Source organism: Paenibacillus sp. ACRSA, assembly GCF_022346845.1.
Classification (GTDB): Bacteria; Bacillota; Bacilli; order Paenibacillales; family Paenibacillaceae; genus Paenibacillus.
This window is the reverse complement of the sequence record NZ_JAKRNP010000015.1, coordinates 1-57,671: the sequence shown is the minus strand read 5'-3', so window position 1 is coordinate 57,671 and position 57,671 is coordinate 1. Positions and strand designations below refer to the sequence as shown.

Here is a 57,671-nt window from a genome sequence, read left to right as displayed (position 1 = left end):
CTAGTAGTGGATCATCAATGCCGATGACAGGAATTGCAATCTTCCGTGCTTCTTGTTGGAGAACAGCAGCAAAGAGGGTGCAGGTCACGAGAATGGCATCGGTATGACAGCGTTCAATCCAATGCAGGGTTTGAGATACTTTGTCCTTCGTTATTGCGTCGGAGAAGCCTTCATCATGTTTAAGCCGATCCAGACCGGGATCAACATAATGCACGAGTTCCACCGCATAGGCAGATAGAGCTTCTTCGACCAGGGCAATGTTGGAATAGTGAGCGTGAAAACAACTGATGGTAAGCATAGTAATTTTCCCCCTAATGGCTTCAGCTGCCTGTGAGCAGCCTGGGCTTGCCAAAGTGTTTAACCCATTATAGAGGGTGTGCAGGGCACTGTACATACTTGTATACGCCCGTACAATGCCAAGTAAACCGTCACATGATGAAACTGACATCATATATGAAAAGACAAGGGAATCGCTTGGTAACAATTTCACCATCCGATTTAACCAGTGTGTACTCGACAACAGCGAATAACCGTCATCCCTAGCGTTCTGGAAGGACGGTAAGCTGGTTGTGACCGAATAAGAACAAGAGACAGTTAAGTTGTAATATATTAGCGCATAGATGGCGCAGCGTTCTTATTGGCGATTTTTTGCTGCAAAATTTCATGAAAGGATAGACCTTGAGTGCTCTCATTCTCCTTTTTTGGAGCATTGGTCGCCGTGTTGCGCGGGTATTGGTGGTGATACGGGATCATTTGCTGAATAGGCATGCGGATCATCTTGGTTCCTCCTTTGATGCATTTTCTATGTATTCATGTTTTATACCTATATAGGTATATGCGACTTGTTATATGAAATGAGCAAATTTATGATGTAATTCCAATTGGATTGTAGTGATTTTACCCGGTATTTGAGAGATGTAAACGTTTTTAGGGAAATTCAGGAATAAAGAACTGTATTTCGAAGGGGGAAAATGGGAGGATAGAATCGGTTGTTAAGTGAATAGACCCAATTTTAAATAAGTCAACCATGCCCTAATTAAGACATATTGTCTGGTTGAATAGGTATGGGATTTGCTAAGTAACTTGGTACCTTAGACCGTTGTTTGGAGGGAGTAGGGTTATCTGTTTGCGCAAATAATAAGCCATTGGCGTTAATCTGACTCTAATAAATGACCTCCATTCGCTAAATGTACACATAACAAAGAGCCATCGGATTCCTCCGATAGCTCGTTAAATATAGTCCTAGAATTTAAGATCGAGCATTGCTATCACATAAAATAACAATCTACTATTTTGACTGAACAGCAATATATATATCTACCTGGACATTCTCAGGGTCGATACTACGTTCATCATATAGCTCGAAGTCCCCTGTAAATGTACGTTTATGCTGATCTGCCCAAGCCCATACTGCTCCCCAAGCTTCACCTACAACTTCTGCCATAGATCCTCTTCTGGAGGTGAACACGGCGTAAGTAGCCGGAGGCAGATGAACTGAATCCATATCCTCGGGCAAAACTTCATCCACATTCACTTCGTGACCAACCAGAATGGTGTACTCCCCGGTAATACCGTCTGTATAGTCGCTGTAACAGCCATAGCGAGCTACCTCTGGTGCAGGTAGTTGGTCAGAGGAGAAATACTGATTCCACAAGCCTTGAATGCAGCCTTTGCCACTGATCTCAATCGCATTGGTTGTTCTCGCAGACACACCCGCAAGACGTTTCGCCGGAAGAGTCACATAACGAACAGGCTCAGACAATCCAAGAAGCGCACCGCTCAGACCATTCGAATCCGTAGCAATAGTTGAATTAGCTGGATTAGTGGAGCCAGTTGGAGCAGCCAAGCTAGATGATCCAGCCGAACCATCTTCCGAGGTTCCTCTCATTATAGTGCCGTTCCATCGTTTCAAATAAGGAAGCTGATTCCGCAGCATAGATCGTGCGGACTCCTCATCCATGCCTTCCTCCTTGAGAATCGCGGTGCACATCTCAATCATACCTTCTAGTGGAATATTAGGTTGCTCGAATTGCCCTTCCTTATAACAGTAGATACAATACTCTCTTGTAGCGTTCCCATCAGCCTCTGTTCCGAACTGTGCTGGAGTTGTTAGTGGCATACCGCAGCTTTGGCATAACGTCGTGTTCATATCAATTCCTCCTTGATAGTTGTAACTGAATATATGGAAAGTATACCGGGAGGAACTAGACAGCAGTCTGTCAGGTTTGAGGAGCAGAAGTATAATTTTGTACAATCTGTTCTGCCATATGTCGTATTGTAACCCGGATATGCTCCGGCTCTAACACTTCGACATCTGCTCCAAAGCCCAAAATGAAGCCGTACAGCCAGTTGTCTTCTGGAAAGGCGACCTGACTGATGTAATATCCGTTTCCATCGGGAAAGACATTTTCAATGCCAAACCATTCTTCTGCTAGATGACGGGCACGAGCGTGGAATCGTAGGGTCAGAGGAGCCTGGTTGTCGGGTGCCACCCATTCTTGCTGCCAGGGTCTGTCATGTGGTTGTATAAGTCTTCGCTCAAAATACCCTTGTGCAAGGGTTACATCTCGCATACGGACAAGCTTGAACATGCGGAATTGATTCCGCTCATGGCAGAATGCATAGAGATACCAAGAATGCCGTTTGAGCACCAGCGTGTGGGGTTCAACAGTTCGGATGGTTTGATCCCCTCCAGCACTGCAATAGGTGAAGGTGATGAGCCGTGACTGATCCATCCCCGATTCGATCAACTGAAGCTTGATCTGCAAGGCTTCGGGATGTGTCCAAGTTGAATAATCGACAATGAAGCGGCTCGTATTAGACTGGAAATCTTCATTTTTGGCTTCAGGTACAATACTGCTGAGCTTCTCCACCAAGAGATCACGTGCCACGTTGCTATGAGAAGTAGAGATACTACGAAGTGCGGTCACGATGGATGCCAGATCCTGATCTGTCAGCACGTTACGGTCGAGCCGATAACCCTCCGCAAGACCAATTCCACCGCTAGCGCCTTGATACGTAACGACAGGGATGCCGGCTTGACCCAACGTGTCGATGTCTCTATAAATGGTGCGAATGGACACTTCAAACGTATCCGCTAGATCCTTGGCCTGTACACGACCTCGATTGACCAGTAGCACCACAATGGCTAATAAACGATCCAGTTTCATGAGCGGGTTTCCTTTCGATCGTTGATTATGTTAGATTCAGATAGATTATACTGCCCACTATCACATATAGGAGTGGAATAGGCAATGAAACGTATTACGATATTGATCGCAGATGATGAAGTTGAGATTGCGGATCTCGTTGCTTTGCATCTGCAAAAAGAAGGATATCATATCATCAAAGCATTCGATGGCAAAACGGCAGTTCAAGCCGTTCAGACACAAACGATAGATTTAGCGATTTTGGATATTATGATGCCTGGTATGGACGGATATGAGGTGACCCGTAAGATTCGGGAGCAGCACCATATGCCTATTATTTTTCTGAGCGCGAAGACCTCGGATATGGACAAAATTACGGGACTCGTGATGGGTGCGGACGATTATATGACCAAGCCGTTTAATCCGATGGAGCTGGTTGCCCGTGTGAATTCACAGTTACGTCGTTCGCTTCAATTCAGTCAGGCACCGTCTGTCCTGCGCTCTGTTCTCGAGAAAGGTGGGCTTGTGATCTCCCCCGATCAGCATAGTGTTATGCTCTATGGCAAGCCTGTGGAGTTAACACCGAAGGAATTCGATATTTTATATCTGCTTGCTAGCCATCCCAAACAGGTCTTTAGTGCTGAGAGCATTTTTGAACAAGTGTGGGGAGAGGCTTATTATGAGAGCGGTAATACCGTTATGGTTCATATTCGAACTCTGCGTAAGAAGCTGGGTGAAGACGTAGATAAGAACAAGTTTATCAAAACAATTTGGGGTGTGGGGTACACATTCAATGAATAAACGTAGAAGTTTTCGAACAACGATGATTCTGTTACTTGGTCTGAGTATGCTCGCCTCTGGTGCGATTACCTATGGTGTGTACAAACTGATGCAATATTTCTATTCGGGAGTGCGGGCAGAAGATCAGCTTGCTGAGTATCGTCATTTTATGAAGAGCATTGGGGATATTTATTTTTTCTTACTCCTGTTCATTCCACTTGCAATATTGTTCTTCTTCTGGTTTACCAAACCCTATGTTACCTACTTTAAAGACATCTCTGCAGGCATAAGACACTTGGCCAACGGAGATTTTCAGCATCGGGTGCAGATCTCCTCAAAAGATGAATTAGGAACAATTGCCGAGGATATTAATTTGGCAAGTCTCAAGCTCAAGGAAGCGGTAGAACGGGGTGATTTTGCAGAGAACAGCAAGGATCAGCTGGTGGTGAATCTAGCACATGATCTGCGAACTCCTTTAACCTCCGTGTTAGGTTATCTAGATCTATTGGTGAAGGATGATCAACTTACAGAGGAGCAGGTTAGGCATTTTACTTCAATCGCATATACCAAATCACAGCGTCTGGAGAAACTCATCGACGATCTATTCGAGATCACTCGTATGAACTACGGCATGCTGCCTTTGGAGAAGAAGCGACTTGATCTTAGTGAATTGCTCCGGCAGATGAATGAAGAGTTGTACCCCGTTTTTGAAAAGAATAAATTGGTCACTCGACTTCATATCGATTCCGATCTTGTCATTTCTGGCGATGGTGAGCTGCTGGCACGTGTCTTTGAGAATCTATTAATTAATGCAGCCCGCCACGGTAAGGACGGTCTATACGTAGATATTAACGGGCGTAATGAAGCGGGACAAGTCATCGTTCAGGTCATGAATTATGGAGGACATATTGATGTAGAAGATTTGCCACATATATTCGATATGTATTATACCGGAGATCGCTCGCGGACACCTCAGGAGGGTGGAACAGGTCTAGGGCTGTTTATCGCAAAGAATATTGTGGAGCAGCATGATGGAGCCATATCGGCTCAAAGTGATGTTGTACGGACGGTATTTGAGATTCGACTGCCAGCGCTAGCTTGAAGTGAATTTAAATGAAATCCAATGAAATAGTTATAAGAGACACTCTAATTTAAGAAAAACTTTAGAATTGCCCTGCTTTTATTTAACTAGTTTCTTCTATCCTTAATTTTATAAGGAAAAGGAGGAGCGTGGAGATGAAAAAGTGGGGATTTTTGATATGTATCATTGCCTTGGGTTATATTTTCAGCAGGTCAACTGCTTGGTTTCAAGAACCGACCGAACCGATGATAGAGATTCAGTATACGAATGAGATTCATACACAATACGCCCAAACCATTCATGTAGATATGAAAAATGAAGTACATAAAGGTAATCTATTACTCGTTAATTCGGAGTATCCTGTTCATCCAGAGGGCATGAGAACGGATATTGTAAATCTAGCTGAACAGAACGAGTTGGTGCGTGGGTACGGTTTGATGGATCAGAAAATAATGTTATCGCGTTACGTAGCCCAAGCGTTCGAGAAGATGGTTGAAGCCGCTAGCCACGATGATGTCCGATATTTTATTATAAGTAGTGGTTATCGCGATTTGGCAGAACAAGCACAATTGTATGAGCAAAAGGGTTTGGATTATGCGCTCCCTCCGGGGCACAGTGAACATAATCTAGGCTTATCCGTAGATGTAGGCTCTACACTAGCCGCCATGAGTGAAGCACCAGAAGGGGCATGGCTGGAGCAGAATGCCTGGAAATATGGTTTTATTTTACGGTATCCGAAGGACAAGGTACATATTACAGGGATTCAATACGAACCCTGGCACTTTCGTTATGTAGGCTTACCACATAGTGCCGTCATGGTTCAGCGTAATTTGGCGTTGGAGCAATATCTGGAGCTGCTCAAGGACAAGAAGAGCCTGACTGTTGATGTTGAGGGTCAGATCTATCACGTTAATTATTACACTGCTTCTCGAGAACAGGCGGTGTACATCCCTGAGAACCGTTCATATGAGATATCGGGCGATAACATGGACGGCGTCGTCGTGACGGTGAAGGAGTAACATCGCAACATTTGCACACTTGCAACCGTACAATATAAAGGAGGTTCCATCATGAAAACCCGAAGAATATTCATCCAACTCTTATGGATCTCCGCTTTGGTCATCTATCTATATCTGTTAACGAAGTTGATCTTATTCAAAGGTAACCCCGTAGATCTTAAATTGGTACTTACTCAACTTAAGCTACTCATGCAAGAGCCAGGTCTTATTCATACACGAACCGTCAACTTGACACCATTGCAGGAGATTACAAGAGACTGGCATAGTGTGTCGTTGGGTCGACCAGGCAGTGCCATTCATCTGTTTGGCAATGTGTTCGCTTTTATTCCACTAGGTATATTAATCCCTGTGCTAATGGGTAACAAGTTGTTGGCGGGGGCAAACGTATTGGTGCTATCTCTACTGCTCAGTCTGGCCTATGAGGTGACACAGTTATTGACCGGTATGGGTGTATTTGATGTGGATGATCTTATCCTCAATACTGCGGGTGGAATTATTGGGTATGTCCTCTTTACGGTGGTTCGTGGGGTGAAACGGATGATAGCAGGTGAACCTGAGCGTACTGTGAAAAAACGATATGATGCAAACAAAAGTCACACCTAAAGAGGTTGTTCAAAAAGTCCACTTTTGATTACGAAGGATGCGCGAGCGGCATCTCAGCGTCGAAGCTGGAATTCAGCCGAAATGTCCGTTGCTCACGTAGTTTTGCCTACGCTCCGCTACTCCATTTCTATCTTCATCCCAGCTTCTCGGTACTGAAAACCGACCTTTTTGAACACGCACTTAGAGGGGAGAATTCTTATGTTCTATATGGCTCTTCTAATCATTGGCGTAGGACTGATGTTCATCGCTAGTCCACGTTATGTAACGCATGCCTCGAATCGTCGTATGATGGATCGTGCCACATCCCGATGGATCGGGTACTCACTCATCATGATGTCATGCTTATTTCTAATCATGGGAGTACTGCAAATGCTGGATCAAGCCTCACATCGTGTGGGGCATTAGTTAGCAGGCATGTTCGTCAACTGAAAAGGGGGAAAGCGATTGTATTCATTAGCTAAACAACTAGCTGGCCGAATGAGAGCGATTATGGAAGTTGAGAATGAGATTGCAGTTTCTAAATGCAAAGATGCCGATGACAAGGCTATACTAGATCTGGAACAGAAGAGATCTGAGTTGATCAACAGCTCTACACGAGATGAGTTATTCGTGATCAAAACGGTAATGAAAGTAGGGCGTGGAGAACGAGGATACCGATTCCATGCTGGATCGGATGAGATAGAGATAATTAAACTACCGATTGAATTAAGCGAGCATGAGTTGATGCAGAAGTATTCCTACTACCTTGTACATAAGACAGAACGTGAACTGGCAAATAGCATTGAATTTAATACGGTTGTGACGGAGGAACTGAGGGAAGGTATGGAAATCTTAAAACTCTAAGAGATCTGAACATGCAGTCTAAGGTGTAACCGGAACGGTAAGCATGAAGGAGGTTTGTTCAATGATAATGAAGATTTCATATTATAGCCCAGAAGGTCACTATTTTCATGTCCCTGATCATTATGCAGAGCGAATTGAAGAGTGGCGAATAGAATTTTCCGATTTTCTGCAGACGTTAGAATATAAGCATCCCTTCACCCAATATATGGAGTCCATTAATTATGACGGCGAAATGGAATACGGTCACTTTGTCCGTTGTTTCGGAGGGGAAGACTTTGTAGACTGGATTAATGTAGAGAAATTAAACAGTAGAGGGCTGTATCGCATCGTCGATCCACCTGATGATTCAGAAGTTGGAATAAAAATTGATTTTTAATACCGTATATCTCTTCCGGTTAGGATAAATCAACTCATTTCATGGCAGGCATATCATTGGCCAGTAGATATAATACAGATATAAGAATCAAAAAAAAGCTCCCCATCCATGCCAACCGGCAACGATGGGGAGCTTCCTTATATATCACTTCATAGCACGAATAGTTAATGCAATTAAGCTTTTTTCATCATTTGACGCAATACCGTTTGCAAGATACCGCCGTTATGGTAGTAATCCACATCAACCATACTGTCCAGACGAGCGATAACAGGGAATTCGAACTGTGTACCGTCTTCACGAGTTACAGTTACTTTCAACTCTTGTCCTGGTTTCACGTCATTGCTCAGGCCAGTAATGTCGTATGTTTCGCGTCCATTCAGACCCAGGCTAGACCAGCCGTGACCTTCTTGGAATTGCAATGGCATAACGCCCATACCGACGAGGTTACTACGGTGAATCCGCTCGAAACTTTCTGCAATAACGGCTTTGACGCCGAGCAAGAATGTTCCTTTTGCCGCCCAGTCACGGGAGCTTCCTGTACCATACTCTTTACCTGCGATAACGATCAGGTTCTGTCCTTCATCCTGATACTTCATGGAAGCATCATAGATGGACATTTCTTCGTCTGTTGGCAAGTATTTCGTAATACCACCTTCAGTACCTGGAGCCACTTGGTTACGAATACGGATATTCGCAAATGTACCACGCATCATGACTTCATGGTTACCACGACGTGAGCCGTAGGAGTTGAAGTCTTTGCGCTCTACGCCATGCTCTTTCAGGTACAATCCAGCCGGGCTGGACGGTGCGATATTACCAGCTGGCGAGATGTGATCCGTCGTTACGGAATCAGCAAGCAATGCCATAACACGTGCAGAACGGATATCTGCGATATCGTTCAGCTTATCACCAAGCTCTTGGAAGAACGGAGGATTCTGAATGTACGTGGAGTTTGGATCCCACTCGTACAATTCGCCTTCTGGTACAGGGATGTTGTTCCAACGTTCGTTCGCTGTAAATACGTTCTCGTATTTGTTACGGAACATTTGAGCGTTCAGGGAGCTAGCAATCGCATCCTTGATTTCCTCAGAGCTAGGCCAGAGGTCTTTCAGGAACACAGGCTCGTTATTCGTATCATAGCCGATTGGATCGACTTCAAAGTCAATATTCACCGTACCCGCAAGTGCGTATGCCACAACGAGTGGTGGGGAAGCCAAGTAGTTAGCTTTAACTTGAGCGTGTACACGGCCTTCGAAGTTACGGTTACCAGACAATACAGCCGCTACGGTCATATCGTTCTCAGCAATCGCTTCGCTTACTTCATCCGGCAGTGGGCCGGAGTTACCGATACAAGTCGCGCAGCCGTAACCAGCAACGTTGAATCCGAGTTGATCCAAGTACTCGATCAGACCTGCTTTTTCCAGATACTCGGTAACAACCAGAGATCCTGGAGTCAAGCTGCTTTTCACGTATCCTGGCTTAGTCAAGCCGCGTTCAACTGCTTTTTTCGCAAGCAAACCTGCTCCAACCATAACACTAGGGTTAGATGTGTTCGTGCAGCTTGTGATGGCTGCGATTACGACAGCTCCAGCAGCAAGCTCGCTTGTTGAACCATCAGGATGTTTAACAGGTACCTTCTGTTCAAGCTTCTCTTCAGTCAGTCCGTATCCACCTTTATCAACCGGTGTGCGGATGATGCTGTTGAAGCTTTCTTTCATTTGTGTCAGCTCGATGCGGTCTTGTGGACGTTTAGGTCCTGCAAGACTTGGTACAACGGAGCCGAGGTCAAGTTCAATAACATCTGTAAATTCAGGATCTACTGTTGAAGCAGTCCGGAACATACCTTGAGCTTTGTAGTAAGCTTCAACCAGATCCACTTGCTCATCGGAACGGCCTGTGCTGCGCAAGTAGTTCAGTGTTTCGCTATCTACAGGGAAGAAACCGATTGTTGCGCCATATTCAGGTGCCATGTTAGCTACAGTTGCACGGTCAGCAAGACCGATATTAGCAAGTCCTGGGCCGTAGAACTCTACGAATTTACCAACAACGCCTTTTTTACGAAGCATTTGGGTAACAGTCAGCGCCAGATCCGTTGCTGTTGCGCCTTCGCTCAGGCTACCAGTCAATTTGAAACCGATAACGTCAGGTGTAACAAAGTAAAGCGGTTGGCCAAGCATACCTGCTTCAGCCTCGATCCCGCCAACACCCCAACCTACAACGCCAAGACCGTTGATCATCGTTGTATGGGAATCCGTACCTACGAGAGAGTCTGGGAATACAACCGTTTCGCCGTCAACTGTTTTGGTTGCAGCAACGGAAGCTAGGTACTCCAAGTTTACTTGGTGAACGATCCCTGTGGACGGTGGAACCGCACGGAAGTTGTTGAACGCCGTTTGCGCCCAACGCAAGAAACGGTAACGCTCTTCGTTACGCTCAAATTCAACCTTGATATTGTAGTCAAGGGCGTCGTTTGTTCCGAATGCATCTACCATGACGGAGTGGTCGATAACGAGGTCAACTGGTACGAGCGGGTTGATCTGTTTTGGATCGCCGCCTGCTTTTTTAACCGTATCACGCATTGCAGCAAGGTCAACGACAACGGGTACGCCGGTGAAGTCTTGCAATACGATACGTGCAGGAATAAATGGAATCTCTTTGTTATTGTCACGGCCATCTGCCCAGCCGGTCAATTGTTTCACATGTTCTTCGGTAATTGCACGTCCATCAAATTGACGAACTGCTGCTTCAAGCAGCACTTTAATAGAGAAGGGAAGCTTGGAAAGGTCGCCGTAGCCGCCTTCCTGAAGAGCATCTAAACTGTAGTAGCGATAGGACTTGCCTCCGACCTCAAGACTGCGTGCGGCGGAGAAATGGTTCTTGGCTGACATACATGTACCTCCTTAAAAATGTGTCGGTGAGATGAAGAAGACATTCATTTAAATGAAGAACAGGCCTTCATCGCTCCGTGTTCTTGTTCGTTAGTTTCATTAGGTGAAACATAATTTCATAATCGTAACTTTAGTTTTAAGTATACCGTTTCGAGAGGTCTACGTAAAGGGCTTTTTGCCTGTGAAATCCTGCTTTTTAAAAGGATGAAGGCGTTTTCTCGTAAAGAGTAAGTTCGTATCATTTGGATTTCAGAAGGCGTACTCATACAACCCGGTGGGTTCTCATAGATATAGAAGGAGTTTTATTGTGCATATCGGTGGGAGATCGTCCATACACAGCTTATGCCGAAGGGGGACAACAGCTTGGAACGGGAATGGAAGAGTGCCTTGTATACGTATGTTAACCAATATAATCGCTGCGAGATTGACTACCGCCCACAGACAAGCGAACGTATTGTAACTGATCCTGCATTTGTTCTGGATCGGGGCGAGCGCATGGCGAGATTAGACGAGTGGTATCGTAGGCGGCGCGCTGTGCCGTTGCGGAGTGAGACCAGCGCAAAAATCATACGTACGGTTACCGAGAGTCCAGAAGAATTTGTGGTGGATGTACAGCTATACAGCAGGTTATTTTATGAGAAAAGCGGCATGACTCATCGCGAAGATCGAATCGAGCGGGAGCGGTTGACCTTTCTACGGCAGAACGGAACTTGGACGATTACACGGGTAGAACGGGAGGTACCTGAACGCCGCCCTCCTGGAGCGAGTCGCCCTTTTCAGCAGGCTGATTTTGTACCGGCGATGAATCGACCTCTACTCAATCACGATGTGCTTAGGCAGGGGCGCAGCTCCCGTCAGCAATTGTATCGCCGAGATTTAGCGGTTGCGTATGCGGATCGTTGGTGGAATACAGGCAATCCGGCATTTGAAGAATTCGAGGTGGATTGCACCAATTACGTGTCCCAGTGCCTCTTTGCAGGGGAGGCACCCATCCACTATACTGGTAGAAGAGAAGCGGGCTGGTGGTATAAAGGTTATGTAAATGGCACGGAGATGTGGAGTTACAGCTGGGCAGTATCGAACAGTTTGGAGCGTTATCTGTCCAGTAGCATTTGGGGCTTGACCGCAACGGTAGTGGAGCGTCCTGAGCAACTGATGCTGGGGGATGTCATTCTCTACGATTGGGACGGGGATGGTCGCTTTCAGCATAGCACGGTGGTAACCGCCTTTGATGCGGGTGGCATGCCGCTTGTTAACGCACATACAGTCAGCAGTCGTCACCGTTACTGGGATTACCAGGACTCTTACGCTTGGACAGAGCGTACGGTGTATCGGCTTTTTCACATTGCAGACGAATTTTGAGTCTGTTCTCACAGGGACAGAACTTGTTTTCGGTGACGAGCCAAGCCCATTCCGTGTAAAATAAGATCAGTACAGAATAACAATGGTGCCTGTCATGATTACGTTCATGATGAAGGCATGATGCACAGATAATCGGAGGTTACGCATGAGTATGGATAAATTAAAAGTAGGCGTCGTTTATGGCGGGAAATCTGGCGAGCACGAGGTATCGCTGCAAACGGCGTTTGCTGTAACAAATGCATTTGATTATGAGAAGTATGAACTAGTTCCTTTTTATATCTCTAAGCAAGGTACATGGAAAAAAGGTTCTGTCATGCATACGCCATTCGCGCGAATCGAAGACCTGAAGCTGGAACAAGCTGCGGGCGGAACACAGGAAGCGCTGAACGCGCTATTCGGTCGCCTGTACGGTGGAGAAGAAGCTTTGGACGTGATGTTCCCACTGCTGCACGGCACATTCGGTGAAGATGGAACGATCCAAGGAATGTTCGAGATGGCAGATATGCCTTACGTTGGTGCGGGTGTACTCGCTTCAGCAGGTGGTATGGATAAAGTGGTGATGAAGAAATTGTTCGCACAGGCGGGTATTGACCAATGTGCCTTCACTTATTTCAACGCGACACAATGGAAACAATCTGAGCACGAAATGATCGTTCAGGTTGAAGATCAGCTAGGTTATCCGTGCTTTATCAAGCCGGCAAATCTAGGCTCAAGTGTGGGCATCTCCAAAGCACGCAACCGGGATGAGTTGAAAACAGCTGTAGAATTCGCACTTCGTTATGATACGAAGGTGGTCATTGAGGAGTTCGTTGAAGCACGTGAAGTCGAGGTGAGTGTGCTAGGAAACGATGAACCGATGGCTTCGGTGCCAGGAGAAATCGTATCTTCCGGTGAATATTATGATTATGCTGCCAAGTATATTGACGGACAATCACAGATGTTGATTCCTGCACCACTCGATCCAGAAGCAGCAGATCGTATTCGTGAAGCGGCGTTGCAGGCATTTCGTGCAATCGAAGGCAATGGTATCTCCCGCGCGGACTTTTTTATCCGCAAATCGGATGGCGCCTTGCTTATTAATGAAGTGAACACAATGCCAGGTTTCACACCGTACAGCATGTATCCTTTGCTGTGGCGTGAAACGGGTGTAGCGTATGCGGAGTTGCTGGATCGCATGATTGAGCTGGCTTTGGAGCGATACAACCGCAAACAGGCGCTGAACTATGAGAACGGCGTGCAGGCATAATTTTGGATTTTATAAAATGAACTTATTATTTACACGCTAATTTAAGGAGGGATAGGCATGGGATTTCAGACTGAATTCAATTCCGTATGCAAATTCAAAAGCGAACAAGAACTATTCGAGCTGCTTGAATATGGCCGTGGCAAAATGGTTAAACAAGGATTCCGCGTGTTCCCTACCGGACAGAAAGTCATTGCGTACACACCGGACAATGTGGCGGTTGCCATCGTGAAGATTGTCGCTTCCATTGCGGAAATTAACTTCCAAAATCAAGAGGTGACCGAAGTAGAGATGCAACTCATCCGTAAATTAACGGAAGAAGAGTCACGCATCCAGACTGCACTTGCGGACGAGATGTTCTTTGGAGAGCAGGCGCAGAGTTAATCGTCCAATTTAGCGCCTGAACGATTATGGTCTTTCGTTTAGGGTAAAACTTGGTTATATACAAGTTGGCAAAGCTCGGCGTATCAGAGTCGGGCAGAATTGCCGCCCATAGAGAGGAAGAACCTTCATGCTCGTGCGTTTTGGTTACGTGGCTATGTCTGTGCTTGTGGAGAATGCTTCACCATCGCGCACAATGACCATGGCCAGCTTCAAAAAGATCGAAGACAGGCAAGCAGCCATTCGTAAGCTGGAACGAATCGCGGCTGAGAATCTACACAATACGTTACGATTACTCAGACATAATCGCGGGAGTCATATTCATGTCTATCGTTTCTCCTCCAAATTAATTCCTCTCGCAACTCATGAGGATCTAAGTGATTGGGATCCATTTCCGGCACTAAAATCTGATTTTGCAGCGATAGGTGAATTTGTGAAGGAGAATCAGATGCGTGTATCGTTTCACCCTGATCATTTTACGGTACTCAGTACACCTCGTGAGGAAGTGCTGCGTAATTCGATCAAGGATCTGCGCCATCATGTGCGGATGCTGGATGCAATGGGTCTGAATGCAACTGCCAAGAACAATATACATATTGGTGGTGCATATGGGGACAAGCCTTCTGCAGCACTTCGTTTTGAAGAGAACTTTATGAAGCTGGACAGGGATATTCAAGAGCGGATCACGCTCGAAAATGATGACAAAACCTTCAATGTGCCCGAAACTCTAGCGGTGTGTGAACATTTAGGGCTACCGATGGTACTGGATATTCATCATCAGTGGGTCAACAACGAAGGCGAAAAGCCTTGGGAGCTGTGGCCTAACATTTTGAAAACATGGACGTCACCCCTTGCCCAGGCAGATTCACCAACGGATCGCCCACTCGCACCTAAGATTCACGTGTCCAGCCCGAAGAGTGAGAAAGACCCGCGTGGTCATGCGGACGGCGTAGAGGTAGAGCCGTTGCTGGACTTTTTAAGGCACATTGCTGCAGATACTCCTGCGCTGGATGTCATGATTGAGGCCAAACGAAAAGATGAAGCGTTGGTTCAGTTGATGCAGAAGCTAGCATTCTATCACGAAGAGGGCGTGGAATGGATAGACGAATCAACGGTCATTATTCATCCCTAGTGCCAAAAGAGGCTTAGGCGACCAGAAACTTTACCTCCTAAGGAACGTATACTTTTATCAAGTATTTTAATTTTTCGTAGATTGATATAGAAAGTAGAGTGAACGCTTTGAATGAGAAGGAAAAGACACCTTATGTCGTGACAAGCAAAAGCTATACTGCCGTCGCCATCAATGCAGCTTCCAAAGCTGGAGAGTGGATCAAGAGTCGCCTTGGAACGGTAAGTGAACTCGGAATTAAGTATTCTCCGCAAGATCTGGTAACCGAAGTGGACAAAGGAGCGGAACAGATGATCCGCCGCCTTATTCTCACGCATTTTCCTCAGCATGCGATTCTGGGTGAAGAGGGCGTGGAGCCGGGACCTGAAGCTTCCGCTAGAGCGCTCCAAGAGATTCAAGATGAAGAGTATCTTTGGATTGTTGACCCCGTGGATGGCACGACCAATTTCGTGCATGGATTTCCGTTCTTTTCGGTATCTATCGCATTAGCGCATCGTGGTGAAGTCATTGTAGGTGTTATTTACGATCCTTCACGGGATGAATTATTTGTAGCTGAAAAAGGAAAAGGCGCTTACGTTCATGGTAATCGTATGGGCGTATCTGGAGAGCAAGAGCTGGCACACAGCCTTGTTGCTGTTGGCTTCCCTGCAGATCCTAACTATACGCTGCCGATTAATATGGCTGCTGTACAAGCGCTTGCCCCACAGGTACGTAACTTACGTGCTGGCGGTTCAGCTGCATTACATCTGGCTTATGTTGCTGCGGGACGACTTAGCGCTTATACGGAAATCGGACTGAAACCATGGGATATTGCAGCAGGCGCACTACTCGTTGCAGAGTCTGGTGGCACAATCACAGATACGGTTGGAACACCGTACGATCTGTCTGTTAGCCATATCGTCGCGAGTAATGGCAAAATTCATGACGCCCTGACAGGTGTACTGAAGGAAGCCAAAGCTACGGGTATGGAGTGAGCGTAACTTATCCAAGCTTGAATAACTTGTCATCGTAAACATGTAAATTCAATCAAAGGAGCGAATACCAATGGATGAATCCAAAGAACTGGAACAACGGCTCAGAGATATGCTGATGGAAGGGGACATGGAGGACTCCGGCGACGCCGAACAGCGTGAACGCCAATTGATTCCTCCCAAATATGAAGTGCGGATCCAGACGGAGCGCGACCCCATTGTCGAAGAAACGTTGAAATTCCGGCAATTAGCACGTGAAGTAGATGATCGTTATGATCGTTATCTGGAACGAGCTGCCGGTAACAAACCGGATACTGACACAGTGGATCCCAATCATTCTAAAGATGCAGATCCGTCGCAAACTTAACCAATGGCCAATGTGTGACTGTAATTAGACATAGCCAACGAATAAGAATGAACGAAATAACAGGTTATCCCGTCCGGGAAACCTGTTATTTCATGTGCCCCACCTGTAGTGGGGACAACCTCTACTCTATAATGATAGAATAGAATGACACGCACTTATGTCATTAGAATGACGGATGTACTATATAATCGTGTAAAATGATAGATTCGCGAAAAGGAGTGTTAACGAGAATGAAGCGTAAAGTTACATGGGGAAATACAGCAGCAGGATTAACAGCGAGTATGTTAGCCGGAATGTTGCTCTTAGCATCATCTGCACTGCCTGCACATGCGGCAGAGGCAGGTACAAGCACATTGCCAACGAGCACAACCGAAGCATCCTTGCCAGCGAAGAAAGATGCAGTGGCGGTAACGAAGGAGTTTCGTATCGTAACCTTGGGAGATTCTATCACTGTGGGATACGAGCCTAATCTGAAAGAGCAAGAGCTACCATATGGCTATGTAGAACGTTTGCAGGAGCAAGGCTTGCTTCATGGTCGTACGCAAGTGGATAACTTCGGCATTGCTGGCTTGAAGAGCAGTGGTCTGAAGACGTTCACGACGGCAATTAAAGACGGCAAAACGCTCACATCTGAAGCGATTCAACCAAGTCTTCCAGACCCAAGAGCTGGACAGATCGGAGCAAATACCGCTGCCATTCGGGAGAGTATTGCTCAAGCGAATCTAGTAGCCATTACGATTGGCGGAAATGACGTATCGGAATTGCTCGGTACAGCCAACAAGCTGAGTGATCAGGAGCTGCAAGAGAAGGTAAAAGAATTACTTACAACATATACAGCGAATATTAGTGCAACGATTACTGACATTCATGAAATTAACCCAACGGCTCGAATTGTGATTGCTGATCAATATCAACCGATGCCAGAGGTAGCAGGCAAGGAGCTTTATGCTAAACTCATGGAGGCATCCAAAGGCTTCACAACGACGATTGATGGAATCGCAGCTCAATTCACTGCCCAAGGGGTCGATGTACAAGTAGCTCACGTAGCAAAAGAGTTTATTGGCGGCGAAGGTACGATGACACATATGATCAGAGATCGTGATTTCCATCCGAATCAACTGGGATATGCATCGATTGCTGAAGTGTTTGCCAAAACCATCTGGGGTAACTATACCAAACTGACAGCTCCAGCAGCAGGCGAGCCAATGAACATTATCGTCAGCGGCAAAACGCTGAATACACCGTATAAACCGATCATCCGTAGCGGCAAGAACTTTGTAGCCATTCAGGATATCGTGAACGCGGTTGGTGCAACAACGGTTTGGGATAACAAAACATCTACAGCTACAATTACTTATGGTGATCGCAAGGTTGCTGTGAAGATCGGTGCGAATGCGGTTCTAGTTAACGGAGCATCGGTTAAGGTAGACACACCTGCCTTCCTGAACAAGGTAGGCAAAGAGTCCAAAACATACGTACCGCTTGCTATGGTAGCAGAAGGTCTGGGATTTGACGTGCAATATGTAGCGAAGTTGAAAACGGTATTCGTGAATCCGTAACCTTTACTTCGTACCCGAATAGACAGATGGGTTCCTTCATTTCAGAGGGAATTCTCTGTCTATTTGTCTTTTTATCCGCGGACATCGTGAATAGATTGTTTCATGACTCCAAAAGTTGAATAAATATGACTTGTCATCTGACCATGGATGTGTAAATATGAAAATAACTTACAGTAGTTCTACACGCCATAAGAAGCATCGTACCCTTCTCCAGTCAAAGGAGCGCTTTGGATGAGGAAAATTAAGAACGCTTTCATGACGTTGCCAATACATCACAAAACCATCCTTCTCATCGGGCTTTTGATGTTGGTCAGCTTCACCTTTTATGTCTCCGTCCTGCGATATGTCTTCAGCATCTATGACCGTCAGATTTACGAGAAATCATCACAGGTTCTTAATATGTCCTCTGTAGGCATCGAGAATCAGCTTCGGGAGATCACGAATCTATCCTTCAAAGTCATGTCGGACGAACCGCTACAGCAATATCTGCTGCAGTTGGAGAAGGCAGAGACGGGATACGAAAAGAACAGTGTACGCAAGAAGATCACTAATCGACTTGTCGCTTATGCAGGCTCGGAGAAGTATGTGTACTCCATGATATTTATTGATAATGATAAAAATATTATGGCTGCGGGAAACCGAGAGGGTGTCTCCGAAGCAATGCAAAATGAGCTGGTTGCACTTGGTGAGCAGCATTCCGGTGCAAATGCATGGTATACCGGCGGGGATCGCCAAGCGAGATTGCTATCGGTAAGACAGGTGAAATCCTTCATTGGTGGTGCGTTTACACTGGATAAGCTGGGGACGTTAGTGATTCGTGTTCGATTGGATCGCATTGTCCAGGATCAGATGCAGCATCCGGCAGAGGATTCTCAGCTACTCATTACGGATGGTAGAGAAGTCATCTATCCAACTGAACCTTCAGTCAGTGAATCTGAAATTGAGTCAGAATTGAAGCGTATTCAGCCGTATGGCATTGCTATGTTTGAACAAGGAAGGAATTTTGTCGCCCGAGCTCACTCTTCCTACACAGATTGGGTGTACCTGTATATGACTCCCTTTGATCAGATGTTTAAGCAGGTTCAGTTTGTCAAACAGCTGGTAACGGTCATTTTCATTGTCATATTTCTGGCGGCACTTATATTCGGATTCCGATTCTCGCGTAGCATCACTCAGCCTATTGCCCATTTGATCAAGAAAATGCGTAATATTGAAAAGGGTGACCTCGACAAGCTGGAGGAAGCTGCACTCGGTGACATTCCTTCTTCCCCGCAAAATGAGGTCGGGCTATTACATCGAACCTTCAAAATGATGCTACAGCGCATCCGTGAATTGATTGATGAGAATTATGCCAAGCAGCTGGTCATTCGTGAGACAGAGTTGAAAGCGCTTCAGGCGCAGATCAACCCTCACTTCTTATATAACACACTGGAATCGATCAATTGGCTCGCCAAAGTTCAGAAACAACGCCAAATCTCTGAAATGGTGGAGGCACTTGGGTTTTTGTTACGGAGCTCGGTGAATATGTCTGAAAAGTGGATTACGCTCGAAAGGGAATTGGATATCGTGCGCAGCTATGTGACGATTCAGCGTACACGCTTTGAGGAAAGACTTGATTTTGACATGGAGATTGCTCCTGAAGTGGGAACAGCACGGATTCCTAAACTGACATTACAGCCTTTGGTGGAGAACGCCATTCATTATGCACTGGAGCCAAGCATAGATCCTTGCCGAATTCGCATCCGAGCGAGGGCAGACGGGGATAAGGTAATTATTGAAGTGGAGGATGATGGCCCGGGAATGACAGCGGAATTCCTACAACAATTGCAGGAGGGACAGATTCAGACAAGAGGGCAGGGCATTGGGTTATCGAACATTCAAGAACGGATCAGACTGACCTTCGGTGATGAAGGCACAATGGTCATGAGCAGCAGCCCTGGATCAGGAACTGTAGTATCGATCAGCATACCTTGGATTAGAGAGGACGATGACGATGTACAAAGTGATGCTCGTAGATGATGAGCGTGTCATTCTAGAGGGAATTTCCCAGGTGGTCGATTGGGCCGCGGCAGGCACAGAGCTAGTGGATACGGCAAGGAATGGAATTGAAGCATTGGACAAAATCGGGCAATCCCGGCCTGACATTATCATTACTGATATTTCAATGCCTGGTCTAGATGGTCTTGGACTTATTGAGAAGGCGTCCGAGGCCTATCCTGATCTACGGTTTATTATGTTGTCTGGTTATAAGGAGTTCGAGTATGCCCGTAGAGCCATGCAATATGGGGTGAAGCATTATCTGCTTAAACCTTGTAATGAGAATCAGATCCATGATGCCTTATCCGAGCTACTACAGGAACAGCAGGATGCCCAGGTGAAGGAGCATGTAGCCGGAGAGATGAAGCAGAGACTGCAACGGGTTCTTCCACATGTGAAAGAACAGTTTCTGCTGGAATTCATGACGAATCGAACCTACGGACCAGGTGACTTGGAATATTATCAAGAGCTGTTCGATCTGGAGCTTGAGGATACTGAAGTGCGTCTATTGCTGTTTCGAATTGCAGATGAGCATGATTACAGTCATTTATTTGCGATCAAGAATATCGCGAACGATCTTCTCCCACATGTCATGTTAAGTACAACGATTGAAGGAAAGCTGTTGATTTTGCTGAAGGATTCCGCTGATGCAGCTACATTACAGGAAAGTATCGAAGAAGTTCGGGCTACATTTACTCGCTTGTATAAATTACAGGTGACTGCCGCATTAAGCGAAGCAGATCGAATGATCCAGGCCCGGCGTCTGTTCCGTGAAGCACTGCAATGTCTGAATCATCGCTTTTTCATCGGAGAAGGGAAGCTAATTACGAAGAACGACCTTGTATTAGCAGGCGAACGCGAAGGTATACATGTGGAACAGGATGCGGATCAGTTGTGTCAATTAATCAAGTCGGGAAATGCTGAAGAAGCGGCCTCTGAAGTGGATCGTCTGTTTGATCTGTTATCAGAGCATCAGCTGGAGATTGAGGTTACTCGTTCCTATGTGGTGCAATTGTATTCGGCAATGATTCAAGTCTGTCCACCCGAAGAGGCAACGGAATTCACTCAGCGGATGGCAGAGCTATCTCACATCGATACGTTATCTGGTCTGAAATCCTTTGTATCCAGCAGTGCAGCTCGGTTGACCTCGGGATATTACAAGAACCATATCAGTCGCCAGTCTTCGGCGGTGGAGAAAATGATGGATATCGTAGATCGTCACTACGGTGAAGCAGATCTCTCGCTAAACGGCGTAGCACATCAGATGTTATATATGAATCCGGATTACTTAGGGAAAATTTTCAAAAAGGTGACTGGTGAAAATTTCTCAAACTATGTGAATCGACTTAGGATCGAACGGGCATGTGATCATATTCGCAGAGGCGGGGATGTAAAAGTATTTGAGCTTGCCGAATTATTCGGCTTCGGAGGCAACTCGCAATATTTCAGTCAGGTGTTCAAAAAGTGGACGGGAATGACACCTACTGAATTCCGTAGATCCGGCACGTAACAATTGGACACCGATCCTGTGGTGAAGATATGGGGAGGACGAACAGTGCCATGAGGGGCAATGTCGTCCTCCTCTGTTTTTTAAACCAACAAGACGGTTTTGTGTATTCAACTATGCGCGTACATTTGCGAAAATGACATTATCAAGTTTGTGAAAGCGTTATCAGGAAGGGAAAGGTAACCCGTTCACACAACCATATCAACATAAAAGGGGAGATTGGCATGGTGAAAAAGGCAATATTCCTGATGATGGCTGCATTGCTGGTTTTTACAGCAGCATGTAGTTCAGGTGGAGGATCAGAAGGCTCGTCCTCGGATGGATCAGTTAACCTACGAATCGCTTGGTGGGGTTCAGACGCACGACATGAATACACACAGAAGGTCATCGACCTGTACAAAGAGAAAAACCCGAATGTCAAAATCGACGTGGAATATGCTTCATTTGATGACTACTGGAAAAAGCTCGCTCCACAAGCAGCGGCAAGTCAGTTGCCTGACATTGTGCAGATGGATATCTCCTATATCAGTCAATATGCACAGAATGGTCAGCTAGAGGATCTGGCTCCATATCTGGGCAACCAGATCAAAGTAGACGATGTCTCTGAGAATGTTATCAGCACTGGCGTAATTAACGGCAAGCAATATGGTGTGCCTGCTGGTGTTAACGTTCTCGGTTTCCAATACGATCCGGCATTGCTTCAAAAAGCAGGAATAGATACAATTCCAGACGATATGACTTGGGAAACCTATGAAGAGCTGGGTAAACAAGCTGCAGATAAAGGTCTGTTTTTGGATGGTGGGGTAGCTCCGGATATCTTCTTCCACTACTTCCTGCGTACCAAAGGTCTGTCATTGTACAATGCAGAAGGAACTGGGCTTGGCTATGACGATGATAAACTGTTCGTTGAATTCTTCGGACTTATGCGTCGCATGATTGAGCAAGGTGCAGCGCCTACTCCAGATATGGTTAACCAAACCAAAGGTATCATTGAAGAATCTGATCTGGTGAAGGAAAAAGGAATTGGTGTATGGCAGTGGTCGAACCAGTTCGTGGCATTACAACAAGTAGCTAATCGTCCACTTGCAATCGCACCTATGCCAGGTCCTGACATGGAAAAAGGACTTTATATGCAACCAAGTATGTATTGGGGTGTAACGTCTAACTCAAAAGTAAAAGAAGAAGCAGCTAAATTCATCGATTTCTGGGTGAACGATGTAGAAGCTAACAAATTGATCAAAGGTGAGCGCGGCGTGCCAATCTCTGGAGCAATCAAAGAAGCGATTGCACCAGAACTGAGCGATGCAACGAAACAGGTATTTGAATTCGTGGCATCAATGGAGCCTAAAGCGTCACCTATGAGCCCACCACCACCAGTAGGTTCACCTGAGGTAATCTCATCCTTAGCAGATGTTGCCGAAGAATTGAACTTTGGCAAAATCACACCAGAGCAAGCGGCTGAGACATTCCGCAAAAATGCTGAATCTGTTCTAGCTAACAATAAATAACAGTTGAATGATTGCTTGTTCATCCCATGGCTGGGATGGACGGGAACAGGGCTACTCGCTTCTGCGAGGGCCTTTCCCCGTCCAATCATTTGGAAACCCGGCAGCCACAGCGGCTATGCCGCCCCAGTCATAGCGCAAGCAGATCTATAAGAGGTTGTTCAAAAAGTCCGCTTTTGATTACGATGGATGCCTGACGGCATCTCAGCGTCGAAGATGAGATTCAGCCGAAATAAGTGGATGCTTACGAAGCTTGTTTCTTTCAGAAACAATGTAGTTGCTCACGTAGTTTTGCCTACGCTCCGCTACTCCATTTCTATCTTCATCCCATCTTCTCGGTACTGAAAACCGTCGTTTTTGAACACGCACTATAAAGGAGGTTCGTTCCATTGAGACAGTATTCGTCGTTACGTAGAAACCTGACCGGATATGCGTTTATCAGCCCGTTCATTATTGGCTTTCTGGGTTTTACGCTGATCCCCATGTTTGTTTCTCTCTATATGTCATTCACGAGTTATAACTTGTTCACTTCTCCGCGCTGGATCGGGCTCGACAACTACTACAAAATGTTTTTTGAAGACCCGAAATACTGGAACTCGGTTAAGGTAACATTCCTGTATGTATTCATTGGGGTACCGTTAAGGTTGATCTTCGCCCTCTTCGTAGCGATGATCCTGAATACTGGCTCTCGCATGGTTGGAACGTACCGTACCTTGTACTACTTACCATCTATCATCGGTGGTAGTGTCGCTGTATCCATTATGTGGCGGAACCTCTTCAGTAACGAAGGTGTCGTTAACAGTGCACTTGTTGCAATCGGAGTAGGGCCAATAAGCTGGTTCGGTGATCCGGATGCATCCCTTGTTATGCTAATCTCGCTGTCCGTGTGGCAGTTTGGTTCCTCCATGTTGATCTTCCTGGCTGGTCTCAAAAATATCTCTCCTGAGATGTACGAGGCAGCAGGCGTGGATGGAGCGAATCCGATTCGTAAATTTTTCAGCATTACCTTGCCACTCCTCAGTCCAATTGTTCTGTTCAACCTGATCATGCAAACCATTGGTGCATTCATGACATTTGTACCTGCCTACATTATCTCCAAAGGAGAGGGCGGTCCAATGGACGGTACGATGCTCTACTCCCTGTACCTGTTCCGTCAGGCGTTTATGTTTAACAACATGGGTTACGCTTCGGCAATGGCCTGGATCATGTTGCTGATGATTGGTTTGCTTACTGTAGCGGTGTTCCTAACATCTAAATTCTGGGTGTTCTATGAATCCGAAGGAGGGAAGTAACGATGGTTTGGAGAAATGTTAAATGGCCCATATATCACATATTCGTTGCAGCACTAGCCCTCCTGATGCTCTATCCAGTGCTCTGGATGCTGTTCAGTTCCTTCAAGGAGAGTCGTACCATCTTCGTTACGGCAGATACTCTCTTCCCAGCAGAATGGATATGGAGCAACTATGTTGATGGCTGGAAAGGTGCTGGCGGCAGACCGTTCATGGATTACATTACGAACTCGCTAGTCATTGTTATCATCTCAACTATTGGTGCAGTGATATCGTCATCATTGATTGCTTTCGGTTTTGCCAGACTCAACTTCAAAGGACGTGCCTTCTGGTTCTCCATTATGATGTTGACTCTTATGCTGCCACATGATGTTGTACTCGTTCCTCAATATATCATTTTCACGAAGCTTGGTTGGTTGAATACGATACTGCCGATCGTTGTTCCTACATTCTTCGGGATGCCGTTCTTCATTTTCCTGATGGTACAGTTCATTCGAACGATTCCTAAGGAATTGGATGAGGCAGCTACGATTGATGGATGTAACAAATTTAGGCTGTACATTCAGATTATTATGCCACTCATCAAATCATCACTGGCTACTGCCGCAATCTTCTCCTTCTATTGGAGATGGGAGGACTTGCTAGGTCCAGTATTGTACCTGAATTCACCGGATAAATACACCGTTTCGATGGCTCTGAAAATGTTCCTGGATAGCGAATCTGCCTCCAACTGGGGAGCGATGTTCGCGATGTCCATCGTAAGTCTCGTACCGGTTGTAGCTGTGTTCTTCATCTTCCAGAAACAAATTGTACAAGGGATGAGCACTAGCGGTTTGAAAGGCTAATTGCACGCGTTGGAACAGAACGCTGAACAAGGAGGCTATTCCATTGAATAATGCTCAAGATCGTCATACCGTTGCCTCGGAGGCAACGGTAGAGAACAACGAGAGTACAGTTACAGCATGGAAGTTTAAGTTTGGCCCTGGAGAGGAAATAGAAGGATACAAGGCAGTATCTTCAAATACAATCTATGAGGAACAACAGGGATTCGGATTTGAACGAGGCTCCATCGTGTATGAGAAACAACGGATTCATGAGAATGAGTCATCACGAGGAGCTAATCGCACTCAAGGTAATGGGGAGCCGGTTAACCTGGCCTCCCAATTACGTTCAAGCTTCTGTATTCCAACGAAAGCAGCCTTTGTCATGGATGTGCCTGATGGCACGTATCAAGTAATGATGATTGCAGGAGATGAGCTGGCTGAGACACGTACTCGTGTCAAAGCTGGAGAAGGCAGGCTTATGGTGCCGACCATCCATACGTTGCCAGGACAATGTGCAGAGGTTCGATTCTCCGTCGTTGTTCGAGGGGGCAAGCTTCGCTTATCCTTCTCTGGCCCAGCACCACGAATTAATGCATTAGAAGTTACACTTGCGAATCAGACCATGACGGTGTTTCTCGCAGGGGATTCCACAGTTACGGATCAACCGGAGAGTGGTTACCCCTACTGTGGTTGGGGGCAGTTGTTGCCGGCTCAATTCAAACACGATGTGGCTGTAGATAATCATGCGCAGTCAGGGCGCAGTTCTCGCAGTTTCATTAATGAAGGACGCTTAGATGCCATTCAGAGGAAGATCAAGGCAGAGGATTTTCTCTTTATTCAATTCGGACATAACGATGAGAAGCCAGATCCGAGTCGTGGAACGAAGCCTTTCACAACCTATAAAGAGCATTTGAAAAAATATATTGATGTCGCCCGTGAGTCAGGGGCTCGTCCAGTGCTGGTTACTCCTGTTCATCGTCGCTATTTCGCAGATGACGGTACGCTGACAGATACGCATGGCGATTATATCGTAGCCGTACGTGAATTAGCGCAAGAGGAGGAAGTGCCGCTGATTGATCTCGCGGAGCGGAGTCGTCTTTTATTTGAGCAGACAGGTATCGAAGGTACCAAAGAGGATTTTATGTGGGTGCTGCCTGGTGAATTTATGAACTTCCCTGCTGGCGTGGAAGATAACACGCATTTTCAAGAACGCGGTGCTCATCGTCTTGCTCAACAAGTGGCAGAAGCCATCCGTGAGTTAAGATTACAGCCATTACAGATGTTCTTGCGTTAGACGAGAGTTCAAGTAATGTAATGAAGCAAGGGTCAATCGGAAGCACTCAGTTGAAGACGAGGAGGTTGGCATAGTGGGAAAGAATCAGACGAATGTCACGAGCGATACTGCAGGACACAGCGCAGGGGCAGCAAAAGGCCATACATATTGGGTGATCCCCGATGGATACATTCCTCCAGATAGTAGCGGTGCATTGGAGAGCCATGAGAGCATCTGTGTATTGAACACAGGCACGGAAGATGCTGAACTTGAGATCACCATTTTCTTCGAGGATCGGGAGCCATTGGAGCAGATTGCGGCAACGGTACCAGGGCGCAGAACGAAACACATACGTACAGCTTCTTTGCAGGCAAATGGTGAGTCGATTCCGCTCGGAGTGCCTTACGCTATAACAGTGTCCAGCAATGTGCCGATCATAGTGCAGTACAGTCGTTTGGATACAACGCAGGCTGAATTAGCATTGATGAGTGTGGTCGCTTTTCCGATAGCTTAGATGAATAATGGCGGAACACCGAAAAATGTTAGAACATTAAAATGATAGCATACCAAAAGGCGAACCAATCACCCTCTACTAATACAGGGAATGGCTCGCTTTTTATTTTGAAGCATTATATTTATAGGTGTTTGCATTCATAATGTCGACACGAACGTCCACCTGACCCAACTTGAAATGGGCGAGTGGATCAGCTCGTTTGTTGGCGTGTGTAGCCCACAAGGGATGGTCATGGCGATATAGGTACTCCGTCAGGCCATAGGCATCTATTTTCCTCGCCTGTGTATGTTGAAAGGTATGCCTTATCTCATTTTGAATTTGTTGTGCTGCTTCTTGTTCTAGCATGCGTTTGGATTGATGGGTACTATGGTCTTCGGTGATATAAGCCTTAACCATTGTTTTTAGGTCAAATTGAACCCCAGTTCCACTCTTCTTCGCTCGTATCACAGTTCGTGGATCACGGAGCATGAGGGATAGACTGGGTGTTTTTTGCTTGTCCGAATAGACGTACAGTGGATACTGATAGACCTTGTTGTAGTTGACGTACCTTGCTCCTGCGGCATGATCTGCGTCTACTTTTCCTTGATTCTGCCCACCTGTGATAACGTAAAATCCATTCATTTGCACGAGCGGTGGTTTCCGATCCTGGTTTGTCCATGTGTGATTCGTATTCGTAACAGAGGGAACCAGAACGGTAGACGCGGGTTCTCGGAATCCATCTAGCAGCTGATGCATTCGAATAGGCTCAAACGCTGAATATTGTTTATATAACTTAACCGGCTCGAATAACTCGATCGTCTGTTCAGATTGGTTCAGCAGAGCGGATGAAGAGAGCAGATCCTTCATATCGTCCGTCGTAGCGTAAATCCAAGGCGTATAACGAAGTTGCCCGGAATGCATAAGTGTATCGAAAATATCCTCTAGATGCCCGTTTAGCGCATTTTGGGTTAATACGATGGCTTTCACATGTGTCCACAACGTCTGCTGTTGAGAACTGCGGTACAGATCGTTGACAGCCATATTCAGTGTTGCTCCTTCACCTTGACCGATCCAGATTTGGCTTCCCTCACGTGAGGTAGGTCCATCTTGCTTCGCAATGCTCGAAAAATCAATGAGTTGCGCATAGGCGACATAGTGATCCTTAACATAATCAATACCCAGCGCAGTGATGAAATTGATGCTCTGGACTTCCTTCGAATCCCAGCATCCAGATAGGGGAATAGCCATAATAATGGCGATCAGCCAGAGCCATATTTTTCGGGTAAGACATGTCATACACTGCACGGAGCACATCATGAATCTCCCTTCTTTCGGGTGGTATCTTGGGTATGAAGAGCCTTAGGTCGTTGTTTGCGTTTCATTGTGGGCAGCATGGATACGGATTGTGTGAAATCACCAGGAATATAAGGCGATACAGGAGATAGATACGATACGCCATAACATTCCAGAGACACCAAGTGAACGATTAGAGCGAAGAAACCCACCATGAATCCAAACAGCCCGAGTACAGAAGAGAGAATCAGCATGAAAATTCGGATCTGTGAAGTGGCTCCGCTTAGAACGGAATTCACGAGGATGTAGCTAGAGATGACAGAGATCGCCACGGTCACAATAATGGTGGGGGAGGTAATTCCCGCCCGAATAGCTGCATCTCCGATAATGAGTCCACCAACGACACTAACCGTCTGTCCCAGTGCTCTGGGAAGTCTGCGTCCAGCTTCATTAAATAATTCAAACATAAAGATCATTAAGAAAGCTTCGAGTGTAACCGGCATAGGTAATCCCATTCGGGTACCCGCAATGGTTGCGAGGAGAGGTAGTGGAATCTGTTCTAGATTGAAACTTGTAAGTCCGATATAGAAGGCAGGGAAAAAGCAGGCGATTAGTAACCCCGCAATACGAAGAATCCGCTCAAAGGTTACGATAAAGAACGGGGTACTCTCGTCTTCGGGAGACTTCAGCTGATTGAATAAGGTAGTGGGTGCAATGGTTGCTACTGGAGAACCTTCAATGAGAACGGCAAAGCGACCATTAAGTATGGAATCAACGACATAATCAGGACGTTCAGTACTATCTGTTAAAGGGAAAATACTTTTGATTCCGCCCATAACAGCCCTTTCGACAAGCGAGGTTCCGAGAACGCCATCGAGTTCAATCTGATTAAGATTGTTGCGGGCTTCACTTAGAATATCCGGGTTAATAATATCGCCTATATACAACAGTCCCATGGAGGTTTGTGTCCGGTTACCTTTAACGAATTTCTCGTAACACATGGAGTCGCTTTTTAGACGTTTTCGAATAAGAGCAATGTTGGTGCTAAGCTCTTCGGTAAATCCATCACGGGGTCCTTTGACTGATGTTTCAATGGCAGATTCCTCGGGTGTACGACCCGGAATAGAGGCAATATCCATGCTATATGCCGGATGTCCTTGCCCAAAGAAAAGGACAAGTTGTCCGCTAAATACGAGGCGATTAATGTTGGGCATATCCTGTATATCCGGAATGGCGCTCATGGAGAACCCTAGTTGTGAAGGTAATGGCATGCTTGCATCTAATTCAGCCTGTTCTAGTCGCGGAACAACATATTGATTAATCTGTTTGGTATCTGTTAAGCCCTCACAATATACCAAAATGACAGATAATCCAGCGGACTGTTTAGAAGGATAGGCTTGAACAACAACGTCTGCACAAGACTGGAATAATTGCTGCAATGAAGTATAAAGGGAATCTGGGGATTCGGAGTTAATCGGTGTGTGCTCCATGTTGTTTCCTCCTCTGAGCGCGTGAACTGAACCACGCAGTGAAAGTGGCGACTACAGCAAGGCTGCTCAGATACAGCACGTTAACTGGGAAAATAACATGTACGAGCAAAAATTCGAACGTGATATCATCCAATGGATGTAACATCGTCATAATAAAAACGACAGTGAGCGCGCTAAAGGCAGCTTTTCTTGTATAGGCGTTTTTAATATTCCATATCTCCACCACAATATACATTCCGAGGGATATCCGTGTAAAAGAGCCTGCGAGCCACTGGTAGATCGAAAAGAAATCCGTTTGGGCAATATATTTGCCCAAGGAAGCAATGCGCCACTCCTCAAAAGCGGGATAACGCATCTTAGCTGCCTCATACGGGTCGAATTCCACAATGGCTCCGATCAACGGGCCAAGTGTTAAGCCTACGATGATGCAGGCCAGCAATAGATATTGCCACAGTCGTATGCGAGAACGCAGATGAGGCTGAATATACCAGATAAACAACAACTCAAACATGCCAGCTAGGCAGTATACTGTGCCATCAATGACAGGCGACCAGCCATGTTCAAGTACAGGCAGTAAGCGGCTGTAGTCCTTGTACTGCATGTTAACGATAGCTACGTAGAAGCCAAGTATAACAACGAGTGGCAGTAGCAATCCGGCTGTGAACGCCAGCGTACGTATGCCTTTATAAGCGGTGTAGCCGCAGACAGCCATCAAGGCGATGGTCGTCGCGATTACTGGCGTATCCTGTAGATAGTTTGTTTTGGTCCAAGTGGTCGTATCGTGCAAAGTGAAATAGATCAAGGAAAGGAAGAAGAGGCTGTTTCCGATTCGAAACAGCAGACCAATTGGTTTACCGAGATGATTCGATAACCAGTTATTGAAGGTTTGGTGCTCAAGATGCCGGGAGACATACGCAAGCATGAGCGTAAATAAGAGAAAGGGACCTGCAGACAGCAGAACGGATATCCACGCATCTCTTTTGGCAGCCGTGAGAAGAGCGGGGATGATCAATACGTGACTGACAAGTCCCACCGTTAACATCATAAGCATTAACGCTTGTAAGAATGAAGGCTGGGTTGGCTTCATGCTGAGATAACCTCCTTGCTAATAGAGGCTGTTCAAAAAGTTTCTAGCTTCATCCCATCTTGTTGGTAATGAAATTCGTCCTTTTTGAACACGCATTTATAGGATTATCTCAGCAGTGTTTACTTGAATCCTGTGCTTCATACAGGTGTGCCTTACATAGGTCGATATATTTGCATAATCTTACAATGATTTAATGCTAACTCAGGCTCTAGGTTTAGCTTGTAGACTACGCTTTCTACCACTCATGTTGGTACCGAGAACACCCGCAATAATGAGCAATGCTCCGATAAAATGATAACCACTAACCGGTTCATGTAGAATCCAAGCCCCGCCTGCTATTGAAATTAAGGTGGACAGATTGCTAAATACGCTCATCTGCGAAGCCTCCAAATGGGTCAAGGCGTAACTAGCAAGCAGGGTAGAGAACATGGTTGATAAGATAGCTAGGTAGGCGATCGAGCCCAGATAAGAACCATCCCCAAGTGGTTTGATATAATCCGATAATGTCCCTACTGAAGTATGGCGAATGATAGATGTGACGTTGAAGACAATGGCTCCAACCATCAAGGTTACCCACGTCAATTCCATCGGTTTATATTTTTGCGTCAAGGGTCGTGCAAGAACACCGTAACCTGCAAAGCAAATGGTGGAGAGCAGAAGTAGTGCAATACCCTTAAAATTGCCGAGCGACATTGCAGTGCCTTTCATCAAGAAGATGTAGATAACACCAGCCACTGACAACATCAGAAATAGCTTTTGCATCGTTGTTGTTCTTTCCTTCAGAAAGACCGAAGCTAGGATGAGCGTGAATACAGGAGCCATTGCCTGGATAATACCAGCTTCTGATGAATTCGATGAGACTAGCCCGAATGTCTGAAATGCGAAGAATAATACAGGAGATAGAAGCCCAAGTGGGATAATCCGTAATAAATCTCGCCACGTGAGCTTAATCCGAATCCATCCAAAAACAATAGGTATACTGACTACTAACAGGGACAGCGCGAATCGGTGTGCTAACACATCAATCGGGTGGGCAATATTGACTGTCATTTTGGCAAATAAAAAGGATAAGCCAATAATAGCTGCATAGACAACGGCTGCCATATAGGCCAAACCTTGAGTACGAGTAGGGGATTGCTTCATGTCGATTCCTCCGCTTAGTTCATAAGTTCATGTTGACCCTATCAATATACTGCCGGGAAGAACGTGTTACAATGAACATAAAAGCAGATTGTACCGGTACAATTGTGGAGGTGCGAACTTGGAATGAAGAGGAAATATGAAGTTATCGCAGAGTCCGTACAACGTTGGATTCAGGAGCAAGCGCGTGAGCAGGATACTCGGCAATGGATGGACAAAGGCATCAGACTTCCGGCAGTTCGTGCCTTAGCCGAACAGCATCAATGTAGCATCAGCACCGTGATTAGAGCGTATGAATGGCTGGAGGAACGACATCTGGTGTATGCAATTCCTCAATCTGGCTATTATGCTGTACAGAATGGAACAGATGTAGATGATGCTGAATGGAATGAACCACTGGATTTTGCTTCAGCTGCGCCTGATCCACGGGTATTCCCGTACTCCGATTTTCGCCATTGTGTGGATCAAGCGATGGAGAAGAAACAGGCTGATTTATTTCTATATGGGACGGAAAGAGGTCTGCCTTCGCTCATTCAGCTGGTGCAGAGACAGTTTGCTGATTATCAGGTTTTTGCTCATACGGATCAGTTCTTTATCACATCGGGGGTGCAGCAGGCACTTGCAGTGCTCGCACTAATGCCTTTTCCAAACGGAAAGCAGCGAGTGCTGTTGGAATTACCGACGTATCACAATATGCCTTCACTTCTTAGTGGATTAAATGTGCCAATTGCAGGGGTTAAGCGCTCACTAAGTGGATTGGACTGGGATGAATTAGAGCGCCAATTCCGAGAGGGAGATATCAAATTCTTTTATGTCATGCCACGGTTTCATAATCCCCTTGGAACATCACTGACAACGTCTGAGAAAAAACGGTTAATTCGGCTCGCAGTGAGGTACGATGTGTACGTCGTTGAGGACGATTTTTTGGCCGATCTGGAAGATAATTCGAAGCAAGACCCTTTATTTTCCCATGATGCGGATGGGCGGGTCATTTATCTGAAAAGTTATTCCAAAATCCTGTTTCCGGGTCTACGCATAGGCATTGCGATCTTGCCTCAGAAGCTTACCTCTTCCTTCAATATGTACAAAAAAATGCTTGATATTGACACCTCCGTATTGTCTCAGGCTGCACTAGAGATTTATATAAGCAGTGGCATGTTTGCCCATCATGGCAAAGTGATTCGCACTCGCTATGCTGCGCGCATGCGTGAGGTTCATGAACAGTTAGACGTATATCCTGAGTTTAGACCTTTCAGGGAAGCGCCGCGTACAGGAGGGGAGCATACGGTGCTGCCTCTCCCGGCCAACATGCCGCTCAAGGCGTTGTTGACTCGTTTGGAACAGTATGGAGTTCTGGCAGGAACTACGGAGCGTTATTATCCGGAGGGGATGCAAGAAGATAAAATGCTGAGATTGAACATATCCAACGTGCCGAAACAGCGAATCGCAGAGGGAATGCGAATAATCGCAGAGCAAATTACGAGGTTACAAGTAGTCCAGCATTAGAATAGATCAGGTAGAAACGCAAAAAAAAGAGGCGTCGTAAACGGTCACCATCACCGTTTATCGACGCCTCTAAGGCATGTCTGAGAATTTCGAAGGATGCACTACGGCGATTTGTTTTCAGACACGACTTAGCGTTGTAAATTATTCTTGAGCCATCGCTTTGAAGGAAGCTTCTGCCGCTTCTAAGGTTGCTTGTACATCCTCATCCGTATGTGCAGTCGTCAGGAACCACGCTTCATACTTGGATGGAGCCAGATTAATACCACGGTTCAACATATGCCGGAAGAAGGAGGCAAACTTTTCTCCATCTGTATCCTGCGCCTGATCATAGTTCGTGATCGGGTGATTACAGAAATGGGTGGAGAAGGCACCGCGGATTCGGTTAATCGTTACATCGATGCCATGGCGATCTGCAGAGGCTTGCAGCCCTGTGGTCAGATCAATTGCAAGGCGTTCCATTTCTTCATAGACACCTTCACCTTGCAGCACTTCAAGGCAGGCAATACCAGCAGAGATGGAAGCGGGATTACCCGCCATGGTTCCTGCTTGATAAGCTGGGCCGAGCGGAGCTACTTGTTCCATGACATGTTTGCGTCCGCCATAAGCACCAATCGGTAGACCGCCACCAATAATTTTACCTAATGCGGTCAGATCCGGTTCAATCTCAGCGTGATTCTCCAGGCCAGCATAGGTCTGAGTAGAGCCGTAGTGGAAACGGAAGGCTGTAATAACCTCATCATAGATGACGAGTGATCCATTGTCTCGTGTCATCGCGCAAAGCCCTTCTAGGAAGCCGGGTTCTGGCATGACCATGCCGAAGTTACCTACAATCGGTTCAACCATTACCGCTGCAACATCTTCACCCCAACGCTCCAGAGCGTCTTTCAGGGCATCCAGATCGTTAAATGGAACCGTAATAACTTCATGGGCGATGCTCGTTGGAATACCTGCGCTATCCGGAATGCCAAGCGTGGATGGGCCAGAGCCAGCTGCTACCAATACGAGATCCGAGTGTCCGTGATAACAACCAGCGAATTTCACAATTTTGTTACGCTTGGTATATGCACGTGCTACACGAATTGTTGTCATGACAGCTTCAGTACCTGAGTTGACGAAGCGAACTTTATCCATGGAAGGTATCGCTTCTTTTAGCATTTTGGCCAGATGAATTTCAAGCTCTGTTGGTGTGCCATACAGGATGCCGTTTGCAGCCGCCTTCGTAATTGCCTCTGTGATATGAGGATGGGCATGTCCTGTAATAATAGGGCCGTAAGCTGCGAGGTAATCAATATATTTGTTGTCATCAACATCCCAGAAATGAGCACCTTGTGCCTTTTTCATGAATACGGGTGCACCACCGCCAACGGCTTTGAAAGAACGAGACGGGCTATTAACGCCACCAACGATATGTTGAAGTGCTTCTTCATATAAAACTTCGGAACGTGAGCGAGATGGGAATGAATTCATGGGATAACTTCCTTTCGATATGGTTTTGAATGATAATTATTCATAAAACAACACAGCGAGAGGGCAGCGTAATAGCTGCCCTCTACGTGTTTCTACTTCGAAGTTGTTACTGTGCTGGCTGTTCGGAGGATTTGGGTTCGTCCCCGCTAGCTGTTTTATCCTCTGTTACCGTGCTGCTGTCTTCAGGCTCAGCAGGTGGATGAATGATATCCTGAATGTGCTGTTTGAGCTTCTCTTCGTTCGTAACAGTTAACACTTGTGCTCCACCGGCTGTGCGCTCTTCCTTGAGCATGTTCATTGGTGGAATCTGTTCACTGCCGTTCATGCTACTCTGATATCCGAGTCCACCTAGCTTCCACATATCGGAAAGGGTTAGATTTGTATCTACATATGGGCTAACCTCTTCTAGAATGGAAGGCAGCTTCGCAATCGTTGTTGTTGACTGCATCTTCGCCGCAACCGCCTTGAGGAACTCGCGTTGACGCTCGGAGCGAGCGAAGTCTGACATCGCATCATGACGGAAACGCACATACATCAGAGCGGTATTTCCATCTAGATGCTGATAACCTTTTTTGAGATCAATGTCGTATTCGTTATTGTCAGCTTTACTTGTATAGTGCATGTCCTTCTCTACATCAAAATCCACACCACCAACGGCATCCACTAATTTAATGAATCCTTGGAAATCCGTATACACATAATACTGAACAGGGATACCAAGTAAGTCACTTGCGGCTTTCATTGCTGTGTTAGGGCCATGTGTAATCGCGGTATTAATCCGATCCTTACCGTAGCCGTCTATATTCATATAAGTGTCTCGCAGAATGGAGAACAGATTGATTTTTTTGGTGAGTGGATCAAGTGATACCACCATCATGCTGTCTGAACGAGGAACTTCGCCTTTGGCTAATCCACGAGCATCGACACCCATAACCAAAATATTTACGGTGTCGGTTCCTTCCCACTTCGGTGGGTCAGGTGTGTTCACTTTTTCAACATTTTCGATACCGGCAAACGGAGATTCGTCGCCTTCCTTTTGCAAACCATTCAACTGATTGAGAATAGAACCGAAATAAAATGCCGCAGCTCCACCAACAATCAATACGAAGGCGGCAAGAGAGATCCATATGGTTCTCTTCGTCTTTCTGGTCATGCTAGCTCTCCTTTGTATTCAAAATGAATTAAAAAATCAGTCCGATGATCATCTAGCCGAGGTTTTCCGCGCACGACCTCTTTCACAGATGCGAGAGAGGACGCTCCTCACACTATTTTAAAGCTTGCTGAATTTCGACTGATACTATTATAATTTCTTTTTGGGCTACAAGCAATTTCAACAAAATCCAAGTGAGGTATAAACATGCTGGCGATTGATGTCAAAGATTTACGCAAGTCGTTTAGCGTTCAGAAGAGCCGTGGAGGGCTCAAGGGCGCATTTCAGGACCTGTTTGCGCGTCAATACCAGGAGGTATTGGCTGTAAACGACATTTCGTTTCAAATTCCGCAAGGCGAAATTTGTGGATATATCGGGGAGAACGGTGCCGGCAAATCAACAACAATTAAGATGTTGACCGGCATTTTAGTGCCTACTTCAGGCCAAATATCGGTTGGTGGATATGTTCCGTATCTGGAACGGGAGAAGTTTGTACAGAACATTGGCGTTGTATTTGGTCAGCGCAGTCAGCTATGGTGGGATATTGGCGTTATTGAATCCTTTCATCTGTTACGCAAAGTATACCGCGTAGGCGAAGTAGATTTCCGTAAACGACTGGATGAACTTGTTGAGCGGCTACAGCTTCAAGACCTGCTCAGCCGTCCAGTACGTAAGCTTAGCCTTGGACAGCGCATGCGCTGTGAGCTAGTAGCAGCCTTGCTACATAATCCAGGCATTGTATTTTTGGACGAACCGACCATTGGACTTGATATTGTCGTGAAGTCCGAAATCCGGGAATTTTTGAAAGACATGAACAAGCAGCATGGTACAACTATTTTGCTGACCACCCACGATCTTCAGGATATTGAGGCGCTTTGTTCAAGAGTAATTATGCTGGATGCAGGAAACATCATCTATGACGGCGGCTTGGATCATCTGAAATCCCAATGGGGAACTGAGCGAGAAATTCGCTTCAAATTCGGCACAGCACACACGATGAGCCAAATGCAGGAATGGACTGCCGCGATGCCTGTACGCTGGACAGTGGAGAACGAGCTGTCGGCATCGGTCTGGATTCCATTGGAGCTTAATGTATCCGACGTGCTTGGAAGGGTTGTTGGACAGGCTGATATTACCGATATTCAGATTGTTGAGATTAATACGGATGAGATCGTACGTAGTATCTATCAATCCGGTTCCGCTGAGCGCCCTGAGATTGTAGCGGCAAACAACGAAGCGGTGGGTGTATCTTAGATGAACAGTGCATTTATTGATTTTATGCGCATTCGTTTTCTAACGATGCTGGCATACCGGGTGAATTATTATTCCGGCATTTTGATATATACGCTGAATATTGGCGTGTATTACTTTACCTGGCAAGCAATTTACGGAGGAAGCGGAGAAATTGGCGGCTTCACGGCTGCTCAGATGACGACGTATGTTGCAGTGTCGTGGATGGCGAGAGCATTTTATTTTAACAACCTGGATCGGGAGATTGCGGCCGACATTCGGGATGGCTCCATAGCGATTCAATTCATTAGGCCGATTAACTATGTGATGGTCAAAATGATGCAAGGACTTGGGGAAGGTATATTCCGCTTCTTGCTGCTCATGATACCGGGCATGTTGATTGCCATTCTTCTCTTCCCGGTGGAACTGCCTACTGCGCCTTCGGCGTGGATTGGTTTTCTAGTGATGCTGTTCTTCAGTTTCTTGATTAATTCTCAGATTAACGTCATTACGGGACTTGCGGCATTCTTTGTGGAAAATAACGAAGGTATGATGCGCATGAAACGGGTTGTAGTGGATCTGTTCTCTGGTTTAATTATTCCGATCAGCTTATATCCAGATTGGTTGTCAACCATCATGAAGCTGTTGCCTTTCCAAGCGATTACGTATCTGCCCGGTTCTGTATTTACGGGAAGAGTAGAAGGCACAGGCATATGGAATGTACTCGGTATTCAGGTGCTGTGGTTTGTTCTGCTGCTGATTCCGATGATGCTGATCTGGCGGCAAGCGCGTAAGCGTTTGTTCGTGCAAGGGGGTTAACGGAATGTATTATTTAAGTTTAATCGGAGAATATCTCAAAAATTATATGAAAACAAGGCTCACCTATCGTGCCGACTTCTGGGTTGAAATTATATCGGATCTGTTGTTCCAGGCAACGAATCTGATCTTTATCTTTGTTGTTTTCCGTCATACGGATAATCTAGGTGGCTGGAGTGAGAGTGAAGTTCTCTTCGTCTATGGATACTTTATGGTGCCGTACGGTATCTTTAGCTGCTTCGTTAATCTGTGGGGATTCAGTGAACGCTATATCGTCAAAGGTGAGATGGATCGCATACTGACTCGGCCTGCGCATAATCTATTCCAGATCTTGCTAGAGAATGTCGATCCGCCGGCGCTGGTTGGTTCGTTCATTGGTTTGATTATCATGGGTATAAGCGGAGCAGAAATGGGACTGGTACTGGAGTGGTGGCATATTCCGGCTCTGATCATTCTGGCACTAAGCTCAGTAATGATCTACACGGGTATTTATACGATCCTGACCTCGCTCTCGTTTTATTCAGACGCACCGACAGGCATCCTTCCTTTGATGTACAACATTCAAGGATATGGTCGTTATCCGGTGACGATCTACAATCGTGCGATACAGGTACTGTTAACTTGGATTATTCCATTTGCCTTTGTAGGCATCTATCCAGCAGCGCTTTTCCTAGAACGATCTGAGATGCATCGTATGGCTCTACTTACCCCAGTGATGGGACTGGTGTTTGGCTCGGTGGGTTTGCTTCTATGGAATTACGGCGTGAAACGGTATCGCGGAGCGGGTTCGTAATATATATAGTGCGAAGATTAGGGAGGATTTGAGATGACATTAACCGTAGGCCAGATGGCTCCTGATTTTGAACTTCCGTCCAGTACGGGAGAGAATGTGAAGTTGTCCGATTATCGCGGACAGCGGGTAGTGCTTTATTTTTACCCTAAAGATATGACCTCTTCGTGCACGCAGCAGGCCTGTGATTTTCGGGATCGACATGAAGAGTTTCAAGGATTGAATACGGTCATTTTGGGTATCAGTACAGATCCGATGAAGCAGCACGACAAATTCATTGCTAAGCATGGACTGCCATTTACCTTGTTATCAGATGAGGAGCATCAAGTAGCAGAGCAGTATGGTGTTTGGCAGCTTAAGAAAATGTATGGCAAGGAATATATGGGCATTGTGCGGTCCACCTTTTTGATTGACGAAGAGGGGAAACTCATGAAGGATTGGTCGAAAGTGCGAGTGAAGGGACATATCGAAGCTGCACTTGAGGCTGTTCGGGAGTTATCGAGCTAAGATAGGGTAAGGGTAAAATGTGAAATTAAACAAAAAAAGGCTGTGTTTAGGGAATGGACGACTCCTGAAACATGGTCTTTTTAGCTATATAGAGAGAGCATCCAGAAGAGGGATGATCATAGTCGCTCCATTACTTATAAGATTACTTGTTGACTGGCTTTCCACTATGCACCCAATTTAATTTTGCTTAGACTTGCCGTTTCGGATTCGGTGAACTAACAGCAGCAGTAATGGAATGAGAAATCCTGTTGTAATATCCCACATGAGCCAAGTATCGCCGGTAATAACCAAATAGTATAGTACATTGGGGGCGAGCAGCACGGCCATGGAGAAAAATAACATGGAGGACGGTAGGATCAGCATTTTATGACTTTTAAGTTGGAACAATTGAGCAACACCTGCTACAAACGAATACATGTACATGAGACTTTTAAAATAGGTAGAGATGAGCCAAGCTGAAGCCATCAAGGCTTCAATACGAAGGAAAGAACCTCCGATGTTAATTTTTTTGGACAAGAAATAAGAGATATAGATGTTATGTTGGGTAATAAAAGGACCTATAACTGCCAATGACAGCAACACGAGAAACGTGAGCATGGTGCCTGCTGTTATGGAAGAGAGTAACAGGTCTCGCTTGAGATGGGTCTTCGTGTGGACATAAGGTATAACCATCATTAGTGCAAGTATGTCTCCAAAGGGTGAGAAGGCACCTAACGCAACACCCTTCCAGAATTCAAGTATGCTTGTATTTAGAGTAGGCTGGAGACGAGATAGCTCAACCTGCGGTAAGAGGCCAAGGAGTAGGATTAGCATGAATACAACAAAAATAGGAAGCAGAATCTGGCTGGTTGCCCCAATGGTGCTAATTCCTTGGAGAAGAGCCCACGTCAGAGCTGCAACCATCAAAATGATGATCGCTCGAATCGGAGTTGCGATGTAAATCTTCGTTGTCAAGAAATCTCCGACTTCCCTTATACACGTAAAGGCGATCATGGCAAAGTAAAATAGATAGGCTATTGTGAAAATAGTTCCTATCCATTTGCCAAGGATTTTCATACAGATCTGCACAAAATTTAGCTCAGGGTGTGTGCGGTGAAGTTTATAGACTACATACACGATCAGTAGACCTAATGGTTGACTTACAATTGAAGCCAGCCAAGCATCCTGCTTAGCGGAGGCAGCGATCATTGAAGGGTAGATCAAGGTCATGTCGCCAAGGATGACCAGGAAGGTGAGTGCTGTGAACTGTTTAAGTGTAAGCGTTTCGTTGTTCATACCCTGACTCCTTTAAGCACTTATGATTTTCTGGCTGACTGTTCATGATTTCTTTCGATGAGAAAGAGATTTAATCCAATGGATCATGAGAAGTAATCCTGGAAAGATAATGCCTATCGTAGTATCCCAATCTACCCAATAAGGTACGACAGTTATAATGATATACGTAATTCCAGGCGCGATCACATTGGAAAGGCCAAAAATCAGTAGACCTGTAGGTAAAATAAGGTTTCGATATTGTTTCATATTGAATAGTTCGGCGGTGCCCAGCACAAAGACATACAGATAAATACACGCTTTAAAATAAGTAGAGATTAACCAAGCAGATGCCATAAAGGCTTCAATACGCTGGAAAAAGTCACCGATGTTGATTTTTTGCGACAAAATGAAAGAAGCATAGATATTATGCTGTGTGAGAAAAGCACCCAGAACAAGCATAGAGATCGTGACCAGAGATGAGAGGATCAGATTTCCGATGCCTGCAGCCAGAATGATATCCAAATTTCGATGAGAGGTTTTGGCTGTATAAGGAAGGAGCATAAGAATGGGGACAGCTTCCCCCACCGGGTAGATGATACTAACCAAGATGCCCTGCGCAATGGAAACGCTACTGTTCTCCCTGTACGGCTTCAGATTGCTTATTTCGATCTGGGGTAATAGGCAGACAACAAGAACAATAATGAATATAATCAGCACAGGCAGTAGAAGCTCACTTGATCGTCCAAGTGATTCCAGACCGTGAATAACAGCCCACACAATAGCAACGGTAAACAACAATATGACGACACGAATCGGAGTGGTTTGGAAAATTTGAGTTGTCATGAAGTCCCCGACCTCTCGGGTCTGGGTTGCAGCTCCAACCATAAAAAAATACAGGTAAAAGAGTGCCAGCAATGTTCCGGGCCAATATCCCAGGATAGATCTGGAGATGGACACAAGGTTCTGACCTGGATAGGCGTTGCCTAGTTTAAGAAACATAGCCATGAGACCCATCCCTAACGGGATGCCGATCAGAGCACAGATCCAAGCATCCTGCTTCGCATAGGACGTAATTACGGAAGGATAGATCATCATCATGTCGCCAACGACCATCATGATCGTTAACGTGGCCAGTTGTCTCGTTCCAAGCCGCCCTTGCTCAAGCATACATTCACTCCCTTTTAACTAAGTACCTGTCATCCGAGCCAATAACTGATTGATTGGTTCATAGATCCAAATTACAAGCTTCAGTGGGCTCGGGAATTCCCATAGATTGACCGCTATTACACTGAATGTGATGCCTGCTAGCAATAAGACACTATACACAGCGGTTTCTTTCCACTGCCTGTTCTTAAAGAGTGTAGGGAGGTCAATCCAACCGATGATGATTCCAATCACTACCGCAATAATGGAGAGCACCATAAGATATTTTCACTCCTTTAGCTCATTTTGGAATGAGTCATCCAATGTTCCTACACGTCTGATTTGTGAATTTGCTTCGTATTTAACCTCAAGGTCTTCGAAATGTTGATCCCAATTGTCCTCAACTTTTTTGAAGTATTTAGGGTTAGACTGATATATCTCTTGTCCGAATCCGAAGATATCCACATGGAATTTGCGTCGTACTGAATCGACGGAATTTTTCATTAATTCCACGAGTCGTTTCTCCGACAGTTTCTCTAATTCATGGATAGCTGTCATGGAACCAATTTGAAAGTTACATTCTACCGACCCAATGGAAGAGACGTTTTTGACTTTAAGATTCATGACTGGTTCTCCACGCACAAATTTTACTGTACGATCGGTAGATGTGCGCAGTGTCTTCATCGTTACCGATCCCTCTGTCTTTGGACAATCGACATGCCCTACTGTCGTTTTGACATTGTCCCGGATGTAGTTGAATCCTTTGGATTCGTTTTCGGTCAACCAACCGATCAACTTGTCCTTATGGAATACGGCCAGTCCAGTTGAATTGAGACGTGCCGGCACGACAATGCTTTCGATATTGCTCTGTTCCCCACTTTTACTGTGATCCCCTATAATCTGCACCCCGGTAATCACTGGCTGTATACCTGGGGATAGCATCGTATCCATCAGCTCGTCTCCCGTTACCGTAGTCGTAGGTGACCAGATTTTGGCGGAGACATCAAGCGAATTAAATAACTTTTCGGCAGGAATGTTCTCAAGGGGTGTAAGCAGGTCGAGAACGTTGGAAGCTTGGGTCTTCCTTGCGACCATAACGTAATAATCAGGACGAACGGTAGGTTCGCGCATGAGTGCTTCCATTACGTCATATATCCCTTCTTCACGGGCATATTCCTCTCCAAAGACAAGTATGCGGACATGCGACATGAAGATCCGGCGAGGACTTGTTTCGGTCAATTTCTGAATAGCTTCTAGCATGGAGGCTGCCGTGGCTTGGTACTGTGTGACGGGTGTACCTCTGCCACCTCCAGATTTGGAAGAGATCTCGTTAGGGACAACGACTTGAGCACTAACCTTTATTTTGTCGCCATCCTTGTCTATACCAAGACCAAGCATAATACCAAGCTCGTTAAGCTCTTGACGATCCCAACATCCAGTCAGAAGAGGGAGGATCACAAGGATGCAGGATATAAGGCGTAAGGAAGTTTTCATGTCATGTTCTCCTGACTATCGCTGTCGTTTCTTTTTTTTAATAGGTTGTCTATTGGTATTCGGTGATTTTGTGGATTGTGGGCGAGTCCTCATATTAGGCCAAGGTACCCGGAACAATGTATCTTTTAAGTCGCTCTGAATGAAGGGAGCAAAAGGTGACATATACGGTACGCCGAATGAACGCAGTGTACACAGATGGGTCACGGTAATCAGCAGTGCAATCAAGATGCCATAGAACCCAAAGGCCGCAGCTAACATCATCAGGACGAAGCGTAAAATCCGGACAGAAATCGATAGACCGTTCTCTGGGATGACGTAACTTGAGATCGCCGTAATGGAAACGATAATAACCATTGCTGCTGATACGACGCCAGCATCAACTGCAGCCTGACCGATAACTAGTGTACCTACAATGGAGACGGCCTGACCGACCGTTTTGGGAATTCGGATACCGGCTTCTCGCAAGATTTCGTAGGTTAATTCCATAAGCAATGCTTCAATGAACGCAGGGAAGGGGACACCTTCTCGTTGTGCGGCGAGGCTGATAAGTAGATTGGTCGGTAACATCTCTTGATGAAAGGTTGAGATGGCAATGTAAAAGGATGGAGCCAATAAGGCGATAAAAAAAGCCAGGTATCGAATCATGCGGATTAATGTGCTGATATCTGCCCGTTGATAATAATCCTCAGGGGATTGAAAGAAATGTACGAACAAGGCCGGAACGAGCAGTACAAAAGGTGTACCATCCACAATAATGGCAACTCGACCTTCAAGAAGTGCAGCAGCTACAGAATCGGGGCGTTCACTGTTATAGACCGTCGGGAAGATAGTACGTGTCTCATCTTGTACAAATTCCTCTATATATCCACCTTCCAGAATGCCATCGATATCGATCTGATCCAATCGTTCTCTAAGTTCTTCAACAACATCATTGTTGACCGTACCCTTTATGTAGAGTACAGCGATTCTTGTTTTGGTGATCTGTCCAATTTCTCGCTCTTCAATCCAGAGCCGGGAATCCCGTATTTTTCTGCGAATCATCGCTGTATTCGTACGTAAATTTTCATTGAACCCCTCCATGGGGCCACGGACAACAGTCTGTGATATCGGCTCGCTGACAGAGCGATCTTCCCAACCGGCAGCTCCAATTTTGAGACCATGCACAGAACCCTCAATTAACAGGATGGCGAAGCCTGCAATCATGGCATTTAATACATCATCCATGTCCTCAATAAGCAATACTTCACTAGCTGCAAGAACATCGTTTTGCAGGTAAATCAGATGTTCATCATCTGCTGAAAAATCAGGGAGTTCACGCTGCTGTAACAAGGATTCAAGAATAGCCTGATTTAATATCTGTACGTCAACGAGACCATCGATATAAAGCAGAACGGCAGGCCATTTATGCAAGCATTGGAAAGGGCGAATCATCAAGTCATTGCTGTTTCCCATCATCTCTTTGCAGTACTCGATGTTTTGACTCAGATTCGGATTGATATCCTTCGTTGTATCGTGACTCTGCGCATCGATGCTCATATTCATATCCCCCCAGTACAACCTTTATTTGCAAAGTAGTATGACCTGGATGAATACAGATTATGACAACAAAGTGAGGGTGACGAAGATGATATATTAATTTATCCGAATCAAACGGATTACATAGATAATTTATTGGAGTGATTGCTGAGTGTTTTGGGGGAGAGATGGATTAGCTTCTCAGTGTTGAGGGACGTAAATTTATTTCTGTGTGCCAGGCTATTTCATAAGTTAGAAAATAAAAAAAAAGAGCTGCATCGTCTGCGGCTCCTTGTAATGGCATGTGTTAACTCGTTGTATTCGTTTCTTGATATTTCGATCAGATTGCAGACGACTTTAGTCTGCATTTTGTTTTTGTCTTTGAGGAACAGGGGCTTTTTTCTTCACATTACGTTGACTCCAGACAGTGCGGTAACGGTAAATCACTGCAATTAACAGTAGAAGTCCAACGCCTGCTAGGAGGTACGCAGAGTACTGATGCGCGAGCTGAAATACGACGTTCCACTGAGGGCCGAATAATTTGCCGATGCCTAGAAATAGGACAACCCAGAATAATGCACCCGAGTAAGCGAAGAGAGCGAATTTGCGAAAAGGGATTGCAGCGATGCCTGCAAAATAACCTGTAAAGTGCCGCACACCTGGAATGAAATAGCCAATGAAGATCAGACCGTTGCCATATTTACCAAACCATTTTTGCGTTTTATCCAGCTTGTCCTGCTTCAATAAAAACCATTTTCCATAGCGGGTTATAAACGGCAGTCCTGCTTTAGCTCCAATAAAATACGTGATGGTCATGCCAATTGTCGTTCCTAAAAACGCAAGGATAAGAAGGATTCCGAAGTCGAGCTGCCCTTTGTATGATAAATACCCTGCGTACGCCATCGTTGTTTCACCTGGGAAGGGGAGGGCAATGAATTCAAGTAACAATCCAAAAAATAATACGCTATATCCATAGGATCCAAATAGATGTTGGATCTTCTCAAGCAATTCCAATACTTTTCACTCTCCTGAGGTTAAGGTGTGAGTTACGAAATGTACCATAACTCCCGGACTGTCTTGCTTAGGATATGCTACCTAATTCATGGCAAAGAATCAATCGTAATCCATACGATACGATCCGAAAAAATATAGTGAAGAATGACGTCTTTTTTTCAAATGCCCTCCATATAATTCTAACAAATCCGCTGAAGTCTATCAGCAAATTTACTAGAAACGTTGGAGGTTGATTCATAAATGACGCAGAACATGGAATCAAAGATCAGTGTAGAAGTGGATATGTCCGTGAATGGTGCTCAAAAACATACATGTAGGTTCCCCCAATGGATGACGTTCCTAGTACGAATGGTACTAACGATAAGTTTATTTACAACGTGCGCGGGGATAACTGACATTTCTTATGCTTCAGGTTCTAATGTACCCACTCCCAGCGAGAAAAATAATCAGAAGAAGACGGTCTATCTAAGTTTCGATGATGGCCCTGGATTGCACACTAAGGAAGTATTGGATATTTTGCGGAAAGAAGAGGTGCCAGCCACGTTCTTCGTACTTGGTGAGCAGGCACAGCGGAATCCTGAACTTATTCGAGCAATTGTAGAAGATGGACATGCTCTGGGGAATCATACATTCAATCATAATTACAAGCAATTATATAGTGATTTTAAAGAATTCTGGAAACAAATTAAACAGACAGAAGAAGTGATTCATGGAATCACCGGGCTCCGCCCTAATCTGGTGAGAGCACCAGGTGGAAGCTATGGCCACTTTGATCAAAGTTATTTTGACCTGTTGAAGCAAGGTGGATACACTGTGATGGATTGGAATGTGGACAGCGGAGATTCGAGGCGTAAAGGTGTGCCTGCGAGCGAAATCCTACGTAATGCTACCAAGGTGCCTGCTGGAACCAGCTCAGTTATTGTATTAATGCATGATGGGGGAGCGCACGCCGAAACGGTAAAAGCACTACCGGAAATTATCCGGTATTATCAGGATCAAAACTATCAATTCGATACGATTAAGGCTTCTGATCAGCCTGTCCAATTCCGTGTAAAGTCCGAAGGGGCATATGCCTCTCGTAAGGCGCCCGGCAAAGCTTGGATTGCTGAGCATGTGGAACCCAATTCTGCCTTGTGGCTCGCAGGTAAGGAACTAAAGGTTGAAATAGGGATGGCTGCAGCGACCTTGCACTCAGGAGAATTTCGAATAGAGGAGCAGCAGATCATGGTGCCTTTGCGAAGCTTCATGAAGAAGTTCGGCAGTAATGCACGTTGGGATGCAGAGACAAGAACGGCTACGGTAGTCTGGAAAGACCGAACAATCTACGCAAGCAGTATTAGTGGAGAATTAACTTCAGGACGATTAGGTCAAGCGGGCGAAACCATGAAGGGGAAGGTTCGAAGTCAGGGTGGTACAACTTGGGTTCCACTTCGGGATCTATTAGAGCAGATGGGGCTGAGCATCCAATCCATGAAATCCAATAAATCGGAATGGACGGTGAAGGCGAACGTTCCTGTAGCTGCTGCAAGCAGGGGGAATATTACAATCTACGTCTAATCTCTCTACTTCCGGGCAACACTGAAATCATAGATTACTATGACTAAGAAATGCCGATGAATGGAAGGAGAACGAGTGATATGACGTATATCCGGATAGAACATGAGCATGCGGTGGAGTTATTAAATAGAGTAATTAAACGAGTTGAGACTGCTATTATCGGTAAGAACCGAGAGATTCAATATGTGCTTACGGCCATGCTCGGTGGTGGACATACACTTCTGGAGGATGTACCGGGCACGGGTAAAACGATGTTAGTTCGTGCGATGGCTTCTGCGCTTGACTGTTCTATGGGACGCATTCAATTTACTTCGGATGTCATGCCAGCAGATGTAATGGGTACCTCGATCTATCATCCACCTACAGGGGAATTTACATTTCGTCCAGGTCCGGTGATGTCTAATTTCGTATTGGCCGATGAGATTAATCGTGCTTCGCCCCGAACCCAATCTGCTCTCTTAGAAGCGATGGAGGAGCGCCGGGTGACGGTTGATGGCACAACGTATGCGTTACCGCGTCCTTTCTTTTTACTGGCGACGCAGAATCCATTGCAGTTTGAAGGCACCTACCGTTTACCCGAAGCACAGCTAGACCGCTTCATGATTAAGATTGGACTCGGCTATCCTGAGCCTGAACAAGAAGTAGAGCTGTTAACGCGTATGCAAAATAGAGAATCTAGTTTGGCAAGTCCACCGGTCATGCTTGCGGAAGAAGTGGTAGCCATGCAGCGGGAGGTCAGACAGGTACATGTTGATGCAGTCATCAAGCAATACCTGGTCTCCGTCGCTGTAGCGACACGCAGCCACTCATCCGTGAGACTTGGGGTTAGCCCTCGGGGCACGCTTGCTTGGATGGTTGCCACACAGGCCTTTGCCTACCTTCGAGGACGCAGTTATGTGATTCCGGATGATGTCAAAGAGATGGCGATTCCTGTACTTTCTCATCGCATTCAGCTTAAGTCCCAGAATAGAACAGATGGTTCATGGTCACAGGAACAGGTGATTCATGAGGCGCTGTCTTCCGTTCCGATTCCGGTTCAGTTGTCGGCACAGGGAAGGGGACGGAGGTAATGAGCACATTTGCCGGCCGTCTAATCAATGCAGCACTCATCTTGGCTTTTGGCTCCCTCTTCGTGTGGTATGGAGGCAAATCGACACTGTTTCTCTTCGTCATTACACTTCTGATTGGAGTTAGTGGAGTGCTTATCCATGCCTGTGGTCCACGTAACATTGATATTCGCAGATATATGCATTCCAACCGTATGTTATCTGGTGAAACCATTCATGTGCGAGTCGAGCTGGAATTTAAGAGTCGTATTCCGCTCTTATGGATTGTGCTGTGTGAGAATACACCTGCGGGTGTGCATCGAAAATGTTTTTTTCCAGGGATGAAGAGGCAATTCACCTATCAATATCAGTTGTCTGGTTTGAGAAGGGGCATCTACGAATGGGATAACGGCCGATTGTACTGGGGTGATATTTTCGGCTGGAATACGATATCTGTGGAGACGAGCGGCGGAATCTCGCTGATCGTTGTACCTTCTGTCACGGTCAACGAATATGGAGAGAGCCTCGTCACCACATCTACAATTGCGGGAGAGGGACAGCTGTCCGAACAGAGAAGTTTACAGGGTAGCCGGGGGCATGAGTTCCGCGATTATCAGCATGGTGATCCAATGAAACGAGTCCACTGGAAAAGTACAGCCAAAACCGGGAGACTTCAGACGTTTGTCCCTGAAACGATGGAATCACCATCGCTTCATATTTTGGTGTATGAAGGGCAGGCGGGTTATGCACAATCTTGGGATAATTCAAGCGATCATCCTGCTTTTGAACGAGCCGTCAGTATGGCAGCAAGGTGGATTCATCAAGCGGATATGGATAGCATTCCGTATCAACTGTGGTCAAGCGACAGAGAAGGTCTAGCTTATCAACAGACGTATAAATTTGGTGAAATGCAATCTTCTAGTGACTTGGAGCTATCTCTAGATCGGTTAGCGTTAGCACGGATTTCATGGGCTTCACAGGGTGGATCCAGCATGATGAACCGGACGATGCTGGAGCATATGTCGACTGGATCGCGGGTTATTGTACTCAGTGGACGGATGGATGCGGATCTTCATCAATGGGTGCTGGATGCTGTAAGTCAAGGAATTCAAGTAGAGGTGCAATTAACAGAGACAGCGAGGACAAGTCTAACAGATATAAGTGCAGCGGATTCAAAGCTACCTGTACCTCAATCCCAGTCCGCAGCGTGGCTAGAGCAGCTTCAGCACTGTGGAGTGAAAATCTGCAACGTGGCAGATCACCCAATACCTTCTGTAGGAAAGGTGGTGGTTACGGATGTGGGAGCATAGTCCGAACCGCCAATCGCAATCCAATGCATCTGCTGAAGAAGGCTTGTCATACCTCAATCTCGACAACAGAACCAAAGAGGGAGAAGCAGAGCCTCTTAGATATAGATTATTCATTTGCACACTACTGCTGCTATTGTCTCTGGAATGGATATATCCTGTGACCTCTTCGGGTGAGCAGGGAAGTGAACGTTTTTTATTGGTCATGGCCGGATTAACCGCAGCACTGCTTGTAGTCGGGCTATTTCGTACCGGTTGGACTGCAGGCACAGTGATTCGATTATGTATTGCTTTTGTTGCGTTATGTCTGATGTATGGTGGACAAGATCCAGTTGCTTGGGCGGTCACGTATCCTGAGACGCTAATGTCAGACTTGGATGCTTTTATGCAGAGTGGGCATTTCTATAGTATAAGTACAGAAACAAGAGGGTTCTGCATGATGTTTGGCTGGAGTATGCTGATTACCTCGGTGCAGTCTCTCGTTTTGCTGCGTCTAAGTGTCATGTTATTTGGTGGAGCTACACTGGTTTATTTGATGCTGCTGGAATCTCTGGCTGGGCTGGATGTCTACGCCTCCATCGTACGTTCAGTACTCTGGATCATGCTGATCCAGGCGCTGCTGCAACTTTTACGTTTATCCGGTGGGATTACGACACCACGTTATGCGCTGAATCCTTATGGACGCTGGAGTATAGCGACTGTGCTTGCCGCCATGGCGCTGATTTCTTTTTCTGGATTGCCAGGTCACTTTAGTTCAATCTCGCAGCCAGAGCGGATATCTCTTGATGAGATTGGCGAACGTCTGACACACTGGGCAGGCTATAACTCAGGAGATAGCATTCCTGCCGCAGCATCTGTTACAGGATATAGCACTGCCGATGCTCCTATGGGTGCACCTCTGACCCAAGGGGATACGGTCTTTTTCGTAGCGAAAAGTCCAGAACCGACGTATTGGCGCGGGGAGACTCGCTCATATTATAACGGCAGTACGTGGAGTGATCCTGCGCAAAGTTTCGAAACGGCTAGTCCATCCGGATTACTACGTACAGATGGCTGGGAGAATCAGAACTATTGGACTCGTATACAGCAAACCGTTATGATGCAGCGGGAGTGGAAGGGGCCGAATCCGCTCTTTACGGGAGGAATGCCGCTCAATGTATCATTTCAGGATAGTGAAAGCGTTAATGAGAAAACCATGCTCTCGCTTCTGTCGAACAGGGATTCAGCAACGCTGTGGCTGTCGGGTTCAGGCCGCCGAGTATCCGTTAAACGTTATACAGCAGATGTTATGATTCCTACAGCCGAGCCAGAACATTTACGTCTTCTGGAAGCAAAGAATCGGAGTAAAGATCCTGCCGAAATTCGTAGAACTTACCTACAGCTTCCTGACTCACTGCCCGGACGTGTGCGCTCCTTGGCAGATGAAATTGTGAAAGGGAGCGAGACACGATACGATGCAGTCCAGGCAGTCCAGACGTATCTGGCTAATCATGCTGAATATACACTGGATACACGCATGCCTCCGCGTGGAATGGATTTTGTGGATGATTTTCTGTTTGTTACTAAGCAAGGGTACTGCAACCATTTCTCAACAGCGATGGTTGTCCTTCTGCGTGCAGAAGGCATTCCAGCACGATGGGTCAAAGGATTTGGCACAGGGCAGCTTGACCCTAAGGTTCCGGGGCAGTACAGCATTACCCAAGGTGATGCACACTCTTGGGTGGAAGTGTATTTCCCGGGCGCAGGCTGGATGCCGTTTGAGGCAACGCCTGGCTTTGTTATACCGCAAGCGACGGCGGGGACTGATGCCGAAGCTACGCTGCTCCAGGATGCAGAGGCGCAGCCGCAACTGGATCCGTGGTCTGGTGCGAGCGCTTGGCTGCTGGCTCGCGCCCAGGCATTTGTCGCGGCGCCTTGGCTCACCGCGACGGCACTTGCGGCAGCGGCGGTATTGTGCGCCGCTGTAGCCTTCGGCGTGCGGTGGCTTCGCCCCGCGCTGCCGCTGAGGCTGCTGCTGGCATGGCCGCGCAGCAGCTTTCCGGACCGGGAGCGGCTGCTACGCGCCGCCGCTCCGGTCTGGCCCGCGCTTGCGCGGCAGTACGGCCCGCGGCCGCCGGGCATGACGCTGCGGGAATACGCAGCGTTACCCGCCGTGGCCGCAGGCACGGACAGCGCGGACATCGCGCGGTTTGCAGCCGACTGGGAACGGCTGCTGTACGGTCCAGAGCGTCCGCTGCGCGCGGACAGTCTGGACTTCCTGCGCCGGGCGCTTCGGCTAGCCCGGCGGTTGCCGAGGCGCTAAACGCCAAGGTGTACGTTTAGCTGCCTGTTTACAGACGCCTCTCAAGCCTAGCGGCGAACGAGGCGTCTTTCCGCGCTAACCTTGTTGCGATGGTTAGCATTGGTTAGAGGTGCTTTTATTCAACAAGTAGGAGTGGAAGGAGCAGAAGAAGTGGAAAAATTGTGGGACTGGCTTGAACAAAAGTGCAGTTATACCATAAAAAGAAGTATTCTTTTGTTCTCCATTTGTGTTGCTCATAAATTGTCGAATAAAGGAGTTTAGCCTTTCCTTGACGGTATGTTTTGTCGTTGCGTATAATTAGTTTCATTAATTGAGGGAGGCACGGTAATGAATAAGCAGAATGAAATTGTGGTTGTCCTTGACTTTGGGGGCCAATACAACCAGTTAATCGCCAGAAGAATCCGGGATCTTGGCGTATACAGCGAGCTTTTGCCGTATAATACACCGGCTGAGAAGATCGCAGAAATGTCACCAAAAGGGATCGTATTCTCGGGAGGTCCATCCAGTGTGTACGCTGAGAATGCACCTCACGTAGATCCAGGTGTATATGATCTTGGACTTCCAATCTTCGGAATCTGTTATGGTATGCAGCTTATGGCACAACAGCTTGAAGGTAAAGTAGAACGTTCCGAGAAGCGTGAGTACGGTAAAGCAGATCTTGAGTTTGCTGCAGGCGCAGCATTGGCACAAGGTATTGAAGGTGAACATACTGTATGGATGAGTCATGGTGACCATGTTGTTACGCTTCCTCCGGGATTCAAACTGGATGCAGGCACGGAAAGTGCGCCAATCGCTGCAATGAGTAACGATGAGCGCAAATTGTATGCTGTTCAGTTCCACCCAGAAGTACGTCACTCTATTCGTGGTAACGACATGATTAGCAACTTCTTGTTTAATATCTGTGGTTGCGAAGGCAACTGGACCATGGAGACTTTCATCGATGACACGATCAGAGACATCCGCGAAAAAGTAGGCGACGGTAAAGTACTGTGCGCACTTAGCGGTGGTGTAGATTCTTCCGTTGTAGCTGCTTTGTTGCACAAAGCGATCGGTGATCAACTGACATGTATGTTTATCGACCACGGTCTGTTGCGCAAGGGCGAAGCGGAAAGCGTAATGGAGACGTTTGTTGGCAAATTCGACATGAAAGTTGTCAAAATTGATGCACAAGAGCGTTTCATGTCCAAGCTGGCTGGTGTGGATGATCCTGAACAAAAACGTAAAATTATCGGTAACGAGTTTATTTACGTATTTGACGAAGAGTCCAAGCAGTTTGACGATTTCACATTCCTAGCACAAGGTACACTCTACACGGACATCGTAGAAAGTGGTACAGCAACAGCGCAGACCATCAAGTCTCACCACAACGTGGGCGGTCTGCCAGAAGACATGAACTTCAAACTCATCGAACCTTTGAACACGCTGTTCAAGGATGAAGTGCGTAAAGTAGGTACAGAGTGCGGCCTGCCGGACGAAATTGTACACCGTCAACCTTTCCCAGGACCAGGTCTTGCGATCCGTGTTCTTGGTGAAGTGACGGAAGAGAAACTTACGATTGTTCGTGATTCCGACTACATCTTGCGTGAAGAGATCGCCAAGGCTGGTCTTGACCGCGAAATCTGGCAATACTTCACAGCACTACCGAACATGAAGAGTGTTGGCGTTATGGGTGATGCACGTACGTATTCTTACACTGTAGGTATCCGTGCTGTAACATCCATCGATGGTATGACAGCAGACTGGGCACGTATCCCTTGGGACGTATTGGAGAAAATCTCCGTGCGGATTGTTAACGAAGTGGATAACGTAAACCGTATCGTCTATGACGTAACTTCCAAACCACCTGCAACGATCGAGTGGGAATAGTTAAATAAACATTAGAGAAGCTTGGAGAGCCTTATTTCGATAAGGTTTCTTCCAAGCTTTTTTGTTTTATGACATGAATTAAAAATAACAATTCTGTCTATTTGCTTAACGTCAAGGTATAGTATATGCATTGTTAATTAGCATTCTTTGAGAAGAAGGTTGTAGTTAAAACAGGAGGCATCTATTCATGAACTTTCAGTTTTATCCTAAGAATATAAGGATTACACCACATTTGAATAACGTGGTTAAAGTGTTTGAGAAAATGGAGAATGAAATAGCAACAGAATCTAGAAATTATAAAAGTAATGAAATCCTAGCGGCTTGTAAGAATGGTCTTACTGCCATTGGCTATAAAGTTGAGGGGAACCATAACGAAGGAAGTAAACATATAGAGGTTGCTGTATTGTTTGGTAGAAACAATGTGATGGAAAAATCTTTTCGAGCTGATGCATATAATAGTGAGGCGAAATCAGTTATAGAAGTCGAGGCTGGACGAGGAGTTTTGAATAATCAATTTTTAAAGGATTTATTTCAAGCTTGTATGATGCAGGATGTAGAATATCTCACTATAGCTGTATTAAATAAATATAGGATTCTTAATAACAATAAGACTAAATTTAGGGAGAATAATGATTTTGAAGAAGTGTGTAAATTCTTCGATGCTTTATACTCAAGTGAGCGGCTTAAGCTTCCACTAAAAGGTATTTTGGTTATCGGATATGATACTCCATTAACAGAGATTGTAGAATAGAGATTGACACATGGTGCTCTATGTTCAGCCAGAAGATTTGCAATTGAATCCTGATGATACAAGTTAACTCCGAAGGGAGTATCGAGCATTTTATTTAGGATGGATGTCATGCCTGCAATTTTCATCAACTAAAAAGTAGGAGAGGATCCAATATGATTAAATGTTTGACTGTAAGTAAAAAATTCGGATGCAGTGAGAGTATACGGAAGCACATCTGAGCTTGGTGTTAATTCTGTTCTTCATCTCCTTTTTAGGCTTAATTCAGATTCTTTTCAGGTTTGAGTTCTATACTGAGTACATACTAAGGCAATTGGCTACTGAAAGGAGATTGAGTGTATGCGTAAAACCGACAATATGAGCAAATGGAAGATGGGCATTGGAAGTGCATTTCTGATGGTGATGCTGGCAGGATGCGGTTCGGGTGTGCAGGATCTGGCTTCCGGTTCGGGTGATTTTTCATTTGTGAACTTAGAGGCAGCGGATGCATCTTCCGATCAGACCAGAAACCAGGAAGTACCCTCTGACGTAACAACGAACACAGATCAGGATCAAAACAAGCTACTCGATGCTTCACAGACAGAAATATAATATAATCGATGTAGGTTTGGTTTGGACAAATAGCTGACTATGTCACATCACAAGTTATTTTACAGTTAATATTAAATTTCGCTCTAATAAAAGACAGATTGTTTTTAAAAGAATAATTGTATTGTTCATCTTCTGCTCATGCTCCTATGAACACAAGCTACCTTTATCGAAGCATTGGTTGTGCTTTGAAAAGGGTAGCTTTTTAATATGCATTTAACTATCCGAAACGATATGAAGTCTGACAAAATGGACATATTCTACTAGAAAAACAGCTGAGAAACTCGAAGGTAAATGGTTTGTAAATCGCTAACTTGGTTCTTTCTGTTAAATAATACGAACGATATGGAGGCAGTGTAGAAATAACATTCGTTTTTATCATTGACAAAATAGAACCCGCCCTCCTAAAATAGTGATGGGAAACAAACAAATAGCGCATACTAATTCGTATAATCCTGGGGATTGGCCCGGGAGTCTCTACGAGATCACCCTAATGATCTGGCTACGAAGAGGAGCAGGCTAAGCACATAAATTCTACATGATTGCGTCTTACATCACGCACGCACATTAGAATTTTTTTGTTCTTGGTTAAAAGGCAGTAGTGTCGGCCGCTCCTAGTCAAGCTGAGCTCTGGGGATATAACATCTTCAGGGTCATTTGTCGTTTTTCAATATGGCTTCAACATCTCTAAGGGGGAGTAAGTGAATTATGGATCGTTTCTTTAAACTCAAAGAAAACGGAACAAATGTTAGAACGGAGATTGTTGCGGGTCTGACCACCTTTATGACAATGGCTTACATTCTTTTTGTAAACACGTTGTTTCTAGGTTCTAGTGGGGCGGGAATGTCCGATAATGCAGTATTTTTTGCAACGGCCGTCGGCGCTGGATTAATGACGATTATTATGGGATTGTTCGTAAATATTCCGATTGCGCTCGCACCGGGCATGGGATTGAACGCGTACTTCATGACAGTGGTTCTTAGCTCGAATGGTGCAATTACTTGGCAGGCAGCTCTTGGAGCTGTGTTCCTTTCAGGTATCGTGTTCATCATTTTGACCGTGACAAGAGTACGGCAAATGTTGCTCGTTGCAGTTCCGCAATCGATAAAAATGGCTATCACAGTCGGTATTGGTTTGTTTATTACGATTATTGGTTTCAAATTGGCTAACTTGGTAGCAGTAACCGTGAACGTAGCGCCAGATGCAGATTTGAGCCAGCCGATTCCGGGCAGTAGCTTCAACCTTTCACTCGGTAACTTCGTAACACATCACGATGCACTGCTTGCTCTTATTGGTTTGTTGCTTATTGCTATTCTGATGGTTATGCGAATCAAAGGTGCTCTCTTGATTGGGATCGTGGCAACAACGTTGATCGGCATTCCGATGGGAGTTACTAATCTGAGTGGGTTGACTGGTGCAAGCTGGTTGCCTAACTTCAGTGATCTGGCTGTAGGACAGTTGGACTTAAAAGGCGCAATTAGCTTAGGTTTGTTTGAAATCATCTTTATCTTTACCTTTGTTGAATTGTTCGACACGTTCGGCACCATGGTAGGGACGGCAACACGTATGGGCATTATGAAAGATAAGAAAAAAGGCGAGAAAACAATCGGTAAAGCGATGCTCGTCGATGCAGTTGGTGTCAGCGCAGGTGCTGCATTGGGTACAAGTACGATTACTGCATATGTTGAAAGTGCTTCAGGCGTTGAAGCGGGTGGACGCACAGGACTAACTTCAGTAACTACGGGTCTGTTGTTTATCCTCGCATTGTTCATCGCTCCACTGGCACTAGTTGTTCCTTCTGCTGCAACTGCTCCAGCGCTGATCATTGTAGGTGTGTTGATGATGAGTCAGGTTCGCAGTATTGAATGGGATGACTTCCTACAAGCTTTCCCTGCATTCCTTACCATTGTGCTGATGCCTTTCACAGGTGGAATTGCGAACGGGATCTCTGCGGGCATCGTATCTTATGTAATCTTGGCGGTATTCAGCAACTTGGTAACAGAACGTAAAGTGAAGATTCACTGGTTGATGTGGATCTTAGCGATTATCGTAATATGCCGGTATGTATTTATGGGCGGCGAATAGTCGGGCGATTATCAATGAATACGTATCAAAATTGAAGAAGAAGCTAATGCGATGGTATATTGCCAGAGTGTTAGCTTTTTTTGTTTCCTTCTATATATACAACAAGAGATTAAACATCGTTGATATGGTATGTGCTTATGCTTTCGCTTCAATGCCGGCGATTAAAGAAGTGAAATATACATGCAGAGATAGTTGCAGTGTAGTGGTACGGAAAAGATGGACTATGGAACGATGGAGATATGAACTTGGGATGAGAATGAAGAGAAGGAGCTAGCTCCTGAATGAACTCAGGGAACGTATAATATAGAAACAAGCATACTTAGAGAAACTATATATTATAGAAGAAACTTATCTTCTGAGAGGAAGTGATTAAGAAAACTGATTTTATTTCAAAAAAAAGCTTGCGTTCTAAATCTGGACATGGTATATTCTAATTCCGGCCAAGAAAACACGAGAAACACGGTGCGGCAAGCAACAAAATAAGCTTCGAAAGAAACTTAAAAAAAGAGCTTGCAAAGTTGGTTCGGATGTGATAAGATATAAAAGTTGCTGACGAGAACGAATGTCGGCGCTGAAATAAGTTTGATCTTTGAAAAC

Annotated in this window: 51 protein-coding genes and 1 riboswitch (1 of these 52 running past the window's edge); of the genes, 34 read left to right on the top strand and 17 right to left on the bottom strand. The window is 45.8% G+C overall.

Features of this window, described 5'->3' with window-relative positions; translation table 11 throughout:
* From MH215_RS25715 to MH215_RS25700, 4 genes are all read right to left on the bottom strand, one after another.
* Positions 1 to 298, bottom strand: the 5' portion of a protein-coding gene (locus MH215_RS25715; RefSeq protein ID WP_239293865.1) for a hypothetical protein. It extends 392 nt beyond the left edge of the window; 298 of the gene's 690 nt are visible here — the first part of the coding sequence; its start codon is at positions 296 to 298; its stop codon lies off the left edge, out of view.
* A gap of 311 nt (positions 299 to 609) precedes the next feature.
* The gene (locus MH215_RS25710) at positions 610 to 777 is read right to left on the bottom strand and encodes a hypothetical protein (RefSeq protein WP_164848600.1); all 168 of its coding nucleotides are present in this window, start codon (positions 775 to 777) and stop codon (positions 610 to 612) included.
* A 511-nt stretch (positions 778 to 1,288) separates the two neighbouring features.
* Positions 1,289 to 2,149 (bottom strand): zinc ribbon domain-containing protein, encoded by an 861-nt coding sequence (locus MH215_RS25705; protein ID WP_239293864.1) that lies wholly within the window; start codon positions 2,147 to 2,149, stop codon positions 1,289 to 1,291.
* Between the two features lie 70 nt (positions 2,150 to 2,219).
* A complete protein-coding gene (locus MH215_RS25700; protein WP_239293863.1) occupies positions 2,220 to 3,170 on the bottom strand; it encodes a helix-turn-helix transcriptional regulator in 951 nt (316 codons plus the stop codon).
* Between the two features lie 84 nt (positions 3,171 to 3,254).
* Here MH215_RS25700 and MH215_RS25695 point away from each other — a divergent pair, with 84 nt between their 5' ends.
* The 7 genes from MH215_RS25695 (at position 3,255) to MH215_RS25665 (ending at position 7,851) form a co-directional block, all read left to right on the top strand.
* Entirely contained in the window at positions 3,255 to 3,950 is a 696-nt protein-coding gene (locus MH215_RS25695) for a response regulator transcription factor (protein WP_239293862.1), read from the top strand.
* Positions 3,943 to 5,031, top strand: coding sequence for a HAMP domain-containing sensor histidine kinase (locus MH215_RS25690; protein WP_239293861.1), 1,089 nt, complete (start codon positions 3,943 to 3,945; stop codon positions 5,029 to 5,031). Before MH215_RS25695 ends, MH215_RS25690 begins: the two co-directional genes overlap by 8 nt.
* A 134-nt stretch (positions 5,032 to 5,165) precedes the next feature.
* Complete coding sequence (locus MH215_RS25685; RefSeq protein ID WP_239293860.1) at positions 5,166 to 6,029, top strand: M15 family metallopeptidase; 864 nt, start codon at positions 5,166 to 5,168, stop codon at positions 6,027 to 6,029.
* A gap of 51 nt (positions 6,030 to 6,080) precedes the next feature.
* Entirely contained in the window at positions 6,081 to 6,632 is a 552-nt protein-coding gene (locus MH215_RS25680; RefSeq protein WP_239293859.1) for a VanZ family protein, read from the top strand.
* 198 nt (positions 6,633 to 6,830) lie between these two features.
* A complete protein-coding gene (locus MH215_RS25675) occupies positions 6,831 to 7,037 on the top strand; it encodes a hypothetical protein (protein ID WP_239293858.1) in 207 nt (68 codons plus the stop codon).
* A 39-nt stretch (positions 7,038 to 7,076) separates the two neighbouring features.
* Positions 7,077 to 7,475, top strand: a complete 399-nt coding sequence (locus MH215_RS25670; RefSeq protein ID WP_239293857.1) for a hypothetical protein — start codon at positions 7,077 to 7,079, stop codon at positions 7,473 to 7,475.
* Positions 7,476 to 7,536: 61 nt separating this feature from the next.
* Positions 7,537 to 7,851 (top strand): hypothetical protein, encoded by a 315-nt coding sequence (locus MH215_RS25665; protein WP_239293856.1) that lies wholly within the window; start codon positions 7,537 to 7,539, stop codon positions 7,849 to 7,851.
* A 173-nt stretch (positions 7,852 to 8,024) separates the two neighbouring features.
* On the opposite strand, the gene acnA is transcribed toward MH215_RS25665, so the two are convergent.
* A complete protein-coding gene (acnA, locus tag MH215_RS25660) occupies positions 8,025 to 10,739 on the bottom strand; it encodes an aconitate hydratase AcnA (RefSeq protein WP_239293855.1) in 2,715 nt (904 codons plus the stop codon).
* Positions 10,740 to 11,081: 342 nt separating this feature from the next.
* Here acnA and MH215_RS25655 point away from each other — a divergent pair, with 342 nt between their 5' ends.
* The 14 genes from MH215_RS25655 to MH215_RS25590 all read left to right on the top strand — a co-directional run bounded on the left by MH215_RS25655 (position 11,082) and on the right by MH215_RS25590 (position 26,700).
* Positions 11,082 to 12,101: an amidase domain-containing protein gene (locus MH215_RS25655; RefSeq protein ID WP_239293854.1), complete on the top strand. Its 1,020-nt coding sequence runs from the start codon at positions 11,082 to 11,084 to the stop codon at positions 12,099 to 12,101.
* 145 nt (positions 12,102 to 12,246) lie between these two features.
* Positions 12,247 to 13,347, top strand: a complete 1,101-nt coding sequence (locus MH215_RS25650; RefSeq protein WP_239293853.1) for a D-alanine--D-alanine ligase — start codon at positions 12,247 to 12,249, stop codon at positions 13,345 to 13,347.
* Positions 13,348 to 13,404: 57 nt separating this feature from the next.
* A complete protein-coding gene (locus MH215_RS25645; RefSeq protein WP_239293852.1) occupies positions 13,405 to 13,728 on the top strand; it encodes a hypothetical protein in 324 nt (107 codons plus the stop codon).
* Between the two features lie 127 nt (positions 13,729 to 13,855).
* Entirely contained in the window at positions 13,856 to 14,857 is a 1,002-nt protein-coding gene (gene uvsE / locus MH215_RS25640) for a UV DNA damage repair endonuclease UvsE (RefSeq protein ID WP_239293851.1), read from the top strand.
* Positions 14,858 to 14,964: 107 nt separating this feature from the next.
* Positions 14,965 to 15,828 carry an inositol monophosphatase family protein gene (locus MH215_RS25635; RefSeq protein ID WP_275446337.1) on the top strand — a complete coding sequence of 288 codons (864 nt, stop codon included), beginning with the start codon at positions 14,965 to 14,967 and terminating at the stop codon, positions 15,826 to 15,828.
* Between the two features lie 70 nt (positions 15,829 to 15,898).
* Positions 15,899 to 16,192, top strand: coding sequence for a hypothetical protein (locus MH215_RS25630; RefSeq protein WP_239293849.1), 294 nt, complete (start codon positions 15,899 to 15,901; stop codon positions 16,190 to 16,192).
* 230 nt (positions 16,193 to 16,422) lie between these two features.
* Positions 16,423 to 17,751 (top strand): stalk domain-containing protein, encoded by a 1,329-nt coding sequence (locus tag MH215_RS25625; RefSeq protein ID WP_239293848.1) that lies wholly within the window; start codon positions 16,423 to 16,425, stop codon positions 17,749 to 17,751.
* A gap of 231 nt (positions 17,752 to 17,982) precedes the next feature.
* Positions 17,983 to 19,770, top strand: coding sequence for a sensor histidine kinase (locus MH215_RS25620; protein ID WP_056699760.1), 1,788 nt, complete (start codon positions 17,983 to 17,985; stop codon positions 19,768 to 19,770).
* Positions 19,745 to 21,298 (top strand): response regulator transcription factor, encoded by a 1,554-nt coding sequence (locus tag MH215_RS25615; RefSeq protein ID WP_239293847.1) that lies wholly within the window; start codon positions 19,745 to 19,747, stop codon positions 21,296 to 21,298. Before MH215_RS25620 ends, MH215_RS25615 begins: the two co-directional genes overlap by 26 nt.
* Before the next feature lie 221 nt (positions 21,299 to 21,519).
* Positions 21,520 to 22,803 (top strand): ABC transporter substrate-binding protein, encoded by a 1,284-nt coding sequence (locus MH215_RS25610; protein ID WP_239293846.1) that lies wholly within the window; start codon positions 21,520 to 21,522, stop codon positions 22,801 to 22,803.
* 386 nt (positions 22,804 to 23,189) lie between these two features.
* A complete protein-coding gene (locus MH215_RS25605; protein WP_145052359.1) occupies positions 23,190 to 24,092 on the top strand; it encodes a carbohydrate ABC transporter permease in 903 nt (300 codons plus the stop codon).
* 2 nt (positions 24,093 to 24,094) lie between these two features.
* The gene (locus MH215_RS25600) at positions 24,095 to 24,934 is read left to right on the top strand and encodes a carbohydrate ABC transporter permease (protein WP_239293845.1); all 840 of its coding nucleotides are present in this window, start codon (positions 24,095 to 24,097) and stop codon (positions 24,932 to 24,934) included.
* Positions 24,935 to 24,977: 43 nt separating this feature from the next.
* A complete protein-coding gene (locus MH215_RS25595) occupies positions 24,978 to 26,207 on the top strand; it encodes a rhamnogalacturonan acetylesterase (RefSeq protein WP_239293844.1) in 1,230 nt (409 codons plus the stop codon).
* A gap of 73 nt (positions 26,208 to 26,280) precedes the next feature.
* Positions 26,281 to 26,700, top strand: a complete 420-nt coding sequence (locus tag MH215_RS25590; protein ID WP_239293843.1) for a sensory rhodopsin transducer — start codon at positions 26,281 to 26,283, stop codon at positions 26,698 to 26,700.
* 102 nt (positions 26,701 to 26,802) lie between these two features.
* Here the strand turns inward: MH215_RS25590 and MH215_RS25585 are convergent, their stop codons facing one another.
* From MH215_RS25585 to MH215_RS25570, 4 genes are all read right to left on the bottom strand, one after another.
* Positions 26,803 to 27,996: a Ger(x)C family spore germination protein gene (locus tag MH215_RS25585; RefSeq protein WP_239293842.1), complete on the bottom strand. Its 1,194-nt coding sequence runs from the start codon at positions 27,994 to 27,996 to the stop codon at positions 26,803 to 26,805.
* Positions 27,993 to 29,462 (bottom strand): spore germination protein, encoded by a 1,470-nt coding sequence (locus MH215_RS25580; RefSeq protein WP_239293841.1) that lies wholly within the window; start codon positions 29,460 to 29,462, stop codon positions 27,993 to 27,995. Before MH215_RS25580 ends, MH215_RS25585 begins: the two co-directional genes overlap by 4 nt.
* Positions 29,443 to 30,549, bottom strand: a complete 1,107-nt coding sequence (locus tag MH215_RS25575) for a GerAB/ArcD/ProY family transporter (protein ID WP_239293840.1) — start codon at positions 30,547 to 30,549, stop codon at positions 29,443 to 29,445. The genes MH215_RS25580 and MH215_RS25575 overlap by 20 nt, the downstream gene beginning before the upstream one ends.
* A gap of 201 nt (positions 30,550 to 30,750) precedes the next feature.
* Positions 30,751 to 31,692, bottom strand: coding sequence for a DMT family transporter (locus MH215_RS25570; RefSeq protein WP_239293839.1), 942 nt, complete (start codon positions 31,690 to 31,692; stop codon positions 30,751 to 30,753).
* Between the two features lie 123 nt (positions 31,693 to 31,815).
* Here MH215_RS25570 and MH215_RS25565 point away from each other — a divergent pair, with 123 nt between their 5' ends.
* Positions 31,816 to 33,195, top strand: a complete 1,380-nt coding sequence (locus MH215_RS25565) for an aminotransferase-like domain-containing protein (RefSeq protein WP_239293838.1) — start codon at positions 31,816 to 31,818, stop codon at positions 33,193 to 33,195.
* A gap of 141 nt (positions 33,196 to 33,336) precedes the next feature.
* Here MH215_RS25565 and MH215_RS25560 read toward each other — a convergent pair whose 3' ends face one another.
* Positions 33,337 to 34,662 (bottom strand): glutamate-1-semialdehyde 2,1-aminomutase, encoded by a 1,326-nt coding sequence (locus MH215_RS25560; protein WP_239293837.1) that lies wholly within the window; start codon positions 34,660 to 34,662, stop codon positions 33,337 to 33,339.
* A gap of 106 nt (positions 34,663 to 34,768) precedes the next feature.
* Positions 34,769 to 35,815, bottom strand: a complete 1,047-nt coding sequence (locus MH215_RS25555; RefSeq protein WP_239293836.1) for an LCP family protein — start codon at positions 35,813 to 35,815, stop codon at positions 34,769 to 34,771.
* Between the two features lie 204 nt (positions 35,816 to 36,019).
* Here MH215_RS25555 and MH215_RS25550 point away from each other — a divergent pair, with 204 nt between their 5' ends.
* Genes MH215_RS25550 through bcp form a run of 4 tightly spaced genes read left to right on the top strand, consistent with a single transcriptional unit; the run spans position 36,020 to position 39,155 of the window.
* Positions 36,020 to 37,066, top strand: a complete 1,047-nt coding sequence (locus MH215_RS25550) for an ABC transporter ATP-binding protein (protein ID WP_239293835.1) — start codon at positions 36,020 to 36,022, stop codon at positions 37,064 to 37,066.
* Positions 37,067 to 37,861 (top strand): ABC transporter permease, encoded by a 795-nt coding sequence (locus MH215_RS25545; protein ID WP_056699805.1) that lies wholly within the window; start codon positions 37,067 to 37,069, stop codon positions 37,859 to 37,861.
* A 4-nt stretch (positions 37,862 to 37,865) separates the two neighbouring features.
* Positions 37,866 to 38,651, top strand: coding sequence for an ABC transporter permease (locus MH215_RS25540; RefSeq protein ID WP_056699807.1), 786 nt, complete (start codon positions 37,866 to 37,868; stop codon positions 38,649 to 38,651).
* Positions 38,652 to 38,684: 33 nt separating this feature from the next.
* Positions 38,685 to 39,155: a thioredoxin-dependent thiol peroxidase gene (bcp, locus tag MH215_RS25535; protein ID WP_056699810.1), complete on the top strand. Its 471-nt coding sequence runs from the start codon at positions 38,685 to 38,687 to the stop codon at positions 39,153 to 39,155.
* Between the two features lie 177 nt (positions 39,156 to 39,332).
* Here the strand turns inward: bcp and MH215_RS25530 are convergent, their stop codons facing one another.
* From MH215_RS25530 to MH215_RS25505, 6 genes are all read right to left on the bottom strand, one after another.
* On the bottom strand, positions 39,333 to 40,430 hold the full coding sequence (locus tag MH215_RS25530; protein ID WP_239293834.1) for a GerAB/ArcD/ProY family transporter: 1,098 nt from the start codon (positions 40,428 to 40,430) through the stop codon (positions 39,333 to 39,335).
* Positions 40,431 to 40,472: 42 nt separating this feature from the next.
* A complete protein-coding gene (locus tag MH215_RS25525; protein ID WP_239293833.1) occupies positions 40,473 to 41,576 on the bottom strand; it encodes a GerAB/ArcD/ProY family transporter in 1,104 nt (367 codons plus the stop codon).
* A gap of 18 nt (positions 41,577 to 41,594) precedes the next feature.
* The gene (locus MH215_RS25520) at positions 41,595 to 41,831 is read right to left on the bottom strand and encodes a hypothetical protein (protein ID WP_239293832.1); all 237 of its coding nucleotides are present in this window, start codon (positions 41,829 to 41,831) and stop codon (positions 41,595 to 41,597) included.
* 9 nt (positions 41,832 to 41,840) lie between these two features.
* Positions 41,841 to 43,046, bottom strand: coding sequence for a Ger(x)C family spore germination protein (locus MH215_RS25515; RefSeq protein WP_239293831.1), 1,206 nt, complete (start codon positions 43,044 to 43,046; stop codon positions 41,841 to 41,843).
* Between the two features lie 15 nt (positions 43,047 to 43,061).
* The gene (locus MH215_RS25510; RefSeq protein WP_481857488.1) at positions 43,062 to 44,588 is read right to left on the bottom strand and encodes a spore germination protein; all 1,527 of its coding nucleotides are present in this window, start codon (positions 44,586 to 44,588) and stop codon (positions 43,062 to 43,064) included.
* Positions 44,589 to 44,918: 330 nt separating this feature from the next.
* Complete coding sequence (locus MH215_RS25505) at positions 44,919 to 45,575, bottom strand: DedA family protein (RefSeq protein ID WP_239293829.1); 657 nt, start codon at positions 45,573 to 45,575, stop codon at positions 44,919 to 44,921.
* A gap of 240 nt (positions 45,576 to 45,815) precedes the next feature.
* Between MH215_RS25505 and MH215_RS25500 the strand changes: the two genes are divergently transcribed.
* The 8 genes from MH215_RS25500 (at position 45,816) to MH215_RS25465 (ending at position 57,074) form a co-directional block, all read left to right on the top strand.
* Complete coding sequence (locus MH215_RS25500) at positions 45,816 to 47,132, top strand: polysaccharide deacetylase family protein (RefSeq protein ID WP_239293828.1); 1,317 nt, start codon at positions 45,816 to 45,818, stop codon at positions 47,130 to 47,132.
* Between the two features lie 80 nt (positions 47,133 to 47,212).
* Positions 47,213 to 48,202: an AAA family ATPase gene (locus MH215_RS25495; RefSeq protein WP_239293827.1), complete on the top strand. Its 990-nt coding sequence runs from the start codon at positions 47,213 to 47,215 to the stop codon at positions 48,200 to 48,202.
* Positions 48,202 to 49,488: a DUF58 domain-containing protein gene (locus MH215_RS25490; protein ID WP_239293826.1), complete on the top strand. Its 1,287-nt coding sequence runs from the start codon at positions 48,202 to 48,204 to the stop codon at positions 49,486 to 49,488. The genes MH215_RS25495 and MH215_RS25490 overlap by 1 nt, the downstream gene beginning before the upstream one ends.
* Positions 49,475 to 51,787, top strand: coding sequence for a DUF4129 domain-containing transglutaminase family protein (locus MH215_RS25485; protein WP_239293825.1), 2,313 nt, complete (start codon positions 49,475 to 49,477; stop codon positions 51,785 to 51,787). Before MH215_RS25490 ends, MH215_RS25485 begins: the two co-directional genes overlap by 14 nt.
* Positions 51,788 to 52,114: 327 nt before the next feature.
* The gene (gene guaA / locus MH215_RS25480) at positions 52,115 to 53,653 is read left to right on the top strand and encodes a glutamine-hydrolyzing GMP synthase (RefSeq protein WP_056699868.1); all 1,539 of its coding nucleotides are present in this window, start codon (positions 52,115 to 52,117) and stop codon (positions 53,651 to 53,653) included.
* A 187-nt stretch (positions 53,654 to 53,840) separates the two neighbouring features.
* Positions 53,841 to 54,404, top strand: coding sequence for a hypothetical protein (locus tag MH215_RS25475; RefSeq protein WP_239293824.1), 564 nt, complete (start codon positions 53,841 to 53,843; stop codon positions 54,402 to 54,404).
* A gap of 336 nt (positions 54,405 to 54,740) precedes the next feature.
* The gene (locus MH215_RS25470) at positions 54,741 to 54,992 is read left to right on the top strand and encodes a hypothetical protein (protein ID WP_239293823.1); all 252 of its coding nucleotides are present in this window, start codon (positions 54,741 to 54,743) and stop codon (positions 54,990 to 54,992) included.
* 422 nt (positions 54,993 to 55,414) lie between these two features.
* Positions 55,415 to 55,514, top strand: a riboswitch (purine riboswitch).
* Between the two features lie 183 nt (positions 55,515 to 55,697).
* Positions 55,698 to 57,074 carry an NCS2 family permease gene (locus MH215_RS25465; protein WP_056699874.1) on the top strand — a complete coding sequence of 459 codons (1,377 nt, stop codon included), beginning with the start codon at positions 55,698 to 55,700 and terminating at the stop codon, positions 57,072 to 57,074.
* Positions 57,075 to 57,671 lie beyond the last annotated feature (597 nt).

Bases quoted from the DNA above. Each gene is read 5' to 3' on its own strand.
- MH215_RS25695 (WP_239293862.1), top strand. From the start codon at position 3,255: ATGAAACGTATTACGATATTGATCGCAGATGATGAAGTTGAGATTGCG.
- MH215_RS25600 (WP_239293845.1), top strand. From the start codon at position 24,095: ATGGTTTGGAGAAATGTTAAATGGCCCATATATCACATATTCGTTGCA.
- MH215_RS25680 (WP_239293859.1), top strand. From the start codon at position 6,081: ATGAAAACCCGAAGAATATTCATCCAACTCTTATGGATCTCCGCTTTG.
- MH215_RS25565 (WP_239293838.1), top strand. From the start codon at position 31,816: ATGAAGAGGAAATATGAAGTTATCGCAGAGTCCGTACAACGTTGGATT.
- MH215_RS25510 (WP_481857488.1), bottom strand. From the start codon at position 44,588: ATGAATATGAGCATCGATGCGCAGAGTCACGATACAACGAAGGATATC.
- MH215_RS25665 (WP_239293856.1), top strand. From the start codon at position 7,537: ATGATAATGAAGATTTCATATTATAGCCCAGAAGGTCACTATTTTCAT.
- MH215_RS25585 (WP_239293842.1), bottom strand. From the start codon at position 27,996: ATGATGTGCTCCGTGCAGTGTATGACATGTCTTACCCGAAAAATATGG.
- MH215_RS25545 (WP_056699805.1), top strand. From the start codon at position 37,067: ATGAACAGTGCATTTATTGATTTTATGCGCATTCGTTTTCTAACGATG.
- bcp (WP_056699810.1), top strand. From the start codon at position 38,685: ATGACATTAACCGTAGGCCAGATGGCTCCTGATTTTGAACTTCCGTCC.
- MH215_RS25525 (WP_239293833.1), bottom strand. From the start codon at position 41,576: ATGCTTGAGCAAGGGCGGCTTGGAACGAGACAACTGGCCACGTTAACG.
- MH215_RS25625 (WP_239293848.1), top strand. From the start codon at position 16,423: ATGAAGCGTAAAGTTACATGGGGAAATACAGCAGCAGGATTAACAGCG.
- MH215_RS25700 (WP_239293863.1), bottom strand. From the start codon at position 3,170: ATGAAACTGGATCGTTTATTAGCCATTGTGGTGCTACTGGTCAATCGA.
- MH215_RS25620 (WP_056699760.1), top strand. From the start codon at position 17,983: ATGAGGAAAATTAAGAACGCTTTCATGACGTTGCCAATACATCACAAA.
- MH215_RS25650 (WP_239293853.1), top strand. From the start codon at position 12,247: ATGAGTATGGATAAATTAAAAGTAGGCGTCGTTTATGGCGGGAAATCT.
- MH215_RS25515 (WP_239293831.1), bottom strand. From the start codon at position 43,046: ATGAAAACTTCCTTACGCCTTATATCCTGCATCCTTGTGATCCTCCCT.
- guaA (WP_056699868.1), top strand. From the start codon at position 52,115: ATGAATAAGCAGAATGAAATTGTGGTTGTCCTTGACTTTGGGGGCCAA.
- MH215_RS25610 (WP_239293846.1), top strand. From the start codon at position 21,520: ATGGTGAAAAAGGCAATATTCCTGATGATGGCTGCATTGCTGGTTTTT.
- MH215_RS25475 (WP_239293824.1), top strand. From the start codon at position 53,841: ATGAACTTTCAGTTTTATCCTAAGAATATAAGGATTACACCACATTTG.
- MH215_RS25675 (WP_239293858.1), top strand. From the start codon at position 6,831: ATGTTCTATATGGCTCTTCTAATCATTGGCGTAGGACTGATGTTCATC.
- MH215_RS25465 (WP_056699874.1), top strand. From the start codon at position 55,698: ATGGATCGTTTCTTTAAACTCAAAGAAAACGGAACAAATGTTAGAACG.
- MH215_RS25530 (WP_239293834.1), bottom strand. From the start codon at position 40,430: ATGAACAACGAAACGCTTACACTTAAACAGTTCACAGCACTCACCTTC.
- MH215_RS25470 (WP_239293823.1), top strand. From the start codon at position 54,741: ATGCGTAAAACCGACAATATGAGCAAATGGAAGATGGGCATTGGAAGT.
- MH215_RS25540 (WP_056699807.1), top strand. From the start codon at position 37,866: ATGTATTATTTAAGTTTAATCGGAGAATATCTCAAAAATTATATGAAA.
- MH215_RS25520 (WP_239293832.1), bottom strand. From the start codon at position 41,831: ATGGTGCTCTCCATTATTGCGGTAGTGATTGGAATCATCATCGGTTGG.
- MH215_RS25705 (WP_239293864.1), bottom strand. From the start codon at position 2,149: ATGAACACGACGTTATGCCAAAGCTGCGGTATGCCACTAACAACTCCA.
- MH215_RS25500 (WP_239293828.1), top strand. From the start codon at position 45,816: ATGACGCAGAACATGGAATCAAAGATCAGTGTAGAAGTGGATATGTCC.
- MH215_RS25490 (WP_239293826.1), top strand. From the start codon at position 48,202: ATGAGCACATTTGCCGGCCGTCTAATCAATGCAGCACTCATCTTGGCT.
- MH215_RS25555 (WP_239293836.1), bottom strand. From the start codon at position 35,815: ATGACCAGAAAGACGAAGAGAACCATATGGATCTCTCTTGCCGCCTTC.
- MH215_RS25495 (WP_239293827.1), top strand. From the start codon at position 47,213: ATGACGTATATCCGGATAGAACATGAGCATGCGGTGGAGTTATTAAAT.
- MH215_RS25615 (WP_239293847.1), top strand. From the start codon at position 19,745: ATGTACAAAGTGATGCTCGTAGATGATGAGCGTGTCATTCTAGAGGGA.
- uvsE (WP_239293851.1), top strand. From the start codon at position 13,856: ATGCTCGTGCGTTTTGGTTACGTGGCTATGTCTGTGCTTGTGGAGAAT.
- MH215_RS25485 (WP_239293825.1), top strand. From the start codon at position 49,475: ATGTGGGAGCATAGTCCGAACCGCCAATCGCAATCCAATGCATCTGCT.
- MH215_RS25575 (WP_239293840.1), bottom strand. From the start codon at position 30,549: ATGAAGCCAACCCAGCCTTCATTCTTACAAGCGTTAATGCTTATGATG.
- MH215_RS25570 (WP_239293839.1), bottom strand. From the start codon at position 31,692: ATGAAGCAATCCCCTACTCGTACTCAAGGTTTGGCCTATATGGCAGCC.
- MH215_RS25645 (WP_239293852.1), top strand. From the start codon at position 13,405: ATGGGATTTCAGACTGAATTCAATTCCGTATGCAAATTCAAAAGCGAA.
- MH215_RS25685 (WP_239293860.1), top strand. From the start codon at position 5,166: ATGAAAAAGTGGGGATTTTTGATATGTATCATTGCCTTGGGTTATATT.
- MH215_RS25580 (WP_239293841.1), bottom strand. From the start codon at position 29,462: ATGGAGCACACACCGATTAACTCCGAATCCCCAGATTCCCTTTATACT.
- MH215_RS25560 (WP_239293837.1), bottom strand. From the start codon at position 34,662: ATGAATTCATTCCCATCTCGCTCACGTTCCGAAGTTTTATATGAAGAA.
- acnA (WP_239293855.1), bottom strand. From the start codon at position 10,739: ATGTCAGCCAAGAACCATTTCTCCGCCGCACGCAGTCTTGAGGTCGGA.
- MH215_RS25710 (WP_164848600.1), bottom strand. From the start codon at position 777: ATGATCCGCATGCCTATTCAGCAAATGATCCCGTATCACCACCAATAC.
- MH215_RS25630 (WP_239293849.1), top strand. From the start codon at position 15,899: ATGGATGAATCCAAAGAACTGGAACAACGGCTCAGAGATATGCTGATG.
- MH215_RS25690 (WP_239293861.1), top strand. From the start codon at position 3,943: ATGAATAAACGTAGAAGTTTTCGAACAACGATGATTCTGTTACTTGGT.
- MH215_RS25550 (WP_239293835.1), top strand. From the start codon at position 36,020: ATGCTGGCGATTGATGTCAAAGATTTACGCAAGTCGTTTAGCGTTCAG.
- MH215_RS25655 (WP_239293854.1), top strand. From the start codon at position 11,082: ATGCCGAAGGGGGACAACAGCTTGGAACGGGAATGGAAGAGTGCCTTG.